The organism is Mesorhizobium sp. M7A.F.Ca.CA.001.04.2.1, from assembly GCF_003998485.1.
In the GTDB taxonomy this organism is placed as follows: Bacteria; Pseudomonadota; Alphaproteobacteria; order Rhizobiales; family Rhizobiaceae; genus Mesorhizobium; species Mesorhizobium ciceri.
Window position 1 is genome coordinate 1 of record NZ_RZQT01000038.1, and the last position, 52,057, is coordinate 52,057.

At 63.5% G+C, this 52,057-nt stretch carries 46 protein-coding genes and 1 pseudogene; 22 read left to right on the plus strand and 25 right to left on the minus strand.

The features are described 5' to 3' along the window. Both EN955_RS14605 and EN955_RS14610 read left to right on the plus strand, forming a co-directional pair. A partial coding sequence (locus EN955_RS14605; protein WP_164769879.1) for a sugar ABC transporter ATP-binding protein occupies positions 1–1,398 on the plus strand: 1,398 nt, incomplete at its 5' end. A 219-nt stretch (positions 1,399–1,617) separates the two neighbouring features. Further along, on the plus strand, positions 1,618–2,025 hold the full coding sequence (locus EN955_RS14610; RefSeq protein WP_024501550.1) for a carboxymuconolactone decarboxylase family protein: 408 nt from the start codon (positions 1,618–1,620) through the stop codon (positions 2,023–2,025). A 4-nt stretch (positions 2,026–2,029) separates the two neighbouring features. On the opposite strand, the gene EN955_RS14615 is transcribed toward EN955_RS14610, so the two are convergent. From EN955_RS14615 to EN955_RS14675, 12 genes are all read right to left on the minus strand, one after another. After that, on the minus strand, positions 2,030–2,917 hold the full coding sequence (locus EN955_RS14615; protein WP_024501549.1) for an amidohydrolase: 888 nt from the start codon (positions 2,915–2,917) through the stop codon (positions 2,030–2,032). Then, entirely contained in the window at positions 2,917–4,053 is a 1,137-nt protein-coding gene (locus tag EN955_RS14620; protein WP_024501548.1) for a VWA domain-containing protein, read from the minus strand. Before EN955_RS14620 ends, EN955_RS14615 begins: the two co-directional genes overlap by 1 nt. Positions 4,054–4,252: 199 nt before the next feature. After that, the gene (locus tag EN955_RS14630; protein WP_024501546.1) at positions 4,253–5,134 is read right to left on the minus strand and encodes a MoxR family ATPase; all 882 of its coding nucleotides are present in this window, start codon (positions 5,132–5,134) and stop codon (positions 4,253–4,255) included. A gap of 7 nt (positions 5,135–5,141) precedes the next feature. Next, on the minus strand, positions 5,142–6,146 hold the full coding sequence (locus EN955_RS35885; RefSeq protein WP_013530846.1) for a molybdopterin cofactor-binding domain-containing protein: 1,005 nt from the start codon (positions 6,144–6,146) through the stop codon (positions 5,142–5,144). Position 6,147: 1 nt separating this feature from the next. Beyond that, the gene (locus tag EN955_RS35890) at positions 6,148–7,515 is read right to left on the minus strand and encodes a xanthine dehydrogenase family protein molybdopterin-binding subunit (protein ID WP_024501545.1); all 1,368 of its coding nucleotides are present in this window, start codon (positions 7,513–7,515) and stop codon (positions 6,148–6,150) included. Positions 7,516–7,528: 13 nt separating this feature from the next. Then, the gene (locus EN955_RS14645) at positions 7,529–8,011 is read right to left on the minus strand and encodes a (2Fe-2S)-binding protein (protein WP_024501544.1); all 483 of its coding nucleotides are present in this window, start codon (positions 8,009–8,011) and stop codon (positions 7,529–7,531) included. A gap of 59 nt (positions 8,012–8,070) precedes the next feature. Further along, positions 8,071–8,865 carry an FAD binding domain-containing protein gene (locus EN955_RS14650; RefSeq protein ID WP_024501543.1) on the minus strand — a complete coding sequence of 265 codons (795 nt, stop codon included), beginning with the start codon at positions 8,863–8,865 and terminating at the stop codon, positions 8,071–8,073. Between the two features lie 13 nt (positions 8,866–8,878). Then, positions 8,879–9,322, minus strand: coding sequence for an SRPBCC family protein (locus EN955_RS14655; RefSeq protein ID WP_024501542.1), 444 nt, complete (start codon positions 9,320–9,322; stop codon positions 8,879–8,881). 132 nt (positions 9,323–9,454) lie between these two features. Beyond that, a complete protein-coding gene (locus tag EN955_RS14660; protein ID WP_024501541.1) occupies positions 9,455–10,282 on the minus strand; it encodes an AraC family transcriptional regulator in 828 nt (275 codons plus the stop codon). Between the two features lie 179 nt (positions 10,283–10,461). Beyond that, entirely contained in the window at positions 10,462–11,229 is a 768-nt protein-coding gene (locus EN955_RS14665; protein WP_024501540.1) for an SDR family oxidoreductase, read from the minus strand. Between the two features lie 87 nt (positions 11,230–11,316). Then, positions 11,317–12,315: an ABC transporter permease gene (locus EN955_RS14670; RefSeq protein WP_013530853.1), complete on the minus strand. Its 999-nt coding sequence runs from the start codon at positions 12,313–12,315 to the stop codon at positions 11,317–11,319. Between the two features lie 42 nt (positions 12,316–12,357). Next, complete coding sequence (locus tag EN955_RS14675) at positions 12,358–13,098, minus strand: ATP-binding cassette domain-containing protein (protein WP_013530854.1); 741 nt, start codon at positions 13,096–13,098, stop codon at positions 12,358–12,360. A gap of 466 nt (positions 13,099–13,564) precedes the next feature. Here EN955_RS14675 and EN955_RS14680 point away from each other — a divergent pair, with 466 nt between their 5' ends. Together EN955_RS14680 and EN955_RS14685 are read left to right on the plus strand one after the other, a co-directional pair. Further along, positions 13,565–14,554 (plus strand): sugar-binding protein, encoded by a 990-nt coding sequence (locus EN955_RS14680; protein WP_013530855.1) that lies wholly within the window; start codon positions 13,565–13,567, stop codon positions 14,552–14,554. 198 nt (positions 14,555–14,752) lie between these two features. Then, positions 14,753–15,535 carry a FadR/GntR family transcriptional regulator gene (locus EN955_RS14685; protein WP_024501539.1) on the plus strand — a complete coding sequence of 261 codons (783 nt, stop codon included), beginning with the start codon at positions 14,753–14,755 and terminating at the stop codon, positions 15,533–15,535. Between the two features lie 24 nt (positions 15,536–15,559). Here the strand turns inward: EN955_RS14685 and EN955_RS14690 are convergent, their stop codons facing one another. Further along, positions 15,560–16,498: an NAD(P)-dependent oxidoreductase gene (locus EN955_RS14690; protein WP_013530857.1), complete on the minus strand. Its 939-nt coding sequence runs from the start codon at positions 16,496–16,498 to the stop codon at positions 15,560–15,562. A gap of 119 nt (positions 16,499–16,617) precedes the next feature. Here EN955_RS14690 and EN955_RS14695 point away from each other — a divergent pair, with 119 nt between their 5' ends. Together EN955_RS14695 and EN955_RS14700 are read left to right on the plus strand one after the other, a co-directional pair. After that, on the plus strand, positions 16,618–17,514 hold the full coding sequence (locus EN955_RS14695) for an NAD(P)-dependent oxidoreductase (protein WP_013530858.1): 897 nt from the start codon (positions 16,618–16,620) through the stop codon (positions 17,512–17,514). A gap of 307 nt (positions 17,515–17,821) precedes the next feature. Continuing rightward, complete coding sequence (locus tag EN955_RS14700) at positions 17,822–18,598, plus strand: FadR/GntR family transcriptional regulator (RefSeq protein WP_024501538.1); 777 nt, start codon at positions 17,822–17,824, stop codon at positions 18,596–18,598. A gap of 14 nt (positions 18,599–18,612) precedes the next feature. Here the strand turns inward: EN955_RS14700 and EN955_RS14705 are convergent, their stop codons facing one another. Further along, positions 18,613–18,903 carry a DUF3175 domain-containing protein gene (locus tag EN955_RS14705; RefSeq protein ID WP_024501537.1) on the minus strand — a complete coding sequence of 97 codons (291 nt, stop codon included), beginning with the start codon at positions 18,901–18,903 and terminating at the stop codon, positions 18,613–18,615. Positions 18,904–19,073: 170 nt separating this feature from the next. Between EN955_RS14705 and EN955_RS14710 the strand changes: the two genes are divergently transcribed. From EN955_RS14710 to EN955_RS14745, 8 genes are all read left to right on the plus strand, one after another. Continuing rightward, positions 19,074–20,303, plus strand: coding sequence for an MFS transporter (locus tag EN955_RS14710; RefSeq protein WP_013530861.1), 1,230 nt, complete (start codon positions 19,074–19,076; stop codon positions 20,301–20,303). A 21-nt stretch (positions 20,304–20,324) separates the two neighbouring features. Beyond that, positions 20,325–20,654: a hypothetical protein gene (locus EN955_RS14715; protein ID WP_032898595.1), complete on the plus strand. Its 330-nt coding sequence runs from the start codon at positions 20,325–20,327 to the stop codon at positions 20,652–20,654. A gap of 98 nt (positions 20,655–20,752) precedes the next feature. Continuing rightward, positions 20,753–21,781 carry a LacI family DNA-binding transcriptional regulator gene (locus tag EN955_RS14720; RefSeq protein ID WP_024501536.1) on the plus strand — a complete coding sequence of 343 codons (1,029 nt, stop codon included), beginning with the start codon at positions 20,753–20,755 and terminating at the stop codon, positions 21,779–21,781. A gap of 301 nt (positions 21,782–22,082) precedes the next feature. Further along, positions 22,083–23,210, plus strand: coding sequence for a sugar ABC transporter substrate-binding protein (locus EN955_RS14725; protein WP_024501535.1), 1,128 nt, complete (start codon positions 22,083–22,085; stop codon positions 23,208–23,210). A 79-nt stretch (positions 23,211–23,289) separates the two neighbouring features. After that, the gene (locus tag EN955_RS14730) at positions 23,290–24,837 is read left to right on the plus strand and encodes a sugar ABC transporter ATP-binding protein (RefSeq protein ID WP_024501534.1); all 1,548 of its coding nucleotides are present in this window, start codon (positions 23,290–23,292) and stop codon (positions 24,835–24,837) included. Further along, positions 24,834–25,814: an ABC transporter permease gene (locus EN955_RS14735; RefSeq protein ID WP_024501533.1), complete on the plus strand. Its 981-nt coding sequence runs from the start codon at positions 24,834–24,836 to the stop codon at positions 25,812–25,814. Before EN955_RS14730 ends, EN955_RS14735 begins: the two co-directional genes overlap by 4 nt. Beyond that, positions 25,811–26,797 (plus strand): ABC transporter permease, encoded by a 987-nt coding sequence (locus EN955_RS14740; RefSeq protein ID WP_013530866.1) that lies wholly within the window; start codon positions 25,811–25,813, stop codon positions 26,795–26,797. Before EN955_RS14735 ends, EN955_RS14740 begins: the two co-directional genes overlap by 4 nt. A 2-nt stretch (positions 26,798–26,799) precedes the next feature. Next, positions 26,800–27,345, plus strand: a complete 546-nt coding sequence (locus EN955_RS14745; protein WP_024501532.1) for a gluconokinase — start codon at positions 26,800–26,802, stop codon at positions 27,343–27,345. Here the strand turns inward: EN955_RS14745 and EN955_RS14750 are convergent. Both EN955_RS14750 and EN955_RS14755 read right to left on the minus strand, forming a co-directional pair. After that, positions 27,340–28,491 (minus strand): hypothetical protein, encoded by a 1,152-nt coding sequence (locus EN955_RS14750; protein ID WP_024501531.1) that lies wholly within the window; start codon positions 28,489–28,491, stop codon positions 27,340–27,342. The two genes, EN955_RS14745 and EN955_RS14750, sit on opposite strands and share 6 nt — an antisense overlap. Positions 28,492–28,655: 164 nt before the next feature. Next, positions 28,656–29,606 carry a LysR family transcriptional regulator gene (locus EN955_RS14755; RefSeq protein ID WP_224675547.1) on the minus strand — a complete coding sequence of 317 codons (951 nt, stop codon included), beginning with the start codon at positions 29,604–29,606 and terminating at the stop codon, positions 28,656–28,658. 73 nt (positions 29,607–29,679) lie between these two features. Here EN955_RS14755 and EN955_RS14760 point away from each other — a divergent pair, with 73 nt between their 5' ends. Continuing rightward, a complete protein-coding gene (locus EN955_RS14760) occupies positions 29,680–30,102 on the plus strand; it encodes a DoxX family protein (protein WP_024501529.1) in 423 nt (140 codons plus the stop codon). Between the two features lie 42 nt (positions 30,103–30,144). Continuing rightward, positions 30,145–31,014 carry an NmrA family NAD(P)-binding protein gene (locus EN955_RS14765; protein WP_024501528.1) on the plus strand — a complete coding sequence of 290 codons (870 nt, stop codon included), beginning with the start codon at positions 30,145–30,147 and terminating at the stop codon, positions 31,012–31,014. 114 nt (positions 31,015–31,128) lie between these two features. Here the strand turns inward: EN955_RS14765 and EN955_RS14770 are convergent, their stop codons facing one another. Then, positions 31,129–31,578 (minus strand): Rrf2 family transcriptional regulator, encoded by a 450-nt coding sequence (locus EN955_RS14770; RefSeq protein ID WP_013530871.1) that lies wholly within the window; start codon positions 31,576–31,578, stop codon positions 31,129–31,131. A 256-nt stretch (positions 31,579–31,834) separates the two neighbouring features. Beyond that, on the minus strand, positions 31,835–32,821 hold the full coding sequence (locus EN955_RS14775; RefSeq protein WP_013530872.1) for a sulfate ABC transporter substrate-binding protein: 987 nt from the start codon (positions 32,819–32,821) through the stop codon (positions 31,835–31,837). 252 nt (positions 32,822–33,073) lie between these two features. On the opposite strand from EN955_RS14775, the gene EN955_RS14780 reads away from it, so the two are divergent. From EN955_RS14780 to EN955_RS14795, 4 genes are all read left to right on the plus strand, one after another. Then, a complete protein-coding gene (locus tag EN955_RS14780) occupies positions 33,074–33,355 on the plus strand; it encodes a DUF1778 domain-containing protein (protein WP_024501527.1) in 282 nt (93 codons plus the stop codon). Beyond that, on the plus strand, positions 33,355–33,840 hold the full coding sequence (locus EN955_RS14785) for a GNAT family N-acetyltransferase (RefSeq protein ID WP_024501526.1): 486 nt from the start codon (positions 33,355–33,357) through the stop codon (positions 33,838–33,840). The genes EN955_RS14780 and EN955_RS14785 overlap by 1 nt, the downstream gene beginning before the upstream one ends. Before the next feature lie 102 nt (positions 33,841–33,942). Further along, entirely contained in the window at positions 33,943–34,215 is a 273-nt protein-coding gene (locus tag EN955_RS14790; protein ID WP_024501525.1) for an AbrB/MazE/SpoVT family DNA-binding domain-containing protein, read from the plus strand. After that, entirely contained in the window at positions 34,216–34,614 is a 399-nt protein-coding gene (locus EN955_RS14795) for a type II toxin-antitoxin system VapC family toxin (RefSeq protein WP_024501524.1), read from the plus strand. A 14-nt stretch (positions 34,615–34,628) separates the two neighbouring features. Here the strand turns inward: EN955_RS14795 and EN955_RS14800 are convergent, their stop codons facing one another. The 7 genes from EN955_RS14800 to EN955_RS14830 form a co-directional block, all read right to left on the minus strand. Next, the gene (locus EN955_RS14800; RefSeq protein WP_024501523.1) at positions 34,629–35,669 is read right to left on the minus strand and encodes a sulfate/molybdate ABC transporter ATP-binding protein; all 1,041 of its coding nucleotides are present in this window, start codon (positions 35,667–35,669) and stop codon (positions 34,629–34,631) included. Between the two features lie 13 nt (positions 35,670–35,682). Next, the gene (cysW, locus tag EN955_RS14805) at positions 35,683–36,567 is read right to left on the minus strand and encodes a sulfate ABC transporter permease subunit CysW (RefSeq protein ID WP_013530874.1); all 885 of its coding nucleotides are present in this window, start codon (positions 36,565–36,567) and stop codon (positions 35,683–35,685) included. After that, entirely contained in the window at positions 36,560–37,411 is an 852-nt protein-coding gene (gene cysT, locus EN955_RS14810) for a sulfate ABC transporter permease subunit CysT (protein WP_013530875.1), read from the minus strand. The genes cysW and cysT overlap by 8 nt, the downstream gene beginning before the upstream one ends. Before the next feature lie 21 nt (positions 37,412–37,432). After that, positions 37,433–38,458, minus strand: a complete 1,026-nt coding sequence (locus tag EN955_RS14815; RefSeq protein ID WP_013530876.1) for a sulfate ABC transporter substrate-binding protein — start codon at positions 38,456–38,458, stop codon at positions 37,433–37,435. 220 nt (positions 38,459–38,678) lie between these two features. Further along, the gene (locus EN955_RS14820) at positions 38,679–39,437 is read right to left on the minus strand and encodes a M15 family metallopeptidase (RefSeq protein WP_245265283.1); all 759 of its coding nucleotides are present in this window, start codon (positions 39,435–39,437) and stop codon (positions 38,679–38,681) included. A gap of 206 nt (positions 39,438–39,643) precedes the next feature. After that, positions 39,644–41,725 (minus strand): penicillin-binding protein 1C, encoded by a 2,082-nt coding sequence (gene pbpC / locus EN955_RS14825; protein ID WP_024501521.1) that lies wholly within the window; start codon positions 41,723–41,725, stop codon positions 39,644–39,646. A gap of 174 nt (positions 41,726–41,899) precedes the next feature. Next, complete coding sequence (locus EN955_RS14830; RefSeq protein ID WP_024501520.1) at positions 41,900–47,398, minus strand: alpha-2-macroglobulin family protein; 5,499 nt, start codon at positions 47,396–47,398, stop codon at positions 41,900–41,902. Between the two features lie 272 nt (positions 47,399–47,670). Here EN955_RS14830 and EN955_RS14835 point away from each other — a divergent pair, with 272 nt between their 5' ends. Beyond that, a complete protein-coding gene (locus tag EN955_RS14835; RefSeq protein ID WP_024501519.1) occupies positions 47,671–49,599 on the plus strand; it encodes an autotransporter assembly complex family protein in 1,929 nt (642 codons plus the stop codon). Positions 49,600–49,602: 3 nt separating this feature from the next. Beyond that, a pseudogene (locus EN955_RS14840) lies at positions 49,603–52,057 on the plus strand (translocation/assembly module TamB); the annotation flags it as partial.

A 52,057-nucleotide genomic window follows, 5' to 3' on the forward strand; every position in this document is an offset into this window, starting at 1 on the left:
GCGCTGCTTGGCGAGAACGGCGCGGGAAAATCGACGCTGACCAAGATCATCGCCGGTGTGGTCGATGCCAACTCGGGCAAGATGTTCCACAAGGGCCAGGAAATCGCCTACGCCTCGCCGCACGCAGCGCTTGAAGCCGGCATCGCGATGGTGTTCCAGGAGACCAGCCTGGTGCCGTCGATGACGGTGGCGCAGAACCTTTATCTCGGCACCGAAAAGTTCCTCAACCGGCTGCGCGGCACCTACATTTCAGCGCAGCAGTTCCTGCAGTCGCTGAACTTCCCGGTCGACCCCAACGCCATGGTGGCAACGCTGGGTGCGGCCAAGCGGCAGATGGTCGAGATCGCGCGCGCCGTCCACCACAATGCCGAGATCATCATCTTCGACGAGCCGACGGCGACGCTGACGCCGGAGGAGAAGCGGCACTTCTTCGCGCTGATCCGCCGGCTGAAGGCGGGCGGCGTCTCGATCGTCTTCATCAGCCATGCGCTGGAAGAGGCGCTCGATATCGCCGACCGCATCACCATCCTGCGCGACGGCGAGCTGGTCATTACCGACGACACATCCGCCTTCGACCGCGACAGGATCGTTTCCGCCATGGTCGGGCGCACGCTATCGGGACAGATCTACCGCCAGCGCGACGAAGCGAAGCTGCGCAAGGCGGGCAAGAAAGTGCTGTCGGTGCAGGACATTTCGATGAGCAATGTCGTGCGCAACACCTCTTTTTCGATCTTCGAGGGCCAGATCACCGGCGTGTTTGGGCTGATCGGCTCCGGCCGCACCGAGACATTCAAGATCGTCTCAGGCATCTACAAGCGGGATTTCCTGCGCGGCGGCGCGATTGAACTCGATGACAGACCGGTGCGCTATCTCGTGCCGAGCGAAGCGGTGGCCGACGGCATCGTCTATGTCACCGAGGACCGCAAGAGCGAAGGCATCTTCGAGACGATGGGCATTGCCGAAAACCTGTTCGGCGGACTGCTGGCGGCGGGCCGCGAAAAGGCCTGGGTGATCAACACGCAGGAGATGCGCGCGCTCTCGGCCGAATGGACGAAGACGCTGAACATCAAGGCAATCAACGACAATGCGCGCGTCGTCGAGCTGTCAGGCGGCAACCAGCAGAAGGTGGTGATCGGCAAGGGGCTGGTGCAGAAGCCGCGCATCGTCATCTTCGACGAGCCGACACGTGGCGTCGATGTCGGCGCGATCGCCGAGATCCACCAGATCATCAACCGGCTGGCCGATGAGGGGCTGGCCGTCGTCGTCATCTCGTCCTACCTGCCGGAGATCATGAACCTGTCCGACCGCATCCTGGTCTGCCGCCAAGGGCGTATTGTGGAGGAGTTTTCGCCGGCGGAGGCGACGGAGGAGAAGATCATGTATGCGGCCGTGCATTAGATTCAGGTGAGGCCGGCCTGCAAATGGCGGTTTCCTGCGCTTCCGGTGCTCACGTACGAAAAGTACGCTCCGCTCCGGTTCTCGGAACTCACCATTTTCGACTCGGCCTGACCTGAATCTAGACGCCGGCGCTGGAAAAGTGAATCGGACGAGTGGATTGGCCGCAATTGCTCAAGACCTGATTCAATTCACGCAACGATCCAACGAAGGAAAAACCCCATGGCCACCACAAAACTCCTCAGCGATGCCGAGGTCGAAAAGATTCCCGCCGTGAAAGCCGTGTTCGACGACATCCGCGCGACGCGCAAATCCGATTTTATCAACAATTTCTGGCGCGGGCTGGCCAATGATCCTTCGGCGCTGAAGCGGATCTGGGAACAGTTGAAGGTGGTGATGGTCGCCGACAGCGCCATCGATCCGCTGACCAAGGAGATGATCTACATCGCGGTGTCGACCGCCAATGGCTGCTCCTACTGCGTCCACTCGCACACGGCGGCAGCCCGCGCCAAGGGCATGACCGATGCGCAGCATGGCGAACTGGTGTCGATCATCGGGCTCGCCGGCCAGACCAACCATCTGGTGACGGCGATGCAGATTCCAGTCGATCCGCAGTTCGAGGTGAAGTGAGGCGTCACACCGGCCGGTAAACCTTCTCCGCCGTGTTCCAGAAGATATCCGCCTCGGCCACCGCACCATGCTTGGCCACCGCGTCGCGGTGCGCCTTGATCAGCTCAGCGTGGCTGGTCCACAGTTTCTCGATCGGGAAGTTCGAACCGAACATCAGATGGTCGGCGCCCAGGATATCGATCGCGTTGTCTACGACATAGGCGATCAGCAGGGGATCGTTGCGGTGGACGAAGGTGCCGAGGCCCGACAGCTTGGCGTAAAGATTGGGCGCCGCCGACAGCGTTCGCAGGCCTGCCTTCCAGGCCTTGGTGTTTTCCGGTTCCATGCCGGTCAGCATGCCTGCATGGGTGAGGATGAAATTCGTTTCGGGGTTCTCGCCGACCAGCGTCAGGCCGTCCTTCATTTGGGCGGGGAAGAGCTGTAGGTCGAAGGACAGGCCATAATCCTTGAGCCGCGCCACATTGGCGCGCACTTTCGGGTCGATCATCTGATCGGCGGAGGCGGCGAAGCGGAAGGCCGGGGTCTCGTGCCAGTGCAACTGCATGCGCACGCCGCGCAGCAGCTTGTATTTCATCAAGCGATCGATCTGAGGCCTGATATCGTCGACGGTCATGTCGGTGTAGCCGACGATGGCATGCGGCCAGCCGGTTTCGTCGGACGTCTTCTGCAGGAAAGCGACTTCCTTCTCGAAATCCTCCTTGGCCCAGTTGGTCTGGACGTAGACGGCCTTCTCGACGCCTGAATCCCTCTGGTCTTCGAGAAATTCCTCGATCGGATAGTCGCGCCGGATCGGTTCGTAGGGGCCGAAGATGCGCGGCACCATCGGTCCGACCAGCCATGGCTGGTCCTGTTGGCGCCAGATGTGGAAATGTGCGTCGATGGTTTTCTGCATCATGAAACCCTCTTCCAGATTGTCGCCGCCGCCGGAGCAGGGCGGGCGAGCGACAGGATGAAATCGGTGAGACCGGCGAGCGATGAGCCGTCGACCAGATCGTCGAGCGCGGGGAGGATGGCGCGCAGTGCCGCCGTCGCCGGCCGGAAGCGCGGATCGCCGGCCAAGGGTGTGGCCAGCGACAGCCGGAAGGCGCGGGCGCTCAGCCGCCGCATCGCCGTCTCCAGTTCACCATGGTCGCCCCGCTCCAGCGCGTCGGACAGGATGACGATTGCGGCACCGCGTGCAAACGACGAGAAGCGCGGCACCGAGAGGAAAGCGAGCAGCGTCGGGCCCATGCGGGTGCCGCCGTCCCAATCGTCGACCTGGGCTGCGGCGCGGGCCAATGCCTGGTCGCGGTCGCGGATGCGCAATGCCGCGGTGATGCGGGTCAGCCGCGTGCCGAAGGTGAAGATTTCGGCGCGGTCCGCGCCTTGCACGGCGGCATGCGCCAGCTTGAGATAGTCTGCGGTGTGCAGCTTCATCGAGCCGGAAACGTCGATCAGCAGCAGCAGCTTGCGCGGCACGGTCTGGCGGCGGCGCAGCAGCGGCGAGGGCACGTCGCCATCGGCGCTGACGATTTCCCGCAGCGACCGGCGCAGATCGAGCTTGCCGCGCGAATGCGTGCGCACGGTGCGGAACGAGCGGCGGGCGGGCAAGGCTGAAGCGAGCCTGCGGCGGAAAGCGGCAAGGTTGTCGTCGTCGCGCTTGAAATCGCGGGTACTCAGTTGTTCGGCGCCGGAAGAGAGTTCGCCACCTTCCTGATGGCTGATGACCTCGATCTCTTCCTGGCTCGCACCGCCATCATCCTTGATGCGGGTTTCCTCGTCGGCGTCGCCTTCGACCACGGCGGACCTGTTGCCATAGAAATGGCTCTGGAAATGCGCTTCGAATTCGTCGCGGCGGTCGGGCGGCGGCGCCAGGGTGGCGAGGGCCGCCTCGCGGATGTCGGCCATCGAGCGTGGACCGAGCAACGTCACCGCCTGCATGAAGCCGGAGACTTGCTCGGGGGCTATGGCAAAGCCGTAGCGGCGCAAGAGCCTGGCAAAACCCAGGAATGGCGAGGCGGCGCGGGGGAGGCTTGTTTCCCGCATCATTCTGTGTCGCCCCCCTCTGTCCTGCCGGACATCTCCCCCTCAAGGGGGGAGATTGGCAGCTTCGGCGCTTCGCTCTGTTCGGCGACGTCAGCGATTAGCGAAAGCGGGGATGACATCCGATCTCCCCCCTTGAGGGGGAGATGTCCGGCAGGACAGAGGAGGGCGCTGTCCCGCCAGCCTTGCGAAATGACCTCCCGCGTCACGCCAGCGCCTCCTCGACGATCCGGCCAAGCTCCGGTGCGATGTAGGAAAGGTCTTCCTCGTCCTTGATCAGCACGCCGATGGCGCGGCGGAAGGCTTCCGGCCACGGGCTGCCGCCCTTCTCCAGGATGGTGGCGGCATTGGCCCATTCGACGGCCTCGGCGATACCCGGCGGCTTGGCCAGCGGCCGGGCGCGGATGGTCTGCACGGCCGCCGCCACCGCGCGCGCCGTTACCTCGGCCACATCGCCGGCGCGCAGCATGATGATGGCGGCCTCGCGCTCGGCGTCGGGATAGCCGATCCAGTGGTAGACACAGCGGCGGCGCAGCGCCTCGGCAAGCTCGCGGGTGCGGTTCGAGGTCAGGATGACGATCGGCTGTGCCGTGGCGCGGATCGTGCCGCGTTCGGGAATGCTGATCTGGAAATCGGAGAGGAATTCCAGAAGCAGCGCCTCGAATTCATGATCCGAGCGGTCGATCTCGTCGACCAGCAGCACGCGCTGTTCCGGCGCTTTCAGCACCTGCAGCAGCGGCCGGGCGATCAGGAAACGGTCCTCGTAGATGTCGATCTCGTGCTCGCCGGCGTGGCGAATGGCGAGCAGCTGGCGTTGATAATTCCATTCGTAGAGCGCGTGCGCGGCGTCGACGCCTTCATAGCATTGCAGCCGCACCAGATCGCGGCCGAGCAGCGCGGCGATCGCCTTGGCCGCTTCCGTCTTGCCGACGCCTGGTGCGCCTTCGAGCAGCAGCGGCTTCCCCAGCCGGATCGCCAGGAAGATCGCGGTCGCAAGACTGTCGTCGGCCAGATAGCGCGAGGCGGCAAGATGCTGCGCCACCGCCTCCGGTGAGATTGCGACAGTCTCGGCGCTTGTCCCGTTCATTCCAGCCTCAGTTCGCCGCTTGCGCCTTCAGCGCGCGCAGGACGCGCTCCGGCGTGATCGGCAGCGTGTCGATGCGCACGCCGACAGCGTCGAAGACGGCATTGGCGACCGCCGGGATCTGCGGGTTGGCGCACATTTCGCCCGGCCCCTTGGCGCCGTATGGCCCGTCCGCCGATGGCCGCTCCAGCACGATGATCTCGGTCTCGGCGAGGTCGCCGGGGCCGGGCATCAGATACTGGTTGAAGTCCGTGCCGCCATGGTCGCGGTTGGGATAATAGGGCTCGGTCGTCTCGTAGAGCGCATGGCTGATGCCCATCCACGAACCGCCGACCAGTTGCTGTTCGACCATTTTCGGGTTCAGCGCGCGGCCGATCTCGAAGACGTTCTTCACCGTCAGCACGGTGACCTCGCCGGTCTCGTCGTCGACCTCGACCTCGGCCACGGTGCAGGCATGCGCGTAGCAGGTCGATGGCTTCATCGCGCCAGTCTCTTTCTCCGGATAGGAGCGCGGAATCAGGAACATGCCGCGGCCCGAGATCGAGCGACCGCGCTTGAAATGCGCCGACAGCGCGACATCGAAGATCGAGATCGATTTTTGCGGGGCGCCCTTGACCAGGATGTTGCCCTGGCCGTCTGTCTCGAGATCGGAGGCGTTCACCTCCAGTTCCTCGGCGGCCACTTCCAGCATCACCTGCCGCGCTTCCCTTGCCGCCTGGATGACGGCGTTGCCGGCGCGGTGCGTACCGCGCGAGGCGAAGGTGCCCATGCAGTGCGGGCCGGTGTCGGTGTCGGCGGTGTCGACGACGACGCGGTCTGTCGGCACGCCGATGGTCTCGGCGCAGATCTGCGCCATGATTTGCTTCATGCCCTGCCCGAGATCGACCGATGACAGCGTCACCATGAAATTGCCTGTCGGCGTCGAGTGCACCAGTGCCTGCGTCGGGTCACCGCCGAGGTTCATACCGGTGGGATAGTTGATCGCGGCAACGCCGCGTCCGCGCCTGATCGCCATCTCAAGCTCCCTTCGTATAGGAGGACATCGCCATGTACCTTTCCGCCACCGGCCAGTTGGCGGCGCGCGAAGCTTCCTGCATGCATTCGATCAGTGCGGCGCCCTCTGTCGGCTGGCGGTGCGCCTTCATGTCGCCGTCGCGATAGGCGTTGATGAAGCGGAATTCGAGCGGGTCCATGCCGATCAGGCGCGCCAGCTTGTCCATCTGCACCTCCAGCGCGAAATCGCCGATGGTGACGCCGAAGCCGCGCATGGCCGACGACGGCGTGCGGTTGGTGTAGACGCAGTAGGTGTCGATCCAGACGTTCGGAATAGTGTAGGGGCCGGGATAATGCCCCGCGCCCTTCTGCGCGCCATAGGGCGAGTGGCGCGAATAGGCGCCGGCATCGGTGTATCCGGTGACCTTGCGCGCGACGATGCGGCCATCTTTCATGACGCCGTCCTTGATGACGACCTTTTCAGCGGCGCGCGGCGACGAGATCTGCATCTCCTCCTCGCGGCTGTAGATAAAACAGACTGGTCGTCCTGTTAGTTTTGCGCCGAGGATGGCGATCGGCTCGACGATGACGTCGACCTTGCCGCCAAAACCGCCGCCGACTGTGCCGCCGACGAAATGCAATTTGCTGCCCGGCATCTGCAGGATGATCGAGGTGTTGTCGAGCGTGAAGAACATCGCCTGCGTGTTGGTGTAGCAGGTGAAGCGGTCATTGCCCTCGGGCGCCACCACGCAGCCGGTGGTCTCGGTCGGCGCGTGCTCGATCGGCGAAGACTGGTAGCTCTGCTCCAGTATGTGGTCGGCGCCGGCGAAGCCCGCCTCGACATCGCCGAAGCGCACCTTACGGCACTCGCCGCTATCATAGAGGTAATAATTCTGGCCGTGATATTCGTTGACCAGCGGCGCGTCGGGTTTCAGCGCCTCTTCCATGTCGAAGACGGCCGGCAGCACCTCATAGTCGACCTTGACCTTGGCTGCGGCCTCTTGTGCCGCTCGCTCGGTTTCGGCCAGCACCGCCACCACGGCCTCGCCCTTCCAGCGCACCTTGCCGTCGGCAAGCACCGTCTCGTCCTCCGGCCCGATCTGGATCAGGATCAGGATGGTGTAGACATTGTGCGGCACGTCCTTGGCGGTCAGAATTTTCACCACGCCCGGATGTTTTTCCGCCTCCGAGGTGTCGATCGAACGGATGCGGGCATGGTGATGCGGGCTGCGTACCATCTTCAGGTGCAGCATGCCGGGGAAATTGCGGTCGGCGAAAAAGGCGGTCCTGCCGGTGACATGGCCGGGCGAATCCGAGCGCGGCCGCGGCTGGCCGATCTCGTGCAGATCGTCCTTGCGGACATCGGCGAAGTAGTTCTTGCGCAGTTCCATTGTTTTGGACCCCTCAGGCCGCGTTCTGCGAATTGGCGCGGGCGGCGGTCAGCACCGCCTGGATGATCGGCTCGTAACCGGTGCAGCGGCAGATGTTGCCCGACAGCGCCTCGACCACCTCGTCGCGGCTGGGATTGGGCGTGTGGTCGAGCAGCACCTTGGCCGCCATGATCATGCCCGGCGTGCAGAAGCCGCATTGCGTGGCGAACGTGTCGAGAAAGGCGCGCTGCAGCGGGTGCAGCACGCCGCTTTCCGAAAGCCCTGATGTCGTGCTGATGACGGCGCCATTGCAGGTCTCGGCCAACGTCAGGCAGGAGAGCCGGAGTTCGCCGTCTATGATGACAGAACAGGCGCCGCAGGTGCCTTGATGGCAGCCGCCCTTCGGCGAGGTGTCACCGATCTTGTCGCGCAAGGCGTGCAGCAGCGTCGTGCCGCTATCGATGAATTCGGCCTTTTCAGAACCGTTGAGCGTGAACTGAACCGGGATCTTTGCCATGTTTTCCTCCTTGCGCGCCTGCCCGAACCAGCGGACAGACGCGCGCCCCCGAACAAATATTATGCGAGCAGCAACCGGCCGAGATGAACCGGCAGGACTTCGGCGCGATACCAGGCGCTGGCGATCGGGTCGGTGATGGGCGAGGTGCCATCACCGGCCGCGGCCAAGGCCGGCGCGATGCCGTCAGCGGTCAGCGTTCGGCCGATCAGCGCTTTTTCCGCCGCCCTGGCGCGCATGGGCCGATCCGCCATGCAGCCGAGCGCGATCCGCGCCGAGGTCACGGAGCCATCCGACGACAGTTCCAGAGCACCGGCTATGCTGAGCACGGAGACGCCCTTGGGCTTGACCCTCGACACTTTCAGGAAGCGGAAACTGTCGGCCTTCGGAAGCGTGAAGCTCACGGAAGTGACGACGACGCGGCTGCCGCCCCGATTGGCTAGGAAAGTCTCGATCGGCGTTTCACCGTCATCGGTGCTGACCGTCGCATCGAGCGCCAGCAGGGCAACAGCGAAATCGCCATACGGGCTCGGGGCAAAAAGATTGCCGCCGACGGTCGCCATGTTGCGGATGGCCGGGCCTCCGACGGCGCGGGCGGCCTTGGCGAGCGTGCCGAGCTCCGGATGGCCGGCGATCGCCGCCATGGTCACCGAAGCGCCGATGCGGACTTTGCCGCCGGCAACAGCGATGGTGGACAAAGACGGCTCGGTCGACCTGATAAGGCTGGATACCGAAACATCGCCTTCATTGGCCGCGCGGACGACCAGCGTGCCGCCACCGAGATAGCGGGTGCCGGCCGCCTTCAGTGCCGCGTTCGCGTCTTTCACCGTTGCAAAAGTCTGCAGTGCCAGCGCCATGGTCTGGCTCCTGTCAGCTCTGGCCGGCGAAATGGCTTTTCAGGGCGTTGAAGCCGCCCTGAAAGACATTGGCGCCCATGCCCTCGGCCAGCTTGTCTGCCTCCTCGGGCGCGGCGTCGAAGCTGGCGGTCCATTCGGCGTAGGTGCGGTCGCCATCGGTCACGCGCCGCAGCTGCAGGGTCGCCTTGTGGTTGGTCAGCGGCTGCGGCGTCTCGAGGATGGAGTAGCTGACCAGGAAATTCTGATCGGAGAAGTCGAGCAGCTTTTCGCGCAGGCGGGCGCCGCTGGCGAGCTGGAAATTGCGCACGCAGCCGATTGTGGTGGCATCCTTGCCGTCTTCAATGCGGCTTTCCACCATGCGCGGATGCCAGTCCGGCAGCCCGTTGAAGTCGCGTATGCGCGCCCAGACCTTTTCGACCGGCGCGTCGATGACGCTGGAGATGGTGACTTTGGCCATTCAAAATGTTCCCTTGCAAAAGCGATCCGGTGCAAGGGTAGGGCGGCCATTTCAGCGACGCTTATCAATGCGTCTTGAGCGCCTATCAAGGAGTCTGAAAAAGGGCGGGGAGTCTGAAAAAGGGCGGTTGGCTCAGGCGATCGCCCGCGCGGCCTCGCGGTAGAGCGTCGGCGGCACGCCGACATGGTCGCGGAAGAAGCGCGAGAAATTGCCCTGCGTGGTGAAGCCGAGATTGCAGGCGACCGAGATCAGCGGTTCCTGCGACCATTGCAGCTGCCGCACCGCTTCCTCCATGCGCAGCGTGTTCCAGTAGACATTGGGCGTCAGATTGGTCTGTTCCTTGAACAAAGCGAAGAAATGCGGTCGCGACAGGCCGACGCTGCGCGCCACGTCGTCGAAGCAGATGCGCTCGCAGACATTGGCTCTCATCAACTGGATTGCCTTGCGGACACGAAAATCCTGCATGGTGTTGATGCGGACACGGGCCTCCTGCGGCGCCGAGGCGTCGGCGGCGTCGAGCACGCTATCGATGAAACGCTCGATCTCGTAGTTGGCGATATCGTCGACGCTCTCATTGTCGCTGAGGTGGTCGAGCAGATTGGCGGCGGCCTGATGCAGCCACGGTTCCAGCGTGATCGCGGCTTGTGAAAACAGCGGCGCCGACGAAGGCAGGTCGCGGCGGCGCCGCGCCCAGTCGGGATCGATGTAGAAGGCGAGAAACAGACCGGGCGTCCCGTTTTGCGACAGAACATGGCTGTGCGGCTGGAAGGAGTTGATGCCGGCGGCCGTTCCAGGCCCAAGCCGGACGGTCTCGCGGCCGATGGTCATTTCGCCGGCCGTACCTTCCAGCCAGATGATGAGATGGGCCTCGACATGGGCATGGGTGACGAAGTCGCTTGCGACATTCAGGATAGAAACATGTCCGAACCGGCCCCAGTAGAGCCTGATCGCTTCCGTCATGGGTATATCCTCCCGCAGGCGACTGGCCTCCCTTCGCCTGCAGTGGGGATTGTGCGGCCGAGTTCGGGGCCGCGTCAAGACGCGCGCGGGCGGCGAGGGCGAATGACGGCCAGTGAGGCCGGATTTTCAGACTGAGCGATACGCACTGGAACGAATAGCGGTCGGGAGAATTGCCAACCTCAAACCGAAGCCGTCATGCCGCCATCGACATACAGCGTATGGCCGTTGACGAAGGACGAGGCGTCGGAGGCAAGGAACACCGCGGCGCCGATCAACTCGTCGACATTGCCCCAGCGCCCGGCCGGCGTGCGCTTTTCCAGCCAGGCGGAAAATTCGGGATTGTCGACCAGCGCCTGGTTCATCTCGGTACGGAAATAGCCGGGCGCGATCGCATTGATCTGCAGGCCGTGTTTGGCCCAATCGGCGCACATGCCCCTTGTCAGGTTGCGGATCGCGCCCTTGGTGGCGGTGTAGGGCGCGATGTTCGGCCTTGCCAGTTCGCTCTGCACCGAACCGACGTTGATGATCTTGCCCTTGCCGCGCGGGATCATGTGGCGGGCGACCGCCTTGGCTGCATGGAAGGCGCCCGACACATTGGTCTTGAACAGGCGCTCCCATTGCTCCTCGGGAAAGTCCTCGAGCGGGGCGCGGAATTGTATGCCGGCATTGTTGATGAGGGTGTCGATGGCGCCGATCTCGGCCTCGATGCGGGCAATGTCCTCGTTGACCGCCTGAAAATCGGTGACGTCGAATACCGAGGCGTGCGCCTTGAAGCCGGCGTTGCGCAGCTTTTCGACGGCGCTGTCGATCCTGGCGGCGTCGCGGCCGTTCAGCACCACGCTTGCCCCATGTTCGGCCAGGCCCCGAGCCAGCGCGAAGCCGATGCCCTGGCCGGAGCCGGTCACCAGCGCCAGCCGGCCCTCGAGGCTGAACAGGGAGTTGGCCATCAAACCGTCTTTTGTTTGACCATGATCTCCGGACAAACGGTTCCGTTTGTCCGAGAAAACCGGTTTCCACTTTTCGGGATCATGGTTCTAGTCGCTGCGGCGGAAATTGCGGATGCGGTCGAACAGCACCGCCAGCAGGATGGCGCCGCCGATGAAGACGCCTTGCCAGAAGGCATTGATGCCGAGCAGGCCGAGACTGTTGCGGATCACCTCGATCAGGGCCGCGCCGACGATGGCGCCGAAGGCGGTGCCGACGCCGCCGGCCAGATTGGCGCCGCCGATGACGGTGGCGGCGATTACCTGCAGCTCCATGCCGGTGCCGAGATTGGTGGTGACGGCACCCAGCCAGCCGGTCTGGATGATGCCCGCAATGCCCGCCGACAGTGCCGAGATCATGTAGACGGCAACCTTGATCTGGCGCACCGGAACGCCGGTCAGCGTTGCCGCGTGCTCATTGCCGCCGATGGCGAAGATATGGCGGCCGAACTTGGTCCAGCGCAGGATGAAGCCGGTGATCAGCGCCAGAAGGATCATGTAAAGCACCGGGTTGGCGATGCCGAACACCCAGGCGCCGCCGCCCAATGACAGAAGCTTGGCATGGTCCGGCCCGAACTGGAAGACCACCGTGTTGTTGGAGGCGACCATGGCGAGGCTTCGGGCGATCGACAGCATGCCGAGCGTCACCACGAAGGGTGGAAAGCCGAGATAGGCGATCAGCACGCCGTTGAAGGCGCCAATGGCGAGCGCGGTGGCAATCGAGGCCAGGATGCCGACCTCGATCGAGTAGCCGGCATGCATGGTGACGGCCAGCACCATCGACGACAGGCACAGCACCGAGCCGACCGACAGGTCGATGCCGCCGGTGATGATGACGAAGGTCATGCCGAGCGCGATGATGGCGACGAAGGTGATGTTGCGGGTGATGTTGTAGAGGTTCTTCGAGGTGGCGAAAGCGTCGGTGGCAAACGACAGGAACACGCAGGCAAGGATGACCGCGATCACCACCCAGAAAGTCTGGCTGGCAAACAGTCTCGCGGCCAAGGATTGCTGCTTATGCTCGATCGGCTGGTCAATTGTCAGTGCCATCGTCGACCTTCATCTGCTGTGCGTGGTGGAATTCGCTTGAAATCAAACCTGTTCGATAGCGCCGGTGATCAGCCCCGTGACTTCCTCGGGCGAGCTCGACGCAATCGTCTTGTCGGCGACCTTGCGCCCGCGCCGCATGACGATGACGCGGTCGGCGACGGTGAACACGTCAGGCATGCGGTGGCTGATCAGAACGACGGCGATGCCCTGATCGCGCAAATGGCGGATAAGGTTCAGCACTTCGGCGACCTGGCGCACCGAGATCGCCGCCGTCGGTTCGTCCATCAGCACGATCTTGGCCTGCGACAGCATGGTGCGGGCAATCGCCACCGCCTGGCGCTGGCCGCCCGACATCTGCTTGACGAGGTCGCGCGGACGGGTCTCGGACTTCAATTCGGCGAAGAGCTGGCCGGCACGCTTGTACATCGAGGCATAGTCGAGGATCCGGAACGGCCCGACGCCGCGCCGCAACTCACGGCCGAGATAGACATTGGCGGCGGCAGTCAGATTGTTGCAGAGCGCAAGGTCCTGGTGGACGATCTCGATGCCGTGCTGGCGGGCTTCCGCCGGCTTGTGCAGGATCAATTCCTTGCCGTCCATGTGCATGGTGCCATGGCTCGGGCGGAAATTGCCAGCGATCATCTTGACCAGCGTCGACTTGCCGGCGCCGTTGTCGCCCATCAGGCCGACCACCTGTCCGGGCTCGATCGACAGCGAAACGTCGTTGACGGCCTGGATGGCGCCGAAATGCCTTGAGATGTTGGTGAGTTCGAGAACCGCCACCAGCCTTTGCCTCCCCGTGTTTTGCGACCTGCAGCTGTTACCGGCGTGGATGCCGACGCTGCTTTGGCCTCGCTCTCCCCGGCTCCTCCCGAAGACGGCGTTAGCGTTCTTTTACGCAAAAGCCGGCGCACGTCAATCAATTGTCGGACGAATTGGGCCAGGACTATTTTAAAAATCCGTTTTGTAGGACAAATAGCATTGACGTTGGCGCCAAGCCGATATTAGCTAAGCGTCGGAGGAGATTATGCCGATCCCCGCTGGCGGTTCGCCGGCCGGAATTGGCGGAGGTTTGACGGTCCAGGATCCGGCGGCACCTGTGTGTGAGCTGGTCTGAAGCCGAATCTGGAAATGCTTATCGATCTGTCCTGGCGACACGAGCGCTCGCGAAACGACCCTCGGTCATCACGCATCCGGTCGATCTGTATGGCGGGCACGCCGTGTCCGTTTGTTTCAAGGGAGGACTGACATGAGGAAAACACTTTTGCTCGCCGCCGTCGCCGCCATGGCGTTGGGTGCCGGGCCGGCTTTGGCCAAGAAACAGCTCGTCATTGTCGTGAAAGGTCTCGACAATCCGTTCTTCGAGGCCATCCACCAGGGCTGCGAGAAGTGGAACAAGGAAAACGCCAGCTCGGAATATGAATGCTTCTACACCGGTCCGGCGTCGACTTCGGACGAGGCCGGCGAGGCGCAGATCGTCCAGGACATGCTGAGCAAGGCCGACACGGTGGCGATGGCGATCTCGCCGTCCAACGCGCCGCTGATCGCGCAGACGATCAAGAGTGCCAATCCGTCGATCCCGATCATGACGGTCGATGCCGATCTCAGCAAGGAAGACGCAGGTCTTCGCAAGACCTATCTCGGTACCGACAATTACCTGATGGGCAAGAAGATCGGCGAGTACATCAAGAAGGGCAAGCCGAATGGTGGCACGATCTGCACCATCGAAGGCAACCCGGCAGCCGACAACATCCTGCGCCGTGCGCAAGGCATGCGTGACGCACTGTCGGGCAAGGAGGGCCTCGCCGCACTTGCCGGTGAAGGTGGCTGGACCGAAGTCGCCGGCTGCCCGGTGTTCACCAACGACGATGGCGCCAAGGGCGTGCAGGCGATGACCGACATCCTCGCCGCCAACCCCAAGCTGGACGCCTTCGGCATCATGGGCGGTTGGCCGCTGTTCGGCGCGCCGCAGCCCTATCGCGATCTGTTCGGACCGCTCAAGGACCGGATCGCCAGCAACGACTTCGTCATCGGCGCCGCCGACACGATCGGCGACGAGATTGCGATCGCTCGTGACGGCCTTGTAACGGCTCTGGTCGGCCAGCGGCCGTTCGAAATGGGCTACAAGGCACCGTCGGTGATGATCGACCTGATCGAAGGCAAGGCGGTCGCCGATCCGGTGTTCACCGGCCTCGACGAGTGCACCAAGGATACGGTCGACACCTGCATCCAGAAGTAGGTTCTCGATTTCGGGGCGCCCGGCTGCGGGCGCCCCGTCATTCCTGGACGGAAGCGATAATTCCCGAACGGACGCAATGGTTGGGGCAACCGGCTCCGGCTTTGCTGCGCCCGTGATCTGGATTTTTCGGCAACGAGATCGGCGCCCGTGCGGTTCGGACCAGTCCGGACGACAGACGGTCGACGCATTGGAACGTGGATGCCGGACGAGAAGTCAAGCAAGCGAACCGACCGGGCCAAGGCACAAGCCGGCCACGGCCCGGCTGTCATGCGCAAGGCCGGTGCCGCGCATTTTGCGGGAGCGAGCGTCCATGTCTCGCTGGCCGGCGAGATTGGCCTGCGGATCGTGCGTGGCGACTATCCGCCCGGCACCATCCTGCCCAACGAGTCCAGATGGGCCGAGATCTTCAATGTCAGCCGTTCGGCGGTGCGCGAAGCCATCAAGATGCTGATGGCGAAAAGCCTGTTGGCTTCACGCCCCAAGATCGGCAGTTGGGTCGAGCCGAAGGAGCGCTGGAACCTGCTCGACCGCGACGTGCTGGCCTGGTACGCGACGGCGCCCGACCGCGAGGCGTTCCTGCGAACCGTGCAGGAGTTTCGTCATATCATCGAGCCGGAAGCATCGGCCTTTGCCGCCATACGGCGCAGTGACGAGCAAATGGCGGAAATCAGCCAGGCCTGCCGCGAGATGGGCGAGGCCTTGAGCCTGCAGGAGCGTATCCGCGCCGATACGCGCTTTCATCTGGCCATCCTGCGCGCCTCCGGCAACGACCTCCTTGTGCCGCTCGGCGTGTTGATCGAGTCGGCGCTCGACCATCTCTTCGCATTCACGACACAGCAGGTCGCCGATCAGCGCCAGGCGCAGAAGCTGCATGAGGCGATCGAAAAGAACATCCGCCTGCAGCGCCCGGCCGCCGCGCGCAACGCCGTGCACAAGCTGCTTGCGGATACCGATGAAGGGATCGGGCGCTGGAGGCGGTGATCGGCGCCTGCGTTGGGCAATCGGTTAAATGGTCTGCTTCTTGCCATCCTTCATCGGCATCAGGTCGACGCCGTTCACCTTGCCGATATGCGTTGCCAGCATCGGTACGAATTGCTCGGCCGGGCCGGTCGCATGAGCACCGGCGAAGGCGTTCTTGGTGGCGTTGCCGAGCGGGTTGGCAATGCCGGCCGCACCCGCCATCGATTCCAGATAGGTCAGGTCCTTGAAGGCATTGGCGATGGTGAATTTGTGCGCGTCGCGGTCACCTTCCAGCGTCCAGCGCATGAAGGTCTGGTAGAAGCCGCAATCCATACGGCCATTGCGGATGACGCTGTCGAAGCGCGGCGGCGAGATGCCGACCTTCTCAGCCAGTGCCAGTGCCTCGGAATAGATCGCGGCGTAGCCGAGCGAGATGAAATTGTTGAGCAGCTTCATGCGATGGCCATCGCCGGTGTCGCCGATATGGACGATGCGGCCGGCCCAGGTTTCGATTACCGGTTTCACCCTGGCAAAGAGGGCGTCCGGCGCGCCGACCATGGCGTCGAGTGTGCCTTCCCAGGCTTCCTTCGGCGTGCGGCTGAGCGGTGCGTCGACAAAATCGATGCCGAGCGCCTTGAGTTCAGCGGCAAGCGCAATGGTCGAGACGGGGTCGGAGGTCGAGCAGTCGACGACGACGGAACCTTTCTTCAAACCCTCCTTGAGGCCGCCCGGGCCGCGAATGATGGCTTCGACCTCGCGCGAACCGGTGACGCAGATGAAGACGATTGTCGATGCCGCCGCCACATCGCGCGAGGTCGATGCTTCGGTGGCGCCGCGGCCAAGCAGGTCTTCCGCCGGCTTGCGGTTCTTGCGGCCGAGAAAGGTCAGGCTGTAGCCTTTGTCGACGATGTTCTTGGCGATCCCGTGGCCCATCAGGCCAAGCCCGATGAAGCCGATCTTTTCGCTCGCGGCAGTCGTGTTCATGTCTTCAAGTCCTGTTGCAATGATTGATGTCAGGCGCTGCCGTTTTGCAGGCGAGGGTGGTTGCGGATGGCGATATTGTCTGACAATACACATAAATTCCTGAGGATGTGGAGAGCAAAATGACGAAGCGGATCATGTTCACCGGCGGCAGCGGCAAGGCCGGACGCCATGTCGTCCAGTATCTGGTCGAGCAAGGCTGCCAGGTGCTCAACATCGACACCAGGCCGCTCGACAACCCCAAGGTGCGCACGCTGATCACCGACATCACCGACAGCGGGCAGGTGTTCAACGCACTGTCGAGCTATATGGGCCTGCATGAATTCGACCCCTCGCTGCGTCCGCAGCCGGTCGATGCGGTGGTGCATTTCGCCGCCATCCCGCGCATCATGATCACCACCGACAACGAGGTGTTCCGCATCAATGCGCTCGGCACCTACAATGTCATCGAGGCGGCAGTTAAGCTCGGTATTCGAAAGGTAATCATCGCCTCCAGCGAGACCACCTATGGACTGGTCTTCGCCAACGAGCCGCGCGATCCAAAATATTTCCCGCTCGACGAGGAGTATGACGTCGATCCGATGGACAGCTATGCCTTGTCCAAGGTCGTCAACGAGAAGACGGCGCGGGCCTTCGCGCAGCGCAACGGCACCGACATTTATGCCCTGCGCATCGGCAACGTCATCGAGCCGCACGAATATTCGCTGTTTCCGAAATGGTTCGCCGATCCGGGTTTCCGCAAGCGCATCGCCTGGAGCTATGTCGACGCGCGCGACCTTGGCCAGATCACGCTGCGCGCCATAGAGAAGGACGGGCTCGGCTATCAGGTGTTCAACGCGGCCAATGACGACACCTCGTCCGACCTGCCGACAGCCGAACTCTTGAAGCGGTTCTACCCCGGCGTGCCGGTCAAGGCCGAACTCGGCGAATACGAGACGCTGCTCTCCAACCGCAAGGCGCGTGACGTGCTGGGCTTCCGCCCGGAGCATAGCTGGCGCAAATACGTCAAGCAGGCCTAGGCATGTCGACACTCAGGTGATGCCGGCCTGCGAATGACGGCTTTCTGCGCTTCCGCCTTCGCCGGCCGAAGCACTTATGAGTGGTCGTGGCAGTCAAGGCTACGGCCGGCGTAGGCCGGTGCTCACGTACCCAAAAGTACGCTGCGCTCCGGTTCTCGAAATCCGTCATTCTCGGATCGGCCTGACCTGAATATCGACATGCCAATCAAGCGGCGGATCGGGGCTGATCTGTGCACAGCGGGCAGCTTTGCGATGCAAGCCGCTTGCCGCGCTTGACAGCCTGCTTAATACGGACTTTCTGGACCCCATGCGGGACGCGAAGCCGAACAAGGAAAAATCGTTGGGGAAAGCGGCCTCCGGGGACCGTCCGGGCGGCGTTCGCCGGGCGGACGCCGCGCGTATTCCCGGCTCCAGCGTCCACGCCTCGCTGGCCAGTGAAATCGGCCTCAGGATCGTGCGCGGCGATTATCCGCCTGGCACCATCCTGCCCAATGAAGCGAAATGGTCGGAGACGTTCAGCGTCAGCCGCTCGGCGGTGCGCGAAGCGATCAAGATGCTGATGGCCAAGAGCCTTTTGGCCTCACGTCCCAAGATCGGCAGCTGGGTCGAGCCGAAGGAACGGTGGAACCTGCTCGATCGCGATGTGCTGGCCTGGTACGCGACGTCGCCGGACCGCGAAGTGTTCCTCAAGACGGTGCAGGAATTCCGCCATATCATCGAGCCGGAAGCGACCGCGTTCGCCGCGATGCGAAGAACCGACGAGCAGATGGCCGAGATCAGCCTGGCCTGCCGTGAGATGGGCGCGGCGACGAGCCTGCAGGAGCGGACCCGCGCCGACACGCGCTTCCATCTCGCCATCCTGCGGGCTTCGGGCAACGACCTGCTGGTGCCGCTCGGCGTACTGATCGAATCCGCCTTCGATCATCTCTTTGCCTATACGACACGGGAGATCGACGATCTCAACCACGCGCAGAAGCTGCACGAGGCGATCGAGAAGAACATCCGCCTGCAGCGCCCCGACGCGGCGCGCAATGCTGTGCGCAAATTGCTCGCCAACACAGACGGCGTCATCCGCGCCCGGTAAGGCCGGACCGGCCGCTAATCATCCTTGTCCCGTCCGAAGGCGCTGCGCAGTTCGTCCTTGGCGTCCTCAAGCACTTTTTTGCGCGCGGCAGGCAAGTTCTTGCCGGCTCGGTTGATGTAAAAATTCAGCATCGACATGGCGGATTGGAAAGGCTCGGCCTTGCGCCTGTGGCTGTGTTCGGCGGATCGTTTCAGCGAGGCGGCGATCTTCCTGGCGTCGTCGGATTCGAAGACGTGATCCTCAAGATCCATTGCGTTGCTGTGCTCGGTCACCTCGGCCGACCATTTTTTCCTGGTGGCGGTCATCGCAGGACTCCTTTGCGGGGTGGGTTGCCGGGAAACTCCGCACATCGGCATCGGTTCCGCCCTGGCTCTGGAGCCACGGATTTGCCCGCTGTGGCGCTGCTGCGGCCTGAGAATGCGCCGATAGTGGCGCAAACGGCAGCCGATCTCCGAGACCGCCGACAGGAAACGCCTTGACCCGAACCGACAGCCTCCAGCCCGGCCCCGGCATCGACAGCTCCTATGCCTGGATGCGGCTTGCCATCTCGATGCTGCTGGCGACGATCGGCGCCGTGGGCATGTGGGCTGTCGTCGTCGTGCTGCCCGCCGTGCAGGCCGAGTTCGGCGTCGACCGCGCCGCGGCGTCCATGCCTTACACGGCGACCATGGTCGGTTTCGCCGCCGGCAACGTGCTGGTCGGCCGCGCCATCGACCGGATGGGTTACTGGATCCCGGCGCTGATCTCTTCGATTGCGCTTTCCGCGGGCCTGCTGCTCGCGGCGCTGTCGACCTCGATCCTGCAATTCACGCTTGCCCAGGGGGTGCTGATCGGTATCGGCACGTCGGTGATCTTCGGGCCGCTGATCGCCGATATCTCGCACTGGTTCAACCGCCGTCGCGGTGTTGCGGTCACGGCGGCGGCGGCCGGCAATTACCTTGCCGGGGCGTTGTGGCCGACCATCATGCCGACGCTGATGAAGGCGGAGGGCTGGCGCTTCACCTATGCGGCAATCGGCATCTTCTGCCTGGTGACAATGGTGCCGCTGGTGCTGATGCTGCGGCGCGGTGCCCCGGCGGCGGCCGTCGCGGGTTCGCCCGGAAGCCGGTCGGTGCAGCCGATCTCGCTGTCGCCGGCGGCCTTGCAGGTGCTGCTGGTCGTCGCCGGGCTCGGCTGCTGCGTGGCGATGTCGATGCCGCAAGTGCATATCGTCGCCTATTGCATGGACCTTGGCTACGGCGTCGCACATGGCGCCGACATGCTGTCGATCATGATGGCGGGCGGCGTCGTCAGCCGGCTGGCGTCCGGCTTCCTCGCCGACCGTATCGGCGCCGTGTGGACATTGATGATCGGCTCGGTCCTGCAGTGCCTGTCGCTGCTGTTCTACATCCCGTTCGACGGGCTTGCCTCGCTCTATGTGGTGTCGCTGGTGTTCGGCCTGTCGCAGGGCGGCATCGTGCCTTGCTACGCGATCATCGTGCGCGATTACATGCCGGCCAGAGAGGCCGGCCAGCGTATCGGCATCGTCATGATGGCGACCATCTTCGGCATGGCGATCGGCGGCTGGATGTCGGGCTGGATCTACGATTTGACCGGCTCTTATGCGGCTGCGTTCCTGAACGGTATTGCCTGGAATATCTTGAATATACTGGCTATCGTTCTGTTATTGTGGCGGTCGCGGCGATCATTGACGGTTGCAGCTTAAGCCTTATTCCGGGCGCACAAAATGCATCTCGATCTTCACGGTAAGCCCATTCTTCTAACAATAGCGGTGTGGGCCTGCACCGCGGGATGCCTCGCAGGCGCCGCCGCAATTTTCTATTCGATTATCCTGGTGCTCGGCAGAACCGGGGCGCTTGTAGACACTACTGAGGAAAGATCACTTGGTTGGAGCGAGCGAGCCGGCCGCAGGAATAGCCGTTTCAACAGATTTCTTGTTGCTGACGAATTCCGATCGCTTCGCAAGCTCCTGTTTGGAGCATGGGCCGGATTTTTAGTCTCGTTTGGTCTTCTTTCTCTGCTGATTTTTCTCTTTGGGGAGCGGACATTGACCTAGCGTCGAGAAGGAAGCGCGCGGATAAATATCCCACTTTGACAACATATGACGGCTGCGGGCGCGATGGCTTCCGATCTGTATCTTGCGAGGACTCGATTTTGACCAAGCCGCGCACGCGCCGGGGCGGCGGCCGCCCGACCATCGCGGATGTCGCGCGCAAGGCCGGCGTCGGCGCCATCACCGTGTCGCGCGCCCTGCGCGAGCCGGAGCGTGTGTCCGAAGAGCTGCGCCGCCAGATCCAGGCCGCCGTCGACGAACTGGGCTACGTGCCGGACCCGAATGCCCGGGCGCTGGCCTCGGCGCGCGCCGAGGTGTTCGGCGTGCTGGTGCCGTCGCTTACCAACAACGTCTTCGCCGAGGTGGTGCGCGGCATCTATGACAGCCTGTCGGCCAGCCCGTTCCGCATCCAGCTTGGCAACACCCACTATTCCGGCCTCGAGGAAGAGCGGCTGCTGCAGCTGTTCGGTTCGCAACGGCCAGCGGCGCTGATCGTCGCCGGCATCGATCAGACGCCGGCTTCGCGAAAGCTGCTGGAAAGTGCCGGCTGCCCTGTGGTGCAGGTGATGGAAACCGGTCCCGATCCGGTCGACATGATGGTCGGCTTCTCGCATCTCGATGGCGGGAGGGCGGCGACCGAGCATCTGATCGAGGCCGGCTATCGCCGCATCGGCTTCATCGGCGCGCGCATGGATCCGCGTTCGCAGCGGCGCCTTGCCGGCTATCGCGCGGCGATGGAGGCCGCGGGCCTGTTCGACCCGCGCCTCGTCACCACCACGCCGGTGCTGTCCAGCGTGTCGCTCGGCCGCGAGATGTTCCGCGACGCGCTGGCCAAGGTGCCGACACTCGACGGGGTGTTCTGCAACAATGACGACATCGCGCTCGGCGTCTTGTTCGAATGCCATCGCGCCTCGATCGCGGTGCCGAAGACGATCGGCATCGTCGGTTTCAACGATCTCGACATGATGCAGGTGGCGTTTCCTTCGGTCACCAGCATCCGCACCCATCGTTATGAGATCGGCCGGCGTGCCGTCGCCATGGCGCTTGCTGCGATCGCCGGCAAAAGACCGGAGCAACGGATCGTAGACCTCGGTTTCGAGCTCAAGCGCCGCGAGAGCACGGCGCGTTGAAACGCACAGAAGCGACTGTGCGAATGCCGGTTTACACGCCAATTTGGTAGCGCTACCATCTCCTACAGGCAGGTGCATGAACGACAGGTCGCACCTGTTTATTATACATAAGCGACAACTAATACTTGTTTATTATGGATAATATGATAGTTTTCGCCCCGCTGGCGGCGACAAGGGAGGTACCGGGTCGGCCATCACGGGCGGCCGAGGAAGCGCATGGCGAGGCGGGAGGTGCCGGTCCATCGCGCGAAAATTCGCATTGCGAAACGAACAATCAGAACTGCAATCGGGAGGATTATCGATGATCAAGTCACTTGTTGGTGGCGTCGTTGCCGCCACTGCATTCGTCATGCTCAATTCGGCCGCCATGGCCGCCGGACCCGAAATCGTGTCGGGTCCCGCCGCTCAGGCGGACTGTTTCGCGCCGTGGAGCGCAGAGACCAAATTCTTCAAATATCCCAAGAAGGACGGGCCGTTCCGCATCGCCTTCGCCAATGGCTATATCGCCAACACCTGGCGCATCCAGATGGTGCAGACGGCCAAGGCCTACGCCGCGCAACCTGAAGTCAAAGCCAAGATCAAGGAATTCAAGGTCGTCTCGACGGGCGAGGACGTGCCGGCACAGATCTCGGCGATCAATAATTTCATCGATTCCGGCTATGACGCCATCGTCACCGACGCCCAGAACCCGACGGCCTTCGGTCCGGTCATCAAGCGTGCCAAGGAAGCGGGCATCGTGCTGGTCGCCTTCGACAACATTCTCGACACCAAGGACGCCATCAACGTCAATGTCGATCAGAAGGGTCTTGGCGAATTGTGGGCCAAGTGGCTGGTCGGCAAGATACCGAACGGCGGCAAGATCCTGGAAGTGCGCGGCGTCGCCGGCACCTCCGTCGACACGGATCGTCACAACGGCATCCACGAGGTCTTCGATGCGTCCGGCAAGAAGTGGGACGTGACCGAAGTCGCCGGCAAATGGGATGACGGTGTGGCGCAGAAGGTGACTGCGGATGCGATCGCCACCAACGGTCCGTTCGACGGCATCACCGGGCAGGGCGGCGACACCGGCATCGTGCAGGCGATGATCGACGCCAGGCATCCGTTCGTGCCGTTTGGCGGCGAGACCGAGAACGGCTTCCGCAAGTTCTGCGCCGCGCATTCAGCCGACGGGCTGAAGTGCTCGTCCGCGGGCTCGGGCCCGGCTCAGGTCGCTGTCGCCATCAAGACAGCGATCGCCGCACTCGAAGGCGAAGTCGTGCCACAAGAGGTGAAGCTGCCGCTGGCGATCGCCGAAGACCCGAACATGAAGGAAGGCACGGATTACTTCCCCAAGGAATCCGACAATTTCTTCGTCGGCAATTCCTTCCCGACCTGCGGCATTAATTTCAGCGCCCAGGAAATCATGGGTCAGACCAAGGAAAACCAGTAAATCATCGCTGGCTGTCACCTGGCGCCGCGGCTTGAGCCGCGGCGTTTGTCTCAATTCCACAATCGCCCTGGGAGGGCCGATGGACGGTGCGGCTCCGCTCTTTCGTATGGAAGGCATATCCAAGCGCTATGGCGGTGTACGCGCGCTGGAAAAGGCCGAGCTTGTTGTCGAAGCCGGCAGCATCCACGCCATTCTCGGCGAAAACGGCGCCGGCAAGTCGACGCTGATCAAGGTCATGGCAGGTGTCGTGGCGCCCGATGAGGGCCGCATGACGCTGGACGGGCGCGAGGCGACCTTCGCTTCTCCGGGTGCCGCCAACAAGGCCGGCATCGTCTGCATCTTCCAGGAACTGTCGCTGGTCCCCGAGCTAAGCGTTGCCGACAACATCGTCATTTCCGACCCGCCCAAACGCTTCGGCATGATCGACCGCAAGGCGCAACGCCGCATCGCCGAAGAAGCACTTGCTCGTGCCGGCGCCGCCGACATCCACCCGCTGGCGCTGGTCAAGGACCTGCCATTGTCGCGCCGGCAGATGGTCGAGATCGCCAAGGCATTGGCACGCAAGCCGCGCATCCTCATCCTCGACGAGGCGACCTCCGCGCTGACTGCCGCGGATGTCTCGAAGATCTTCGCGGTGCTGAAGCGGCTGCGCGCGGAAGGGCTGGCGCTGCTTTACATCTCGCACCGCATGAACGAGATCGCCGAACTGGCGGACCAGTGCACGGTGTTCCGCAACGGCCGCAATGTCGCCAGCTATCCAGCCGGCTCGAAGAGTGACAATGAGGTGGTCGAACTGATGATCGGCCGCGAATACAGCCATATCTTTCCGCCCAAGCCGACGGCCGTGCCTGCCGCCGCCGCCCCTAGGCTCGAGGCCCGCAAGCTCTCATGGGCCGACCGGCTGCACGACATCTCGCTGACCGTCAGGGCAGGTGAGGTGGTCGGCCTTGGCGGCCTCGACGGCCAGGGCCAGCGCGAATTGCTGCTCGCCTTCTTCGGCGTGCTGCGCGGCCTCAGCGGCCAGATCCTGATCGACGGCAAGCCTGTGTCGATCACCAGTCCATCCGTTGCGCGCGACGACGGCATCGGCATGGCGCTCATTCCCGAGGACCGCAAGACCGAAGGGCTGATGCTGCCGATGACGGTGCGCGAGAACCTGTCCTTCGCCGCGCTCGACCGGCTGTCGAAAGCCGGCATCATCGACCGTGCCGCCGAGCAGCGGCTGATCGACGACATGGTCGGCCTTTTGGCGATCAAGACGGCGGGCCTCGACATTCCGGTCGGCGCGCTTTCGGGCGGCAACCAGCAGAAGGTGGTCATCGCCAAATGGCTGATGCGCCAGCCGCGCATCATCCTGCTCAACGATCCGACGCGCGGCATCGACGTCGGCACCAAGCAGGAGCTGTACCAGCTGATGCGCAAACTGGCCGACGCGGGTGCTGCGATCCTGTTCTACTCGACCGACTATGACGAGCTGATCGGCTGCTGCGACCGTGTGCTGGTGCTCTACGACGGAGCGGTCAAGCGCGAGCTGGTCGGCGCCGAGATCACCGAGCGGGCGCTGATATCAAGCGCGCTCAACATCCATGGCGAGGACAGCCCGGTGGGCCTGGGAGTGGGCGCATGAAGGATTGGCGTTACTGGCTGGCCGAGCAGCGCGGAACGCTGCTGGCGTTCGGCATCTTCATCGTCATGTTCGCCATCTACACCTCGAACCATCCGGCCGGCTTCACCGCCAATGTGGTGCAGACGGCGGCCAACAAGGGCGTGCTGCTCGCCTTCGTCGCCATGGCGCAGACGCTGGTGGTGATCACCGCCGGCATCGACCTGTCCGTCGGCATGATTTTTCTCCTCACCAACTGCCTGGCTTCGTGGCTGGTGGTGGGAACGCCGATGCAGACGACGCTCGGCGTCATCGCCGTGCTGGCGGTGGGACTGCTGTGCGGCGCCATCAACGGCGCCATCGTCATCTATGGCCGGCTGCAGCCGATTGTCGCCACCATTGCCACAGGCGCCGTCTATTACGGCATCGGCCTGTTGCTGCGGCCATTTCCGGGCGGCTCGGTCAATGAGGACCTGGCCGATGCGCTGACCGGCCGTGTGTTCGGCGTGGTGCCGGCAAGTCTCGTCGTGCTGCTGGCCATCGTGCTGGTGATCTGGGTGCCGTTCAGCCGCTCGGTGCTTGGCCGCGCCGCCTACGCGGCAGGCTCATCGGAGACGGCGGCCTACATGTCGGGTGTGCCGATCCGGCGCGGCAAGTTCGCCGCCTACACGCTGGCCGGCCTGCTGGCGGCGATCGGCGGACTGTTCCTGACCTTCTTCACCTATACGGGTGAGGCGGCCTATGCCAGCGGCAACTCCTACACGCTGTTTTCGATCGCCGCCGTGGTGCTCGGCGGCGTCTCGCTGTTCGGCGGCAAGGGCAGCGCCATCGGCGCCATCTTCGGCGCACTGGCTTTCCGCACGATCGGCGACCTGTTGTTCGTCTTCGATTTCGATCCGCTCTGGCAGCCGCTGTTCCAGGGCGTTATCCTGCTGGTCGCCGTCAGCCTCGGCGCCTTCGCCCTGTTTCGGGTCCGCAACCGGCTGGAGTGGTTCCTGTGAGCGAAACGACGCTTGGCGGCATTGCCGGCCGCATGCCAAGATTCATCCGCCGCGCCGATCCGGCGGTGCTGACGGCCTTTGCCTGCATCGTGCTTTTGCTGTTCTTCGGCAGCCTCTATTCCAGAAGCTTCCTGTCGCCTGAATATCTCCTGCAGCAGCTCAAGGTGGCTTCATTCCTCGGCGTCATCGCGACAGGCATGATGCTGGTCATCCTGCTCGGCCAGATCGACCTGTCGGTGCCGTGGGCGGTGGCGGCGGGCGCCATGATGGCCTGCGCCGCGGCGGCGTACGGCCCGGTCGGCGTGGCGTTGGCCATCCCGTTCGGCATCATCTGCGGCATGCTGATCGGCGTCGTCAACGGCATCGGCGTCGCCTATCTGCGCATCCCCTCGATGATCATCACATTGGCCACCAACGCTGTCGCGCAGGGGCTGATGGTGGTCTACACCGGCGGCTTCTCGCCGCAGGATTCGGCGACGGGCGCGATGCGCTACCTGGCGACCGGCTTCGCCATTCCGGGCGTGCCCAACGCCGTCATCATCTGGGCGCTGATCGGGGCCGCGATGGTGTTCGTGCTGACGCGGACCGGCTTCGGCCGCACCGTCTACGGCATCGGCAACCGCGAGCGCGCGGCCTATCTCTCCGGCATCGACACAAGGCGCGTGGTGATGATCGCCTTCGCCGTCTCCGGTGGGCTCTCGGCTTTCGGCGGCGTGCTTCTGGCCGGCTATGCCTCCAAGGCGGCGCAGTCGATGGGCGACGCTTATCTGCTGCCGTCGATCGCCGCGGTGGTGCTTGGCGGCACCTCGATCCTGGGTGGGCGCGGCTCCTATCTCGGCACTGTCGCCGGTGTCATCCTCATCACGTTGCTGCAATCCATCTTGTCGGTCATGCAGATGCCGGAGGCGGGGCGGCAGATCATCTACGGTGTCGTCATCGTCGCCATGCTGCTGCTCTACGGCCGCGCGCCGGCAAGCCGCTGACAGTGGACGAAGCGGCAGCACAGGCGCCGACGAGCGCCCCCGGCTCGGTGCCGGCCATCGTGGTTATGGGCGTCGCCGGCTGCGGCAAGTCGGCGGTGGGCGTTGGGCTTGCCGCCGCTCTGGGCGTTACCTTTATCGAGGGCGACAGGCTGCATCCTCCGGAAAACGTCGCACGCATGGCAAGCGGCGAGCCGCTTACCGATCAGCTGCGCGAAGGCTGGCTCAACGCGATCGGCGAGCGCATCGCCGCGTCGGTGGGGCAGGGCAACGGCGTGGTCGCCGCCTGCTCGGCGCTGAAGCGCAGCTACCGCGACCGGCTGAGCGGCTTCTGCCCGGAAATCGTCTTCCTCTATCTGGAGATCGACCCTGGTACGGCCAGGCAGCGCGTCGGCAGCCGCAAGGGCCACTTCATGCCGGCGAGCCTGGTCGACAGCCAGTTCGCCATCCTCGAGCCGCCGGCTGCGGATGAGCGCGCCTCGAAACTCAATGCCACACACCCGGTCGGTGAGCTCGTCGCCGCCGCGGTCCGCCTGATACGCCGGTCATGAGCCTTCATCCATTCCGATGCCGATGCTGTCCGAGACCTCGGTCAGCCGCTGCCGGCGGGACCACGTCAGCATCTGCTCGGGGTAGAGCTTCAGCGCTTCCAGCAGGCGGTCGCGCTTGAGCAGGATGTAGTGCGCCTGCACAGTCATGTTCTTGGCGCCATCCCTGGCCATGTCCGTTGCCGGGCTGACAGATGCCTCCGGCGTCAGCTCGGGGCTGAGCACGGCCCGGTATTCGATGAAGGGAACCACTTCGAAGGTCGACATGGCAAACAGGGCTGTCCTGCCCCTGGCGGCAAAATTCGCCGGCGCCGAGGCGAGATGCGTCCAGCCGCTTTCGCCCATGGCTGCCTCGGTGAAGGTCGTGCCGGCATGGACGGTGTTGGTCATCGTCACCACGCCATTCTGCTTCAGGATCTTCTGGATGCGGATGGTGACCTGATAGGCGTCGTCACGATCAAAGGCGACCCGGCTTTTCAGGAACCGGTTCTCGACATCGATCAGCGGCGGATTGAGGAAACGCAAGCCGAACGCCGATTCGGAAATACCGTGGGTGTTGACGCTCACCTGATGCGCTTCGATACCGGCCTCGTACAGCGCGCGCTTGCCGATGATGGTCTGGGCGGTGAACTGATCGCACCAGAGGATGGCGCCGTGGCCGCGCTGCAAGGCCGACCGCAGCCCCGCCAGCCCTTCCAGCCGGATCGTCGGCGACCAGCGGCCGGCCACCAGATGAGCGGCGAGCTGCAAGCGGCGGCGGTGGCGCGCTGCCAGCAATCCCTCGAACAGCTTGCGTGCATCGATACCATCGCCCAGCACCGCGAGCGTGGCGGCAGCGTAGGCCGGGAATTCCTTGCGCATATGGCGCTTGAGGCGAAACCTCGATACGCGGCCGCAGATCGGCGCCCACCATCGCACCGGCAGTGCCGCCGCCACCACGAGATAGAAGATAGACAGCAGGCCTTCGCGAAGATCCTTGTTGGAAAAGCGGCGAAGCCGGCCAGGGCGAACCAGCTTGCGGCTGAAGAAGCGTACATCCTCCGCCCGTTCCGGGACGAAGACGTCTGCGATGATTTCAGTGCGGAAACTGGCTGCCGATGGCAGCTTGCGGGCGGCCTTGCGGGATTTTTCTAACCACCACAGCCTCATCGGTCCAGCCCGTTCTTCGAACCCCGCTTTACTGCGTCGGCTTGGGCCGTGCAAGGTCATGTCCGCGCTCAAGACTTCTGCAGATTTCGCTTGCCCTAGACTTGAGACAAGCGCGCCGCTTACGAAGTGTTGATTTCGAGGGCCGGACGAAGATAGTCGTATCGCTATTCCATATATGGCGTCAGCACATCTTCGATCCATTTCATGAACGCGCGGACCCGGCGCGATAGATTGCTCCGATGTGCGACGACGAGGGACACGGCGAGCGGCCGGCGACGAAAATCGGGTAGGATCTCGACAAGCGCTCCACTCTCCAAGTATCGGCCAATGCCCAAGAGTGGCGCCTGGATCAGGCCGAGGCCGGCGAGGGCCGCTGCTTCGTAGGTCTGTGCGCTGTTGACGTGTAGCGCACCTGGCAACTGAAGCGTCGCGTAGCTGTCGCCGTCCGGATATTCCCATCCATAGGGTCGCGCGCCCAGCAGCGTCGAAAAATGAATTGCCCTATGTTCCTGACGCTGGAGATCTTCCAGCGATCGAGGCACGCCATGGCGCGCCAGATAGGCGGGACTGGCTGCGTTGGCCATGCGCAACAGGCCCAACGGGCGGGCAATCAGGGTCTCGTCGCGAATGGGTCCAAGCCGCAATACACAATCGAACCCCTCTTGAACCAGATCGACTTGCCGATCCGTACTCGACACCTCCAGCTCCAACTCGGGGTGAGCCGCCATGAAATCCGGCAAAGCCGGTACGATCGTTGTGCGCGCCACTTCGGTCGGAAGGTCGACCCGCAAACGGCCGCGAAGTGCCACGCGGTCGCCTGCGAACATCGAGTGCAGATCATCGACTTCAGCAAGCAGATCGCGGGCGCGGGCATGAAATGCGCGTCCGTCCTCCGTCAACCGCACGCTGCGCGTCGTCCGGTGCAGAAGCCTGACACCCACATCTTCTTCCAGCTTGCGGACCGCCGTTGAGGCTCTCCCCTTTTGGATGCCCAGGCTATCGGCCGCGCGGGTGAAGCTCCCCATTTCCGCGACCGTTGTGAAAATGAGGATGGGTTCGAGATTCTGCATTTTCGTGCCTCGGATTGTTCCCCAAAAAGAGAACAGTTGGTTCATTTTCTCGGCATTTATCACATTTGAGAGGCACAGTAAGCTTCGAATATGGGATCTCCCCATCGGAGAATGACAAGTGTCCGAAACTGTGAACCTGCATCAGACACCGGAAATTATGACCTTGCATCGCGCCCTGTGGGCCGGCCGGATCATGAGCGCGTTTGTCGTCATCGCCCTGACGGCAGATGGCACTGTTCAGCTTTTCGCGCCGGCACAGATCGCCAGCATGTTGCAGGAAACCGGGTTTGCGATGGACCTGACCCGTGTCGTGGGTCCGATCATCCTCGCCTGCGCCATCCTCTACGCCATCCCGGTCACCGCCGTCCTCGGCGCGATCCTAGTGACGGGCTTTTTGGGAGGTGCCATCTGCGCCCATCTTCGCATCGGTGAGTTGGGGTCGCCGCCGGAAATCATCTCCCTGTTTCTGGGCGCGATGACCTGGGGCGGCCTCTATCTCCGCGATCCCCGTATCCGGGCCATTCTGCCGCTCATCCATTGAACCAACAGGGGCAGCTCTGTCCCGCGACATCAGGAGAAACACATGTTCCTAGTAATGGGAATCACGGGAAAAGTTGGCGGCGCAACGGCAGAGCATCTGCTGGCGCACGGCAAGGAGGTACGCGCGCTCGTCCGCAATCGCGACAAGGCGGCCAATTGGGCGAACCAGGGCGTGGAACTGGTAGACGGCGATTGGAATGATTCGGCAGCCATCGAGCGAGCCCTCAAAGGCGTCGAAGGCGCATTCGTCATGTTGCCCCCTGTCTGGGCGCCGTCGCCCGATTACAAAGAAGCGAGGAGCGTGATTGCTAGCTATGTCGAGGCTCTGACCAAGGCAGCGCCGCCGCGAGTGGTCGCGCTTTCGTCGATGGGTGCGAACAGAACAAGCGGGCACGGGGTGATCGCGGCCTTGTCGCTTCTGGAGCAAGGGTTTCGCGGCCTGACATCGCCAACCGCATTTGTGCGCGCGGGGGGATTCTTCGAAAATTTCCTCTACGGCTTGCAGGTCGCGCAGGGCGGAATGCTACCGGTCTACTACAATCCGACAAACCGGAAATCGACCATGGTTGCGACGAACGACATCGGCGCACAGGTCGCAACCCTTTTGACCGGGTCGACGTGGTCAGGGCAACGCATCGTCGAGATCGGTTCGATGGTCACCGCGGATGAAGTCGCCGAGCAGTTGGGTGAAGTCCTGAATCTCGCCGTGAAGGCCTTTGCAATTCCGCGTGCGGGGTGGGCGGAAGCGTTCGAGCAATTCGGCATCCCGAAGGGTCACTCCGGACCTGCCGAAGAAATGTTCGAGGCCGTGAATGCGGGATGGATGGACCTCGGTGTGGCGGGTACGGAGCACGTAGCGGGTACGACGTCCGCACGCGCTGTATTCGAGGCTGCGTCTAATGTGAACGGATAGGCCAAAACTGCATGAGGTTCTCCGTGATTTCGAGCTTCGCAACCCGAGATTCGGAGAACCTCTCCTTCAATGCAGGAATCTCTATCTGAACGCGACCGGCTTGAAGTCGGTGGTTTAGATCTGCGACGTCAGCTCGACCGGGAAATCGTCATTGTCGGCATCGCGCATGGCGGCGAGGCTGCGATTATCCAGCACTTCGGCGATTGCCTGCCGCACCTCCAGCATCATGTGGCGGACCTGGCAGGTCGCCTCGTCGCAATCCTCGCAGCGTTGATACTGCGTGCGGCTGGCGCAAGGGATCGGCGCCAGCGGCCCGTCAAGCACGCGCACGACATGGCCGATCTTGATTTCGGAGGCCGGCCGGGCAAGGCGGTAGCCGCCTTCCTTGCCTTTGCGGCTCTGGACGAAGCCGGCATTGCGCAACTCGCCCAGAATGGCATCGAGGAATTTCTTCGGGATGTTGTTGGCCACAGCGATGTCATTGACGAAGGCCAATTGGCCGGCCGGCAGGCCAGACAGATGCACGAGGGCCTTGAGGCCGTATTTGCCTTTTTTTGTCAGCATGCCCAGATCAACCCATAAAAGCCCCAACCACTCGCATCTGGCGACTGTTTGTGTGCAAATAATGACGTCTTCGCCGCGCGATGATGTTTCGCGAAACAGCCACCAAATTGCACGTTAGGCATAAACGCGTTGATTCTTTGTAACGTTTTGCACTGAGAACGCGGATATTCCGCTGATAACCAGGTTATCGGCGTTCAAAAACGAAAAAAGCCGGCAGCGCGCCGGCTTTTTCGTCTGCTGTGCAGGTATCGCTGCCTCAGCGGCTGCCGTAGGTCTGGTCGAGCAGGCCGCCGGCGGCGAAATGCTCTTTCTGCACCTTGTCCCAGCCGCCGAAAACGTCTTCCACCGTCAGCAGCCGGACATCGGGGAAATCGGCCTTGTATTTCGCCGCCACAGCGGCGTCGCGGGCTCTGAGGCCGTTGCGGGCGGCGATGTCCTGGCCCTCCGGTGTGTAGAGGAAGTCGAGATAGGTCTTGGCCAGATCGCGCGTGCCGTGATCGTCGGCAACCTTGTCGACGATGGCGACCGGGAATTCGGCCAGCAGGCTGACCGAAGGCGTAACCTGCTCGAACTTGTCGTCGCCATACTCCTTGCGGATGCCGCGCGTCTCCGACTCGAAGGTGATCAGCACATCACCGATCTCGCGCTGCACGAAGGTGGTGGTCGCGGCGCGGCCGCCGGTGTCGAAGATCGGCACGTTGTTGAACAGCTTGGTGATGAACTCTTTCACCTTGGCGTCATCGCCCTTGAAGGCTTCCTTGGCGTAGGCGGTGGCCGCCAGATAGGTGTAGCGCGCATTGCCGGATGTTTTCGGGTTTGGGAAGATCACCTGCACGTCGTCGCGCACGAGATCGTTCCAGTCCTTGATGTGCTTGGGGTTGCCCGCGCGGACAAGGAACGAAGGCAGAGAATAGAAGGGCGAGGCATTGTCAGGGAAATCCTTCTGCCAGTCGGCCGAGACGAGGCCCTTCTTGACCAGGAAGTCGATGTCGATGACCTGGTTGAAGGTAACAACGTCGGCGCCAAGGCCCTCGGCGATGGCGCGTGCCTGCGCCGAAGTGCCGGCATGCGACTGGTCGACGGTGACGCCCGGATGCTGGGCGATGAAAGCCTTGTTGACCTGCACGAACAGTTCGCGGCCTACATCATAGGATGCGTTGAGCAGTTTGTCGGCCGACCAGGCTTGGGAGGATGCAAGGAACAGGCCGGCGACGGTGGCAAGCCCGAGGAAAAATCGTTTCATGAAAACAGGCTCCGATGCAATGCGTTATGATCGGACCATAGCCGGGGTGCGTGGTGTGCGACGAGGCATGGGTCCGAGGATCAATGCATCGCTTCTAGAAAACCTATCCCCGGAATAGAAGGTTCGTAGTTTTTTCTTTCAAGTGCGACTTCGCCTCGGTGGACGCCGATCGTTCCAATTCGTTTGACTGTTCCGAAAAAAGATACACATTGTGTATGCAGGTGTGCTACGGGAGCGACAAGGAGCGCTGCCATGACAAAGGCCACACCCGAGACCCACGCCAAGCCTGTCAATCTGCGCATCCGAGAGGATGTGCGCATATTGATCGACCGTGCTGCGAAAATACGCGGGAAGACCCGTTCCGACTTTATGATCGATGCTGCATATCGTGCGGCCGAGGACACGCTGCTCGACCAGGCACTGATCAAGGTGGATCCCGAGAGCTATCGGCACTATCTCGACATCCTCGATGAGACGCCAAGCGGTGAAGGTTTTGCACGCCTTATGAACGTGCCCAGGCCGTGGCAGGGATGATACTATCGGCGCCCGCGCCTCTGGCCGAAAACCACGATCTCGACCTTTTTCAAAGCGGGACGGAAAGTCTCGACCAATGGCTTCGCCTGAGGGCGCGAGCCAACCAGGTCAGCGGCGCGTCGCGTACCTATGTGGTGGCGGAAGACGCGCGGGTTGTCGGTTATTACTGCCTCTCTTCGGGCGGGCTTGATCTGGCGCAGGCACCCGGCGCCATTCGTCGCAACATGCCTGATCCCATTCCGATGGTCGTGCTCGGGCGTCTTGCCGTCGACGCGGGCTGGCAAGGCAAGGGGCTGGGTGCCGCGCTGCTGCAAGACGCCGTTCGGCGCGCCGCTCACGCCGCGACGATCCTCGGGATTCGCGGCATTTTCGTTCATGCCATATCGGACGAAGCGAAAGCCTTTTACGAACACTATGGCTTTGCGGCTTCGCCCAAAAACCCGATGACCTTGGTGCTGTCGCTGAAAGGCGTGATGAAAGGATAGCCGTGTCGCTCGGAGCGTGAAGAGAGCCGACCGAGCTTTCCCGGACCTTGCATCGTGGTGTCGTTTGGCATATACAAATGGCATATACAAAAGAGCTGCAACATGCCCCAGAACCGTCATTCAACAACGCCGCCCAAGGAGGCGAAGCTGTTTCGCAACAACCGAAGCCAGGCGGTGCGCATTCCTGTCGAGTTCGAGCTTCCCGGCGAAAAAGTCCTGATCAGCCGGGAAGGCGATCGTCTTGTCATCGAGCCGGTTCGCAAACATGGCCTTACCGCGCTGCTCGCCCAATGGGCGAAAGAGCCGCCGCTCGATCCTGAAGACGACCTCCCCGAGATCGACGACACGCCAGTCAAATCCGAGGACATTTTCTAGATGCGGTTCATGCTGGATACGAACATTATCAGCGACATGATCCGAAACCCGGCTGGCAAGGCCGCGAGGGCAATGTCGCGCGAGGGAGATGACGCGGTTTGCACCAGCATCGTGGTCGCCTCGGAATTGCGATATGGCTGCGCCAGGAAGGGATCGGCCAAGCTGCTCAAGAAGGTTGAAGACTTGCTGGCCGAGATTCCTGTCTTGCCGCTCGATGTGCCGGTGGATGCCGAGTATGGCGGACTTCGCGCCGAGCTTGAAGCCGCCGGCCAGACCATTGGCCACAACGATCTTTTTATCGCCGCTCATGCCTGTGCATTGGGCGCCACGCTGGTGACCGCCAACACGGGCGAGTTCACCCGGATCAGGAATCTGAAGGTCGAAAACTGGCTGGCATAGCGCTCGACCGAGGTTCAAGCCGCCGGAAACAGCTTCCAGCGCCCCGGGCGGAACGCCACCCGGCTTTTCTGGGCCGCGGGGTGATCGACCGGCAGTTCGATTTCGACCCGCTGGCGCTCACCACCGATCTCTAGCTCGACCCGGCGCGTGCCGGCGACGCGGCGGCTGGCGGCGACCGTGCCGGCGATACAGCCGCTGCAGCCGTCCAGCAGTTCGACATCGTGCGGGCGGAAATAGAGCGTCGCATCGCCCGAGGGCTCGTTGGGCGCGGCAATCCCGATCGGACGATCGGCGAGCCAGATCTCGCCATTCTCGACCTTGACGGGAAGCGAGCTCGATTCACCGATGAAGCCGTAGACGAAGGGCGAGTTCGGCGTGTCGTAGATATCGTCGGCGGTGCCGACCTGCTCGATGCGGCCCTGGCTCATCACCACGACGCGGTCGGCAAGCTCCAGCGCCTCTTCCTGGTCGTGGGTGACGAAGACGGTGGTGTGGCCGGTGGCGTCATGGATTTCGCGCAGCCAGCGGCGCAATTCCCGGCGCACCTGCGCGTCAAGCGCGCCGAACGGTTCATCGAGCAGCAGCACCTTGGGTTCGATGGCCATGGCGCGCGCCAGCGCCACGCGCTGCCGCTGGCCGCCGGAAAGCTGCGCCGGATAGCGCTTTTCCAGCCCCGACAGCTGGACAAGGTCCAGAAGCTCGGAGGCGCGGCGGCGGATCTCCTGCGCCGGCGGGCGCGACGGCCCGTGCCGGACCTTCAGGCCGAAGCCGATATTGTCCGCCACCGTCATATGCCGGAACAGCGCATAGTGCTGGAAGACAAAGCCGACATTGCGATCCTGGATCGACTTGTGCGAGGCGTCCTCGTCGCCGAAGAAGATATTTCCCCGCGTCGGCCGCTCCAGTCCGGCGATCAGCCTGAGCAGCGTCGTCTTGCCGGAGCCGGACGGCCCCAGCAACGCGATCAGTTCGCCCGACTTGATGTCGAGCGACACGTCGTGGAGGGCCGGAAACCGGTCAAACTCCTTGCGCACGTTGGCAACGCGAACTTCCATGCAAATCCCTCTGTCAGTGTCCGCGCGTCGCGGCGATCTCGGCGCCGTAGCGCATCTCGAGAAGTGTTTTCAAGACCAGCGTGACGAGCGCCAGGCCCGCAAGCAATGAAGCGACGGCGAAGGCGCCGACGGCGTTGTACTCGTTATAGAGGATTTCGACATGCAGCGGCATGGTGTTGGTCAGGCCGCGTATATGGCCCGACACCACCGAGACTGCGCCGAACTCGCCCATGGCGCGCGCATTGCACAGGAGCACGCCGTAGAGCAGCCCCCATTTGACGTTGGGCAAGGTCACGTACCAGAAGGTCTGCCAACCATTGGCGCCAAGCGAAAGCGCTGCCTCCTCGTCGCCATTGCCTTGCTCCTGCATCAGCGGGATCAACTCGCGGGCGACGAAGGGGAAGGTGACGAAGATTGTGGCCAGCACGATGCCCGGCACGGCAAACAGGATGACGATGCCATGCGCTTTCAGCCAGGTGCCGAGCAGCCCCTGGGCGCCGAACAGAAGCACATAGACGAGGCCCGATATGACCGGGGAGACCGAGAAGGGAAGGTCGATCAGCGTGGTCAGGAAGGCCTTGCCCTTGAACTCGAACTTGGCGATCGCCCAGGCGGCGGAGATGCCGAACACAATGTTGAGCGGTACCGAGATCGCGGCGACCAGCAGCGTCAGCCGGATCGCCGAGCGTGTGTCGGGATTGCCGAGCGCTTCGGTGTAGGCACCGATGCCCTTGGCGAAGGCTTCGTTGAAGACGATGATCAGCGGCAAGAGCAGGAAAATGCCGAGGAAGGCAAAGGCGACGGCCATCAGGGCCAGTCGCGCCGGGCGGCTTTCCGTGACCGCCGCCGATTGGCTTTCATGGTGCGGTTCGTAGGATTTGATCTCCGGATCAGCCATAGCGCTTGCGGCTCCACGACTGTGCGAGATTGACGACCAAAAGCATGATGAATGACAGAGCGAGCATGATCGCCGCAATCGCGGTTGCCGCCGGGTAATTGTATTCCTCCAGCCGGATGACGATCAGCAGCGGCGCGATCTCTGATTTGTAGGGCAAGTTGCCGGCGATGAAGATGACCGAGCCGTATTCGCCGACGCCGCGCGCGAAGGCGAGCGCGAAGCCGGTGACGATGGCCGGCGCCAGGCCCGGAAACAGGATGCGGGTGATGATCTGGAAACGATTGGCGCCAAGGGTGGCCGCGGCTTCCTCCACTTCCTTGTCGATCTCCTCCATGATCGGCTGCACGGTGCGCACGACGAAGGGCAGGCCGATGAAGATCAGCGCGATGACGATACCCAGCGGGGTATAGGCGACCTTGATGCCGAGCGGCATCAGCAATTTGCCGATCCAGCCGTTCGGCGCGTAGAGCGTGGTCAGCGCGATGCCGGCCACAGCCGTCGGCAAGGCGAAGGGCAGATCGACCATGGCATCGACGATGCGGCGGCCGGGGAAGCGGTAACGCACCAGCACCCATGCGACCAGCGTGCCGAAGACGACGTTGACAGCAGCCGCGACGAAGGCAGTGCCGAAGCTGATTCTCAGCGCATTGATGGTGCGGCGATCGGTGGCGATCGCCCAGAATTCAGGCCAGCCAAGGGCGGCCGAGCGCCAGAGCAGCCCGGATAGCGGGATGAGAATGATGAGGGTGAGGTAGGCAAGCGAGAAGCCGAGCGTCAATCCGAAACCCGGAATGACGCTCGGCTGCCTGAATCGCCACCCCGCTTGGGCGGGTGCTGTGGTCATGTCGTCCTGAATATCGACTGCTTACTGGGGCTTGTAGATCTGGTCGAATATACCACCATCGCCGAAATGATAAGGCTGTGCTTTTTTCCAGCCACCAAACTGTGGATCGTCGATGGTTACAAGTTTGATCGGCGGCAGCTTGGCGAGGTCCTCGGCCGGCACCAGATCGGGCTTGGCAGGACGATAATGGTTCTTGGCGATGATCGTCTGCGCTTCCTTGGAATAGAGCCAGCTCAGATAGGCTTCGGCGATCTTGCGCGTGCCCTTGGCATCGACATTGGCGTCGACCACCGCCACCGGCGGTTCTGCCAGGATGGAGGTCGGCGGGTAGACGATGTCGAAATTGTCGGCGCCGAACTCGTCGAGCGCCAGATAGGCCTCGTTTTCCCAAGCGATAAGCACATCGCCGAGACCCTTTTGCGCGAAGGTCACGGTCGAGCCGCGCGCGCCGGTGTCGAGCACCGGGGCATTGGCGTAGAGCTTGCCGACGAACTCCTTGGTCTTGGTCTCGTCGCCGCCGTCATTGGCGTTGGCGTAGGCCCATGCGGCGAGATAGTTCCAGCGCGCGCCGCCGGACGTCTTGGGATTGGGCGTGATCACCTGGACACCGTCCTTGACGAGGTCGCTCCAGTCGTGAATGCCCTTGGGATTGCCCTTGCGCACGAGGAAGATGATGGTCGAGGTGTAGGGCGCCGAATTGTTTTCGAATTTGGTGCGCCAGTCCGGATTGATCTTCTTCGACTTCGAGACGATGGCATTGATGTCGCCTTCGAGTGCCAGCGTCACCACGTCGGCGTCGAGGCCGTCGATCACGGCGCGGGCCTGGGCGCCCGATCCGCCATGCGACTGCTGGACGGTGACCGTCTCTCCGGTCTCGGCCTTCCAATGGGCGACGAAAGCTTCGTCATAGGCCTTGTAGAGCTCGCGTGTCGGATCGTAGGAGACGTTGAGAATGGTGGTATCGGCAAACGCGAAACCGAGCGTGCCGAACTGGACAGATGTGGCGACCAGTGCGCCGAGCAGTTTCCTGAAATGAGGTTTGGTCATTTCTGCCTCCGTTGAACCCGCGCCAAATCTACCGAATTGGTAGAAATTAGATGCATTCAATGTTGCCTTTTTTGCCCCTCTTGAGAAAATGTTCGGCGCCATTTCGTCCTTTGGAGAAATATTTTCCTCTTGCGGCCAAAGGAAGAATCCATGGCCCTGCCACTCAGCCTATCTAGCAATGGGTAGTGCCGAGGCAAGGTGTGGAATTTGATCCGGTGCCTCAATCGGCGGTGATGGGAAAGTCGAAACGCTGTTTGGCGAACGGTTCGCTTTTCAGCGTGAAGTGCCACCATTCCCTTGCATAGTTCTTGAAGCCGCCGGCGCGCATGGCTTCGACAAGCATCTTGCGATTTGCCGCCGCTTCACTGGCAGGGCCGCGGTATGCGGTTTCGCTCATTGAATCAAAGCAGTCGAAACCGGTACCGAAATCGAGCGTGTCGGCATCCCCGGTGCCGCAGGCCGGGTTTGGGCTGGACCTGCGGTCCATCCGGGCGACGGCGACGTCGACGGTCGAGCCACGTGAATGAGTCGACAACTCTCCGACATAGCCCTTGGCGATCAGGTCGCTGCGCCTGACCTCCGGATACCATTGCGGATCGGGCGGCCCGCCCTGTTTTGTCCATTCGCCCATGTCGGCGACGGCGCGGGCAGGGCGGTAGCAATCGAACACCACCAGGGTCAGGCGTTTGGCCGCGATCGCTTTCTGGACAGCGGAGAGTGCCTTCGCCGCATCCTCGGTGAGGATGCAGACCGGGGCGCCATAGCCGTTCACCTTGCGGTGCAGAAAATTATCCGATCCGGCGTAGCGGATGTCCTGGCGGATCGAGGGGTCGACATCGGCGAGCCGGACAAAGCCGGCGGGGAGTGGGTCAGCGAGAGCAGGGAGGGTGATTGCCGTGACAAGGATTGTTGCTGCCAGTGCTGAGGCTGCCGACAGGAAAGGATCGCGCGAGGCACCCCCCTCTGCCTTGCCAGGCATCTCCCCCGCAAGGGGGGAGATTGTCAGCTTTGGCGTCCTGCCCCACCATTGATAACTGGCGAAAGCGGCAAGGACATCCGATCGCCCTCCTTGCGGGGGAGATCGCCGGCAGGCCAGAGGGGGGTGCCTCGGAACAGGCATGGGTGAAGTATCCCGCTATCCGCTGAGCCTGTGGAAAGCCAATTCCACGAATCGCTTGCAGCCGTCTATTCGACAAACACCTTCACGCTCGCCGCGCGTCCCGCGGCGTCGATGACGGTCAGCGTCGAATAGCCGGCGCCGTCGGGCTGCCAGGTCGCGGTGCGGCGACGGTCGATGCCCACCAGCGGCTTGCCGTTGGCGAGCCAGCGGAACGGCGCACGGCCGCCTTGCAGTTTCAGCACCAGCGGCGAGGCGTCGACCGAATTGGTGCCGAGATCGACGCGGGCGCCGTCGGGCGGGAAGATGATGGTCGGTGCGGGTTCGGTCACTGTCGCCTGCACCAGGCCGTCCGCCCCGGCGCCGAAGCGGGCGAGCGTCACCGGCAGGTCCTCGCGCCTGGGGCTGAACAGTCCGGGCGGCTTGCCCGGCAAGGGGACGGCGGCCAGGCCCGAGCGGACAAAACCGTCGAACAGGATGGGAGCGGCCGAGACATAACCGGACAGTCCGGGCACCGCGCCGGCGTCGGGACGGCCGACCCAGACACCGAGCACATAGCGGCCGTCGAAGCCGACCGACCACGCGTCGCGGTAGCCGTAGGACGTGCCGGTCTTGTAGGCAATGCCGCGCTGCAGGGCACCCTCGGGCGGCTTGACGCCCGACAGTATGTCGATGATCTGCCAGTTGGCCTGACCGTCGAGGATGGTGGCGCTGGTGCGCTCGGCATTGGCCGGCTCGGTGCCGTCATGCAGCGCGTGCGTCTTGCCGCCATTGGCGAGCCCTGTGTAGAGCTGGACGAGGTCGCGCAGCGTGACGCCTACGCCGCCAAGGCCGATGGCCAGGCCCGGCGCCTCGTTGACCGGCAGTATGGGGCTGACGCCGGCCTGGCGGAAGCGCGCCATCAGCCGCGTTGGCCCGACCGCGTCGAGCACGCGGATCGCCGGCACGTTGAGCGACAGTTGCAGCGCTTGCCGGATGCTGACATCGCCCTGGTAGCCCATGTCGAAATTCTTCGGCCGGTAGCCGGAGAAATCGACAGGGCTGTCATCGATCAGCGTCTCCTGCGCCACCAGGCCCTGTTCGAAGGCAAGACCGTAGATGAACGGCTTCAGCGTCGAGCCGGGCGAGCGGACGATCTTTGTCATGTCGATCCAGCCGGAGCGGCTGGCGTCGAAGAAATTGGCCGAGCCGACTTCGCCAAGGATGTCGCCGGTGCGGGAGTCGGCCAGCACCATGGCGACCGACAGGCGAGGGCCGAGCTTGGTGGCCGCGTCCTTCGCCACCTGTTCCAGCCCCTCCTGGACGCTCTTGCGGATCGTCAGTTGCAAGGGTTGGCCGGGGACGGCCTTGGGCAACATCGCATAGGCGGCGTGCGCGGCGAGCGCCGGCAGCGTGCGGCGCAGGTCCGAGACATCGTCGAGGGCGGCCCGTGCGGCCTCGCGCTCGCCGAGCAGGCGGGAGGAGACCATTCGGGTCAGCACCCGGTCGCGGGCGGCGTGGGCGATCTTCAAATTGCGGTCGGGCCGGCGCTTTTCCGGCAGCTGCGGCAGAGCGACGAGCAGGGCGGATTCGGAAACGGTGAGCCGTTTCGGCTCCTTGCCGAAATAGGCCAGCGAGGCGGCGCGCACGCCTGCCAGATTGCCGCCATAAGGCGCCAGCGTGAGGTAGCGTTCGAGGATTTCGCGTTTCGACAGCCGCCGTTCGATCTGGATGGCGCGCAGCATCTGCTTGATCTTGGAGCCGAGGCTGCGGCTTTCGCGCGGCTCGATCAGCCGGGCAAGCTGCATCGAAAGCGTCGAGCCGCCGGAAACGATGTGGCCGCTGGTGGCGAACTGGCCGGCGGCGCGCGCCAGCGCCAGCACGTCGACGCCCTCATGGTCCCAGAAACGTTTGTCTTCGTACGTGACCAGCATGTCGACGAATTGCTTGTCGACCTGGTCGAGCCGGGTTTCGAGCCGCCAGTAGCCGTCCGGCGTGGCGAAGGCGCGCAACAACTGGCCGTCGCGGTCCTGGACTTCGGTGGAGACCGTGAGTTCGGCTGGAAGCGGGGGCGGGAAGGCGCGGTCGAGTTCCCAGAGGGACGCGGCGGAAAGGGCGAGGATGCCGGCGCACCCTGCCGCTCCAACAGCGAATTTGCGAAGCATCTTCATGGCAGTAAAGATGCCCCCTCATCCGGCCGCTTCGCGGCCGCCTTCTCTCCGGTGGGGAGAAGAGACTGGCGCCAGCGCTGGCCGTCTCCTCTCCCCTCGGGGAGAGGTCGACCGAGCGAAGCGGAGGGCGGGTGAGGGGGCACTTTGCTCATCGCGTCCATCACCATCAGCGCCTTACGGCGCCTTGATCTCCATCATGCCGGTGGCGGTGCGGGCCGAGTATTGCGGCCGATACATGTCTTCCACCGTTGCCGCGGGGTGCGCATAGGTACCCGGCGTCACGGCGCGCACGACATAGGCGAGGGTCAGATTGTGGTCGTGGTCGCCGTCGGCCGGGTTGAATGCCGCGACGAAACGGTCGTCGCGGAATTCGAGATGGGCCGCATCGGTCTGCGCCAGCCACGAGAAGTTCGTCAACTGGGCGCTGGAGACCAGGCCGGGATTGTCGATCTCGAAGCCGGCCGGCAACAGGTCGGTGACCAGCAGGCGCGATGGCCATGTGTTCTGCTCGTTGACCTTGAGCACGACGACATAGCGTTCGTTCTGCGTCGCCTCGGTGACATTGGCCTCGGTGCCGTCGAGCTTGTAGTAGGTGCGGCTGATGGTGAAGCCATCGCCGCCGGCCGGCAGGGGCTGGACCGGCGACGCCACCGTGGTGACGACGGCCTGCAGCGGGGTCTTGCCGGTGTTGGCGATGGTCAGCGGGCTGTGGACAAGGTCAGAGCCTTCGACCTGGTCGGAGTAGCCGCCGGAATGCGCCGCGCCATTGACGGTCAGCGTGATCGTATCATTGCCTTCTTTCAGCGCGCGGGCCGCCAGCAGCATCCAGGATTCGTCCTGGGTGCTGGTCCAGCGGGCTTCGGCGCGTTCCCTGGTCACCAGCTTGATCAGCTCCGGCACGATTGTCGGTACCGGCTTGGATTCCGCCGCCAACGCCAGCATCGCCGCGCCATCACGCAGCCGCGAACCGTAGTCGGAGCGGTAGTAGTCGTAGTCGGTGGTCGACTTGGCCAACTGCAGGGCAGTCTTGAACGTCGATTCCGCACGCGGTGTATCGCCGTAGAGCGCCAGGCTTGCCGCCAGCTGGGCAACGGCCATCGGGCTGGAAAAAGCTTCGAGTTGCGTGTCCGCATAGTAGCGCAGGTCGCCGATCGAGGCCTTCTTGTTGCGGGCCAGAACGTAGAGGGCGTAGGCGATCTCGCTGCCCCGGTCCTGGACGCTCTGGTCGTAGCCGAGTGAGTTCTGCAGGTTGCTGAGCGCCTGGTTCATGGCCAGGCTCGGCACGTCGTATTTCTGCTCGCGTGCCCTGGTCAGGAAGTCGGTGACATAGGCATCGAGCCACAGATCGCCGGAGCCCGGGCCCCACAGGCCGAAGCTGCCGCCCGAGGCCTGGTAGCTCAGAACCTTGTAGATGGCGTCCTGGATGCGGCCATGGATATCTGGATCGCTGGCCATGCCGATGCCTGACGCCAATTCATTGACGTAGAGAAGCGGCATGGCGCGGCTGGTGGTCTGCTCGGCGCACCCATAGGGGTAGCGGTCGAGCGTCATCAGCAGCGAAGGCACGTCGAAGGCGGCAGCCTGCGAAACGCCGACGCTGACAGAGGCGCCGTCGAGCAGGCTTGCCGCGAGCAGCTCCTTGTCGACGCGAAGCGCGCCGCCATCGCCCTTGAGGTCGACCACCAGGCGGGTGGTGACCGGTAATTGCGCCGGGCGCACCGGCACATAGAGCGTCTGCTCGACCTTGGTGCCGTCGGCATGGGCAAGCTTGATGGTGAGCGAGGCATTGCCGGCCGTCTGAGCGATCAGCGGCACGGTCAGCGTCTGGCGCTTGCCCTGGGCGAGCGTCAGCTTCTGGGGCAGGGGCTTGTCGCCCGTCGACAGGTCACCCGTCGTTTCGATCGAGAACGCATAGTCGCCGGCCGGACCGTCGGTGTCGGCGACGTCGAGGCGCATAACGGCGGCGTCACCAGGCGCCAGGAAGCGCGGCAGGCCGGCGGTGATGACCACGGGATCGCGCACGATCACGTCGGACTGGGCGTGGCCGACCGCGTCCTTGGTCCAGGCGACGGCCATGACGCGCACGGTGCCGTTGAACTGCGGGATGTCGAAGTCGACCCGCGCCTTGCCGTCGGCGTCAAGCTCGACGACGCCGGAGAAGAAGGCGACCAGCTTTTCGGTCGGCGGGCTGCCTTGCGCCTGCATGTTGGCGCCGTCGCCGCCGGTCCTGAGCTTGCCGGCGTTGCCCAGAGAACCGTCGATCAGGCGACCGTAGATGTCGCGGATTTCCATGCCCAGCATGCGCTGGCCGAAGAACCAGTTCTCCGGATCCGGCGCCTTGTAGCTGGTCAGGTTGAGGATGCCGACATCGACGGCGGCAACCATGACATAGGCATTGCTGCCCGCCTGCACGCCGGCGACCGAAACCGGGATCGACAGCTGCTGGCGCGGCATGGTCTTGTCCGGTGGCGTCAAGGTGATGGCGAGCTTCTTCGAACCCGGATCGACCTTCAGCCATTTCACGCCGATGGCGCGGGCCGGCATGCGCGTCTCCTGCGCATCGCCCGGCCGGAACAGGGTTGCGGTGACATAGGCGCCGGCGCCCCAGTCGTCGCCGACCGGAATGTCGACGGTGCTGCCGCCGGCCGGCACTGACGCCGTGATGGTCTTCAACAGCTTGTCGGAGCCGATGTTGATCAAGAGTTCGCCGGCAAAATGCGGCGAGATTTTCAGCTTGGCCACTTCGCCGGCGGCATAATTGTCCTTGTCGAGGGCGATTTCGAGGCCGTCAGGCGTTTCGGTGGTGGTCGAGGAGACATACCAGCCGGCGTCGAACTCGTAGCTGGTCGCCGGTCCTTCGGGATCGGCGGTTTCAACCTCGAGCCTGTACTGACCCCAATCGACCGGCACGGAGACCGTTGCGTCGCCGTCGGCGTTGAGGTCGACCTGGCCGTTGGCGATCGACTTGGTGAAGGTCACCGGCTCGTAATTCCACGAATTGTTGGAGCGGTACCACTGGTAATTGCGTTCGACCTTGACCAGCGTCCATTGCGCGCCTTTCAGCGCCTCACGCTTGCCGTCGGGATCGACGGCGATCAGGCTGAACTTGGCCGTGCCGCCCTGCGGCACTTCATTGTCGGCGAAATCCGGACGAATGCCGATCATATGGCCCTGCGGGCGGATGCCGATGTTGAGCGAGCGCTCGATGGCGCGGCCGCCGGTTTCACGCATCCTGACCGTCACCTTGGCGTCGACCAGCTTGGTGGTCGAGGGCAGTTGGTCGACGGAGACCGGGAAGGTCACCTTGCCGTCATCGCCAACCACCGGTAGATCGGCGAGGGGGGTGACCGTGGGTTCGGCCGACTGCTCGTCGGCGAGACCGAAGGAAAAGCCCTGGAAGCGGTCCCAGTCGCGCGACGTCGACAGCGTCAGCTCGCCTTCCAGCGCCAAGCCTGCTGCCGGCGCGCCATAGAGGAAGCGGCCGTCAATGTCGATGTTGGCGGTTTCGCCCTGGGCGATTTCCTGCTTGTCGGCCTTCATGTCGAATTCGATGCGATCCGGCACAAAATCCTCGACCAGGAACATCTGGCTGGCCACCGCGGGCTGCTTGGGATCGGTGTAGATCGACACCGACCAGGTGCCGCGCATGGCGTTGGGGGCGAGCGGCAGGTCGACGGCATGGCCGCCGGCTGATGCGCCGTCGCTGACGATACGGCGGTCCTCGACGCCGTCGGGGCGCGAGAAGATGAAGGTCAACGGCAGGTTTTCGACCGCCTTGGCGGCGCCGTCGCGAGCAAGTGCGGCGACATGAACATCCTCGCCGGCGCGGTAGATACCGCGTTCGGTCCAGGCATAGACGTCGAGCGCACCTGGCGCCGCGCGCCCGGTGACGCCGCGGTCGGACAGGTCGAAGCCGGCCCGGCCCATGTCGAGGAAGACGAAGTCATTGTCGCCCTGCTTTGCCATCAGCACGGCCGGCACCATGCCGCCGTCGCCGCGCGTCAGGCCGGGGTTGAAGACGGCATGGCCGTCGGCATCCGACGTCGCCGTGCCCAGAACCTCATTGTTCCTGGCGACCAGCGTCAGTTCGGCGCCGGCGATCGGCTTGGCGCTGCCCAGCGAACGGGCAAAGACATTGAGCCCGTCCTGACCGGTATAGGTCGACAGGCCGATGTCGGAGACGACGAACCATTGCGTGGCCATCGAGTTGTAGTCGTCGCTCTTGTCGTTGACGGCCTGGGCGGTCAGCACGTAGACGCCGGGCTTGCGCTGCGGCACCGCCTGGTCGACCGGGAAGGAGGTGGTGACCTCCTTGTTGAGGTCATTGGCGATGTCGAGCTGGCCTTGCCAGACCGGCGCGCCCATCTGCTCGGAAATGTTGGAGATGTCATAGCCGTCCAGCTGGTGCAGGAACTGGTAGCCCGACAGAAGCTGGGCGAGCGAACGATCGCCGATGCGATAGAGCTTCATCTCGGCAGCGTTCATGTTGACGGTAACGATCGGAATGCCACGGCGCGCGCCGGCCGGCAGCACGAAGCTATCACCGGTGAAGCGGGCGGACGGTGCGCGGTCCTGGACATAGATCGACAGCACCACGGGTGCCGCGGTCACTTCGCCGATTGCCGCCGGCAGGCCGGCGCGGAAGGTGACGTCGTAGTGCTGGCCATGCTCCAGCCCTTCGACGCAGATCTGCTTGTCCTTGGCCTCGACGCCTTTGGGCGGTGCATTGTCGACGGTGACGAATTGCGCGTAATCGACGCCGGTCTTGACCAGATCTTCGGAGAATTGCGCGCAGATGCGCGGCGCGCTGGTGTCGGCGTCGATGGTGTGGTCGATAACGCGGAAACCCTTGCGCGCCTTCAGATCGACATAGTCGGCCTGGACCGCCGGCGACGGGTTCAGGGCAAGGCTCGCCTCATAGGCCTGTAGCGCCGGCCGGTAGAGATCGCGCTTGTCGAGGCCGTTGCCGAGCAGCGCCAGCACTTCGGCGCGCGTCTTGGTGGTGCGCAGTAGTTTATAGGCATTGAATGCGGCCGAAGTGCCGTTCGTCGGCAAAGTGGAAGCTTCGGATGTGCTGGCGGCGGGCTGCACGGCCAGCGTTTCACGCGCCAGGTTGAGCCAGAGCTGGCCATCATCGGGCAGTACCGAGACAGCGGCCTCGTATTTCAGCATGGCGGAGCGGTGGTCGCCGGTCAGCACGGCCTGTTCGGCGGCACTCATCAAGGCTGCCATGCCTTCTGTCGGCTTGTCATAGGCCGGGCCGAGCAGCTTGTTGCGGTATTGCTGGGCCTGATCGGACATCCAGTTGGGGAAGAAGGCGAGTTCCGGCGGCGCGCCGATATCAGGATCGCCATCGATGTTGACGACCTTGCCGGCGACCGCACCGTTGAAGGTTTTCAACTGGTTGTAGTCGGATTTGAGGAAGCACCATTTGGCTTTTTTATTGTAGGTGAAGGCACGGCAGGCCGGGTCTCCCAGGCATGTCGTCTTGCACTGGTCGATTGTCACATTCTGGTCGGACCTGAGATCAAAGCCGAAATAATCGGAATTGTCCGTTGTCGCGATACGCCGGGCCTCGGCCGCTTGCGCGACGCTGCTCCAGGCCAGGACATTGGCCCAGGCAAAAAACAGGAGAATCAGAATCGAAAGACCACGAGCCGCGCGCATTGCCATAACACCCCTCCAGACACAGCTGACGTCCGGGCATGATCAAGCTTCAGTCAGGCTTGTCAACACAAGGACGCGGCAGGGGTCCGCCTGCCAACGGTTTCCTTTCCGGTCGATGACCGGTAGTACCTCCATAGGACAGGGGATCACGCTTTCTTGCGGCGACGCAAAAGGTGTGAATTCCAAGCCCGTCCTATTTCAGACAATTGGATTGTGGCCCCTTTACGAGCGCTTCAGAACTTCATTCCAATTTTAGTTTTGTAACCTAGGTTGTCTTAATGCCGGCGCATGAAGAGCAGATGTCAGGAGGTCGCGCGCCAGGGCGTGCGCTTCCGCGCGCCCTGCTGCTGGCCATGATGTGCTCGACCGTGCTCGTCGCCGAATCGCCCCCGGCGGCCGCTTTCGAGCTTTTCGGCATCAAGCTGTGGGGATCGTCCAGCGACGAGGATGCCGACATCGTCGATCCGCTGCGCTACGCCGTGACCATCAATGCCCCCGACGCCGACAAGGACCTGGTCAAGAAGCTCGAAAATGCCTCGGCGCTGAAGAGCGACGAGGAGCGTCCGGTTTCAGGCTCGCTCGGGCTGATGGCCAAGGCGCGCAGCGACCGCGAACAGCTTGTCGCCGCGCTCTATGCCGATGCCCGCTACGAAGGCGTCGTCACCGTCACCATCGACGGCAAGCCGCTCGACGATTTGCCGCCAGATGCCGAATTCAAGGGTCCGCAGCCGGTTCCCGTGTCGATCGACATTGCTACCGGGCCGAAATTCACCTTGGGCAATATCAGGCTGCAAGGCGACGCGGCAGGACTGATGAGCGCCGATTATGGCCTGATATCAGGCGGCGACGCCGGATCCGGCGCAGTGCTCAAGGCCGAGGCGCTGATCGTGCGGACGCTGAAGGAGCAAGGCAGGCCGCTGGCAGAGGTGACGGACCGCCAGATCGTCGCCGACCATGCCACCTCGACGCTCGACGTGACGCTGACGGTCGCCGCCGGACCGGTCGCCGGCTATGGCCCGACCACCGTGGAAGGCACCGAGAAGGTCGACCGCGACTTCACCGAATACATGACCGGCCTCAAGCGCGGCCGGCAATACTCGCCGCAAGAGATCGACGATGCGCGCGACCGGTTGCTGGCGCTCGAGGTCTTCAACAGCGTGACGTTCAAGGAAGCCGACAAGCTCGATGCCGACGGCAACATTCCGATCGGCGTCCAGGTCAGCGAGCGCAAGCCACGCTATTTCGGCGTCGGCGGCACTTTTTCCAACACCGAGGGGCTGGGCCTTGAGGGCTATTGGGGCCACCGCAATTTGTTCGGCCGGGCCGAGAAGCTGCGCATCGATGGCAAGATCAGCGGCATCGGCAGCAACGATCTCGGCGAACTCAACTACAATGCCGGCATCATGTTCGAGAAACCCGGTGTGATCGGACCGGCATCGAAGTTCTTCGCCGGCGTGAAGACGGTGCTCGAACATCCTGATGCCTATGACCATTTCTCGATCAAGGGCAGCGCCGGCCTATCCTACGAACTGACCAAGAAGCAGACGGTTTCCGCCGAGGTGGCGCTCGACTATTCCCGCATCCACGACGCTTTCGGCAAGCACAAATACCTGATCGCCAGCATTCCGCTGCAATATGTCTACGACAACAGGGACAACCGCCTGAACCCGACCAGCGGCTTCCGGGTGCTGGCCTATGCCGAGCCGAGCTACGACATTTTGAGCGGTGCGGCATTCCTGAAGCTGAGGGGCGAAGGGTCGGCCTATCAGTCGCTGGATTCGGCTTCCAAGTTCGTGCTGGCCGAACGTGTCGCCATCGGTTCGATCGTCGGCACCAGCCTCGAACATGTGCCGGCCGACCGGCGCTTCTATTCCGGTGGCGGCGGTTCGGTGCGCGGCTACGCTTATCAGGACATCGGTCCGAAGGATTTCACCGGCCAGCCGATCGGCGGCCTGTCCTTCTTCGAAACCTCGGTCGAGATGCGCATCGCCATCACCGACACGATCGGCATCGTGCCGTTCGTCGATGCCGGCACCGTGTCGACCAAATCGGTTCCCGATTTCTCCGATGTCAAGGTCGGCGCCGGCGTCGGCCTGCGCTATGTCACGCCGTTCGGGCCGCTGCGCATCGACGCGGCCGTGCCGCTCAACCGCGATCCGGGCGATCCGCATTTCGGCATCTATGCCGGCATCGGACAGGCATTCTGAGCGATGAAAACAGTCTGGCGCATCCTCCGCATTGTTCTCTACACCCTGCTGATCGTGATTGCGGGAGCGATCGGCGCGCTGGTGGTGCTAACCAAGACCGAGCGCGGCCGCGACAATCTCGCCGGCATCATTTCGCGGCTGGCATCGACCGACGACCGCAAGATCACGGTCAGCGGCATAGACGGCATCTGGTCGGGAGCCCTCAGCGTCGACCATGTCGTGCTGGAGGATCGCGAGGGTGCCTGGCTGGTGGCGCGCAAGGTGGCCGTCGACTGGTCGCCGCTGGCGCTGCTGTCGAAAAACTTCAGCGCCGACCGCATCGCTGCCGAGCGCATAGAACTCGCCCGGTTGCCGGTGGCCAGCACGCAGCCGGCGCCGAGCGGCGGCACGACGACGCTGCCGGTTTCCATCGACATCAAGCAGATCGACCTGCCCGAGATCGCGCTTGGCCAGCAACTGGCCGGCAGCGGCATCGCCGAACTTGCCGCCAGGGGCATGCTCAAGGCCGATGCCGCGCCGCTGGCGGTCGAGACGGTGCTCAACGTCACCCGCCATGACGGCAAGCAAGGCAATGTCGATGCCAAGATCCACTTTGCGCCGGCGGACAACAGGCTCGATCTTGACCTCAAGGCCTCGGAGCCGGCAGGCGGCATCATCGCCAATCTGCTCAAGCTGCCCGATACGCCGCCGGTCGACATAATTGTCTCGGGCACCGGGCCGCTCGCCAATTGGAACGGCATCGGCACGTTCTCGGTCGACGGCAAGATCGTCACCCAGCTGACAGGCCGGCACCAACTGACCGACAAGGGTAACCATGTTGAGGCCAAGGGCGACGGCGATTTCGCTCGCTTCCTGCCTGAGAATCTCAAGCCGCTGTTTGCCGGCAAGACCAGCTTCGATGTCGCCGGCACCGCCACATCGGCCGGTGGCGTCAGTGTCGACCGCGCCAACATCGACAGCGATGCGGTGCACGGCACCGCGACCGGCATTGTCGATCCTGCCGGCGCCAGCGACCTCTCGATCGAACTCGCCGCCAAGGGTCCGCCCGTTGTGATCAGCGTCGGCAGCAAGGCGCAACCGATCACGCTGGCGATCAGCAATGCCACCGCCCGCGCCTTCGGCGACGGCAAGGCGCCGATCATCGACATCGGCGCCTCCTTCGTCTCCATCGTTGCTGGCGGCACGCGGCTGGATGATCTGGCGGCGCAGATCCATTCCGACGGCTTTGACATCCAGAACCGCGCCGGGCCGGTCACCGTCAAGCTGCAGGCAGGTGGCCTCAACACCGACGTGGCGACGCTGGCGCCGCTGATCACCGGCAAGATCGATGTCGATCTGGCCGGGTCGGTCAGCAAGGATGCCATTGCCATCGACCAGGGCACGCTGCGCTCCGACGCACTCAACGCCTCTCTGACGGCGACGGTGGCGCTTGCCGACCTGTCGATGCAGCTGAAGATGAACGCGGATGCCGTGGCGACGGCCTTTCCGCCGCAGATCGCCTCGGTGCTTGGCGCTCGGGTGAAATTCTCGGCCACCGCGGCCCGCGATCCGCAGGGATCCTTCGCCGCGAACTCGATCGAATTCACGTCCGGCACGCTCAGCGCCGCCGGCACGGCCAGCATGCAGGGCACCGACATCCAGGCCGACATCAAGGGCAAATTGGGCGACGTTTCCGTGCTGTCGCCGACAGTCGGCGTGCCGGTTGCCGGTGGCGTCGATTTCGCGCTGTCGGCAAGCGGCGCGATGACGGCGCCGGATTTCACCGTTACCGCCGATAGCGACAGCCTGACGGCATCGGGCCGCACGGTGAAGAGCATCAAGCTGACGGCGAGCGGCAAGGCCGATATCACCAGTCCCGCCGCCAACGTATCGCTGACCGGCTCCGTCAACGACCAGCCGCTCGATATCAAGGCAGCACTGGTGACAAGCGAGGGCAAGCGTTCGATCAACGGATTCCTGGTCTCGCTGGGCGACAACAAGGTCTCGGGCGATCTCGCGCTGGACGACACGTACATGCCGCTCGGCACGCTGACGCTCGACGCGCCCGCTATCGACCAGTTGGCCGCACTCGCCGGCCAGGCGGTGACGGGCGACATCGACGGCACCATCGGCTTTGCCAAGGAGGGCGACGCGCCCTTCGTCGCGATCGATGCGAAGAGCACTTCGATCGCGCGTGGCGACGTGACGGCCAAGGCCATCACCGTCAATGCGCTGATCGCCAATTATCTCAAGGCGCCGGCGATCGCCGGTTCGATAAAGGCTGACAGCGTCACTTCCGGAACCACCGAAATCAGTGGCATCGGCGTCGACCTGAAGCGCGACGGCGATTGGACCAATTTCACCGGCGGCGCCACCATAGCGGGCATTCCGGCGACCGCTGCCGGCCGGGTGAAGATCGCCGACGGCAAGACGAGCGTCGAAATTGCCTCGGGCGAGGCGACGGTTCGCGGCATCAAGG

What these genes read in the sequence shown, in the direction of transcription:
- EN955_RS14610 (WP_024501550.1), top strand. Translation starts at nt 1,618, where the DNA reads ATGGCCACCACAAAACTCCTCAGCGATGCCGAGGTCGAAAAGATTCCC.
- EN955_RS14615 (WP_024501549.1), bottom strand. Translation starts at nt 2,917, where the DNA reads ATGCAGAAAACCATCGACGCACATTTCCACATCTGGCGCCAACAGGAC.
- EN955_RS14620 (WP_024501548.1), bottom strand. Translation starts at nt 4,053, where the DNA reads ATGATGCGGGAAACAAGCCTCCCCCGCGCCGCCTCGCCATTCCTGGGT.
- EN955_RS14630 (WP_024501546.1), bottom strand. Translation starts at nt 5,134, where the DNA reads ATGAACGGGACAAGCGCCGAGACTGTCGCAATCTCACCGGAGGCGGTG.
- EN955_RS35885 (WP_013530846.1), bottom strand. Translation starts at nt 6,146, where the DNA reads ATGGCGATCAGGCGCGGACGCGGCGTTGCCGCGATCAACTATCCCACC.
- EN955_RS35890 (WP_024501545.1), bottom strand. Translation starts at nt 7,515, where the DNA reads ATGGAACTGCGCAAGAACTACTTCGCCGATGTCCGCAAGGACGATCTG.
- EN955_RS14645 (WP_024501544.1), bottom strand. Translation starts at nt 8,011, where the DNA reads ATGGCAAAGATCCCGGTTCAGTTCACGCTCAACGGTTCTGAAAAGGCC.
- EN955_RS14650 (WP_024501543.1), bottom strand. Translation starts at nt 8,865, where the DNA reads ATGGCGCTGGCACTGCAGACTTTTGCAACGGTGAAAGACGCGAACGCG.
- EN955_RS14655 (WP_024501542.1), bottom strand. Translation starts at nt 9,322, where the DNA reads ATGGCCAAAGTCACCATCTCCAGCGTCATCGACGCGCCGGTCGAAAAG.
- EN955_RS14660 (WP_024501541.1), bottom strand. Translation starts at nt 10,282, where the DNA reads ATGACGGAAGCGATCAGGCTCTACTGGGGCCGGTTCGGACATGTTTCT.
- EN955_RS14665 (WP_024501540.1), bottom strand. Translation starts at nt 11,229, where the DNA reads ATGGCCAACTCCCTGTTCAGCCTCGAGGGCCGGCTGGCGCTGGTGACC.
- EN955_RS14670 (WP_013530853.1), bottom strand. Translation starts at nt 12,315, where the DNA reads ATGGCACTGACAATTGACCAGCCGATCGAGCATAAGCAGCAATCCTTG.
- EN955_RS14680 (WP_013530855.1), top strand. Translation starts at nt 13,565, where the DNA reads ATGAGGAAAACACTTTTGCTCGCCGCCGTCGCCGCCATGGCGTTGGGT.
- EN955_RS14685 (WP_024501539.1), top strand. Translation starts at nt 14,753, where the DNA reads ATGCCGGACGAGAAGTCAAGCAAGCGAACCGACCGGGCCAAGGCACAA.
- EN955_RS14690 (WP_013530857.1), bottom strand. Translation starts at nt 16,498, where the DNA reads ATGAACACGACTGCCGCGAGCGAAAAGATCGGCTTCATCGGGCTTGGC.
- EN955_RS14695 (WP_013530858.1), top strand. Translation starts at nt 16,618, where the DNA reads ATGACGAAGCGGATCATGTTCACCGGCGGCAGCGGCAAGGCCGGACGC.
- EN955_RS14700 (WP_024501538.1), top strand. Translation starts at nt 17,822, where the DNA reads ATGCGGGACGCGAAGCCGAACAAGGAAAAATCGTTGGGGAAAGCGGCC.
- EN955_RS14705 (WP_024501537.1), bottom strand. Translation starts at nt 18,903, where the DNA reads ATGACCGCCACCAGGAAAAAATGGTCGGCCGAGGTGACCGAGCACAGC.
- EN955_RS14715 (WP_032898595.1), top strand. Translation starts at nt 20,325, where the DNA reads ATGCATCTCGATCTTCACGGTAAGCCCATTCTTCTAACAATAGCGGTG.
- EN955_RS14725 (WP_024501535.1), top strand. Translation starts at nt 22,083, where the DNA reads ATGATCAAGTCACTTGTTGGTGGCGTCGTTGCCGCCACTGCATTCGTC.
- EN955_RS14730 (WP_024501534.1), top strand. Translation starts at nt 23,290, where the DNA reads ATGGACGGTGCGGCTCCGCTCTTTCGTATGGAAGGCATATCCAAGCGC.
- EN955_RS14735 (WP_024501533.1), top strand. Translation starts at nt 24,834, where the DNA reads ATGAAGGATTGGCGTTACTGGCTGGCCGAGCAGCGCGGAACGCTGCTG.
- EN955_RS14750 (WP_024501531.1), bottom strand. Translation starts at nt 28,491, where the DNA reads ATGAGGCTGTGGTGGTTAGAAAAATCCCGCAAGGCCGCCCGCAAGCTG.
- EN955_RS14755 (WP_224675547.1), bottom strand. Translation starts at nt 29,606, where the DNA reads ATGAACCAACTGTTCTCTTTTTGGGGAACAATCCGAGGCACGAAAATG.
- EN955_RS14765 (WP_024501528.1), top strand. Translation starts at nt 30,145, where the DNA reads ATGTTCCTAGTAATGGGAATCACGGGAAAAGTTGGCGGCGCAACGGCA.
- EN955_RS14770 (WP_013530871.1), bottom strand. Translation starts at nt 31,578, where the DNA reads ATGCTGACAAAAAAAGGCAAATACGGCCTCAAGGCCCTCGTGCATCTG.
- EN955_RS14775 (WP_013530872.1), bottom strand. Translation starts at nt 32,821, where the DNA reads ATGAAACGATTTTTCCTCGGGCTTGCCACCGTCGCCGGCCTGTTCCTT.
- EN955_RS14780 (WP_024501527.1), top strand. Translation starts at nt 33,074, where the DNA reads ATGACAAAGGCCACACCCGAGACCCACGCCAAGCCTGTCAATCTGCGC.
- EN955_RS14790 (WP_024501525.1), top strand. Translation starts at nt 33,943, where the DNA reads ATGCCCCAGAACCGTCATTCAACAACGCCGCCCAAGGAGGCGAAGCTG.
- EN955_RS14795 (WP_024501524.1), top strand. Translation starts at nt 34,216, where the DNA reads ATGCGGTTCATGCTGGATACGAACATTATCAGCGACATGATCCGAAAC.
- EN955_RS14800 (WP_024501523.1), bottom strand. Translation starts at nt 35,669, where the DNA reads ATGGAAGTTCGCGTTGCCAACGTGCGCAAGGAGTTTGACCGGTTTCCG.
- cysW (WP_013530874.1), bottom strand. Translation starts at nt 36,567, where the DNA reads ATGGCTGATCCGGAGATCAAATCCTACGAACCGCACCATGAAAGCCAA.
- cysT (WP_013530875.1), bottom strand. Translation starts at nt 37,411, where the DNA reads ATGACCACAGCACCCGCCCAAGCGGGGTGGCGATTCAGGCAGCCGAGC.
- EN955_RS14815 (WP_013530876.1), bottom strand. Translation starts at nt 38,458, where the DNA reads ATGACCAAACCTCATTTCAGGAAACTGCTCGGCGCACTGGTCGCCACA.
- EN955_RS14820 (WP_245265283.1), bottom strand. Translation starts at nt 39,437, where the DNA reads ATGCCTGGCAAGGCAGAGGGGGGTGCCTCGCGCGATCCTTTCCTGTCG.
- pbpC (WP_024501521.1), bottom strand. Translation starts at nt 41,725, where the DNA reads ATGAAGATGCTTCGCAAATTCGCTGTTGGAGCGGCAGGGTGCGCCGGC.
- EN955_RS14830 (WP_024501520.1), bottom strand. Translation starts at nt 47,398, where the DNA reads ATGGCAATGCGCGCGGCTCGTGGTCTTTCGATTCTGATTCTCCTGTTT.
- EN955_RS14835 (WP_024501519.1), top strand. Translation starts at nt 47,671, where the DNA reads ATGCCGGCGCATGAAGAGCAGATGTCAGGAGGTCGCGCGCCAGGGCGT.